The organism is Pseudoalteromonas sp. NFXS53 (assembly GCF_056629255.1).
Genome location: NZ_JBWVBR010000012.1, coordinates 115,343 through 157,686 on the forward strand (window position 1 = coordinate 115,343; position 42,344 = coordinate 157,686).

Sequence of the window (42,344 nt, forward strand, 5' to 3'; positions counted from 1 at the left end):
GGTTTCGCTCCGCTTCACACTATAGCCAACCAAATTTTGCCTTTTAACTGAGGCGTTATGCGTCACTTTAAATTGCTGTCTTTAAAACGGTTTTTGCTTCAAGTCTTTTCTTCAAATTAGCTTTTAGGTACAGTGGTGTAATTAAGTTTTAAGTTGGTCTTGGCTTTTCGTTTTTCAATTTAAGCTGTGACCAGAAAGGTCATTCACCAGTCGAACGCTTCTTTGCAATTTTGGGTTTGGTGAATGTTTTTTAATTTTAAGTTTGGCTTATTGGTGCAGGCGCAAGCGCTTCTAAATTTGCGTGTCAACGCATAACAAGGTCGTCAACGCGGACAAATAACAGTTGGCTTTGTTCGTGCCTCACAAATTATAGCCAACTATTATTAGCCGGTTACAACGGCGTTATGCGTCACTTTAAATTGCTGTCTTTAAAACGGTTTTTACTTCAAGTCTTTCCATCAAATCAGCTTTTAGGTACAGTGGCGTAATCAAATTTTGAGTTGGTCTTGGCTTTTCGTTTTTCAATTTAAGCTGTGACCAGAAAGGTCATTCACCAGTAGAGTGCTTCTTTGCAATTTTTAGTTTGGTGAGTGTTTTTTAATTTTAAGTTTGGCTTATTAGTGCAGGCGCAAGCGCTTTTAATTTTGAGTGTCAACGCATAACAAGGCCGTCAACGCGGACAAAAAACTGTTGGCTGCTACGCTTCGCTTCACATTTTAGCCAACAATTTTTTGCCGGTTACAACGGCGTTATGAATACAGGGAAGTCTTGTGAACGGTCAGTATAACCATATACCTCACCCTAAAGAAACTTCGGCGAGAACCAATGTCTTGTTTCGCACATATTTCAAAATAGCAGAAACAGATTATTGTCGTTGCTTAGAAATACGGGCTATAGATAAATCTTCTCTTGAAGAGAGCGAAATCTATGAGCTAGAAAGTCAGGCTACAGACTTTGCAATTAAAGCTATCGTTTTTGCAGCTATGACTGTTGAATCCGCGATAAATGATTATGCAGGAAAACATCTTGGCGATAAATATTACAAACAGCATTTAGCTAGTTTAGATTTGATTTCGAAATGGGTAATAATACCTAGATTAGTTTGCGAAAGAAGTCTCGATAAATCAGGTGCTGCTTATAGTGCTTTAAAAACTTTAGTATCAGCAAGAAACAGACTTGTTCATAATAAATCTGAAGAGATTAATATTATTGATGTAGATAGTTTTATGCAAAAACAAGAGAAAACTTTAGAGGATTTTGAAAGAGATTTTAATAGTTCTTTAAGAGCCTTGTATTTATTAAGTATGGAAATGGACTTTGTAGTAGGTCAAATGCAGAACCCTCTTGGTACATTAGATTCAGCGTTTAATCCTTCTTTAGAAGTACCTGAGTTAGCAAAAGAACTTTTTAAAAGCTGTAAAGATACCGTACTTAAAAAGTATTCATAACAAGCAAATAAATCAGGACTAAAAACAGTTGGCTTTTGCTCCTGCGTCGCTTATGTTAACCAACAATTTTTATCCCATTATTTGGGCGTTATGCGTCACTTTAAATCGCTGTCTTTAGTACGGTTTTTACCTCAAGTCTTTTCTTCAAATCAGCTTTTGGGTACAGTGACGTAATTAAGTTTTAAGTTGGTCTTGGCTTTTCGTTTTTCAATTTAAGCTGTGACCAGAATCATCATTCACCAGTCGAACGCTTCTTTGCAATTTTTGGTTTGGTGGGTGTTTTTATAAATAAAAGTTTAGCTCGCTGGTGCAGGCGCAAGCGCTTCAAAAACGGTGTGTAAACGCATAACAAGTGCCTAAACCAAAGGACGCAAAACAGCAGGCTTGCGCTCCTTCGTCGCTAATTTTAGCCTGATATTTTGCGCCGGTTAGGCAAGCGTTATACGTAAAGGAGGTTCGGCAGATGGAATTGAATTCTGTAGAAGATGTAAAAGCACTTACCGAATATCAAAAAATAGATCAGATTCAGCGCATAGAGAAAAGGATTCATAGGCTTAGTTTTATTCCTGCAATTGGTGGTCTAATGCTTTTGCTTTATAGTTTTTGGCTTCTTTGGTCAGGAACTAATTCATTATCTCCAACGCATCTTATTATAGTTGCTTCATTTATAGCGTCTATTGGGCACTCTAATGTACAACGTAGTGATTTGCTAAAACAGTTATTTGAGTTAAAGTACGGCAAATAGTTTACGTATAACAAGCTGTTTAACAAGGACAAAATACAGTTGGCTTTTGCTCCTTCGTCGCGTAATTTTAGCCAACTATATTTTGCCCATTAACAGGGCGTTAGCTTTACTCTGTATATTTGTGAAGGATTACACAATGACAAAATATTTAAGTGATTTTTTTGATACTTCAATTGAATTTCTAGAAACATCAAAAGGTATGTTCTTTTTAGGTGCTTTTCTAGCTCTGTGTTTTATTACTTATGCATCGAGTAAGTCAGGGGTTTTGCTTGCTCCTGGAGTTTATTACTTTGGTGCAGCAGTACCATCAGGTTTTCTTTTTAGAGCTGCGTATTTAGAAAAGCCTAGAAAGTTAAAAATAGTTAAAGGCTTATTCTTTATAGCTTTTACAGGGTGGGTTTTCTTTTACACACTCAGCTTTTTGTAAAGCTAACAAGGCCGTTAAACCAAGGACACAAAACAGCAGGCTTGTGCTCCTTCGTCGCCAATTTTAGCCTGCTATTTTGTGCCGTTTACGGCAAGCGTTAGTGCTTTCGAGAGTTTTGTGAAACTAATACTACCTTTTGTCATTTTTGCTGTTTCTTTCAACGTGAAAAGCTATCAGCCGATCTCGTTTGAAGAGTTTGTAAGTGAATGTACATCAGATTTAGCAAAATTTGCTCGCTATAAACGCCATTGTTCTTCTTATCTATTTGGCTATTTAGACGCATCGAAAAGTAACAGTAAGTATTCTAATTGCCTCAGTAAAGAGACACCTGAGACTTTGCTTGAAAAGCTAAAACTATTATTGGTAAATAATACAAAACTAGGCAAATATAAGTTTAATGATGGGCTAAAAGAGTCAGTAGCCAATATTTGCAAAAAAAGCACTAACAAAGTTGTAAACGCGGACAAATAACAGTTGGCTTTGTTCGTGCCTCACAAATTTTAGCCAACTATTATTAGCCGGTTACAACGGCGTTAGGTTTCAAGGAGAGAACATTGCATTTGGGTATAGCTTTTATTTCAGTTTTAGTTGGGGTATTTATCTGTTTACCGCTATTTAAGTACATGTATAAAGCTGTATCTGCTAATGCACCGGAATTCGATAAGGGCTATAAAGAAGTTAAAAACAGAGATGCAACAGATGACTTCTTTTATGCTCATGGCTCTAAAGATCAAACTGTAAACACATTTGCCGCATATAACTTAGTGGTGCTAATACTACCTTTAATACCTTCATGTTTTGTTGCGGTTCCAGTGTATTTTATTTTTTCATGGTTGTATGCAGCTGTTTCAACCTAACAAACAGTTTAAAAGCGGACAAATTTCAGTTGGCTGGTTTCGCTCCGCTTCACACTATAGCCAACCAAATTTTGCCTTTTAACTGAGGCGTTAGTTACTAATGGAATTCATCCAGTAAGGAGATAAGGTGAATCTTAAAAAGCACAAATCAGGTTTTCTAGCTGGCTTCATGTCAAGTACAGCACTTTTAGTAAGCGATTTATTTATTTTTGGTAACTTACAGCTAAATCAGTTATCTATTATTTTTTTAAGTTTAGTAAGCATAATTTGTCTTTTCGGCTTTATTTCTTCAATAAAATCAGATGCTCAAAAGGTATCGTAACTAACAAGGCCGTTAAACCGTGGACACAAAACAGCAGGCTTGTGCTCCTTCGTCGCTAATTTTAGCCTGCTATTTTGTGCCGTTTACGGCAAGCGTTAGGTAACTTGATGAATTCTTTGAGCCTTGAACATGTTCTAGAGTTGCTAGATCAAAAAAATGCATCATTAGTCGGCAGTAACATGATAATGTTGAGAAAGAAGTTTGGCTTAGAAAGTCTTGTTCCATACTACGTTAAAGCTTTTTATCAAATAAAATACTCACCAGCTCGTATTGAAATTGCTTATTGGCTTGTAAGGTACGCCAAAAAGCACTCTGAAATCATTGATATGGCATTAATTGGTATTAATGATCGGTCCAAGCTTGTTCGCTATCATTGTTGTAGTATTTTGGCGTTTGCTGGTACAGAAAAGTGTCTAGGTCAATTAGAAACTTTAAGGCTACATAATTGTCTTGAAACCCAAGAAGATGCTGATGCTGCTATAAGAGCAATCATCAATAAAAACCATCATTTGTGGGCCGATCGCAGAAATACAGGTAAAGTGTTTTGGCAAGTTGAAAACGTTACCTAACAAGGCCGTTAAACCAAAGGACACAAAACAGCAGGCTTGTGCTCCTTCGTCGCCAATTTTAGCCTGCTATTTTGTGCCGTTTACGGCAAGCGTTATGTGTTTCTGGAGTTCAGTGTTGGATAAGGGTGTATCTCAAACCTCAAAATATTTAAAACTATTATTCAATGTTTCTTTAGGAATGTTGTTTGTGGCTTTTATATTTGTCCTTATTGACTGGTACTTTTTCAATGAACAGCATAAAGCATTTATTAAACCTATCGGCTTAATTGGCCTAGTAGGTTTTGGTCTGGGCGTTGTCCTTACGCTATTTTTTAGAAAACGATTATAGTATGGTAAAACAAACACATAACAAGCAAATTAATCAGGACAAAAAACAGTTGGTTTTGCTCCTGCGTCGCTTATTTTAACCAACTATTTTTTGCCCATTATTTGGGCGTTAGTTACTAATGGAATTCATCCAGCAAGGAGATAAGATGAATCTTAAAAAACATAAATCAGGTTTTCTAGCTGGCTTCATGTCAAGTACAGCACTTCTAGTAAGCGACTTATTTATTTTTGGTAACTTACAGCTAAATCAGTTATCTATAAGCTGTTTAAGTTTAGTAAGCATAATTTGTCTGTTTGGTTTTGTTTTTTCAATAAAATCAAACGCTCAAAAAATATCGTAACTAACAAGGCCGTTAAACCGTGGACACAAAACAGCAGGCTTGTGCTCCTTCGTCGCCAATTTTAGCCTGCTATTTTGTGCCGTTTACGGCAAGCGTTAGTTGCCAAAGCAAGGATAGCGATTGAACTCAAATGAAGTGGAATCAAAAGGAAATAAATTTGGTTTAATAATTTCCTCTATATTATTGGTTATCCCAAGTCTTAGCTCATTGTTTGGTTTATATTGGTTATATTTTGGTGGTCGCTTTAGTTATGAGGGATGGTATTTTATAGCGTTCAGTGTTTATTTTAGTGCTTTACTTACCCCTTCAGCGATCTACTTTTATATGTGGCCAAAACCTAAATTAAATAAAAGGCTTCGTTTCGTTTGCTCAATACCATTTGTAATTATGTCTATGTTTGCTATTTCATTGGTTTGTGTGCAAATTGGCAACTAACAAACGCTTTAACCAAGGGACGCAAAACAGCAGGCTTGCGCTCCTTCGTCGCTAATTTTAGCCTGCTATTTTGCGCCGGTTAAGCGAGGCGTTAGGTGTTTAGTGTATTCTCTGTATTTTTGGTGGAGACCTTATTCATCTAGTTTTATCAATATTGCAAAAGGAAATCATTATGAGCAGTTCAGTAATTGGTGGTGTAATAGTAGTAATTATCGTTGTAATAATTGCTATAGCAGCTTCAAAACGTAAAAAATAGTAAGCTATGATTGAGGCTTTTATAAACACCTAACAAGGCAATAAAGTAGGAAAATTTACAGTTGGCTGTTCTCACTGCGTTCAACATTATAGCCAACTATAAATTTCCTCTTATTGAGGCGTTATAACTAAAGGAAGATTATGAGTCTGCTGGAAGATTCGTGGGAACAAAGAGAAGAACAAGTATATCCCGAATTATTTGGCGGTACTGGTGAAGGTATTTACCCGTTAGATGCCTCTCTATTCAAAAATCAATTTGGCATCGACAGCATTGATCCTAGATGGTTACATTTTGGTGTTTTCAAATGTGCTCCAACGAGTGACAGAAAAACTTGGGTTTATGTCACCTCTGGCATGTCTAATACATGGGAGTCAGATGATCCGCAGGAGTATTCAGGTTTCGGAACTGAGTTTATCCTCGAAACAAATGAGGAAAGTGATTGGGCTATAAATGCGTTACGTAGTTTAGTAGCTTTCAATATTCTTGTGTCCGTTGGTCATTATGGTGATAAACCTCTAGTTGACTACGGAGACTACATTCCAATGAAAATTGAGCCGAATATTTCAAGCTTAATGGTTGTAAAGCCAAATCAATTCCCTGAATCATTCGACTTAATATCTGGAAAAGTCGATATACTGCAAATTACAGGTATTACAGCTCAAGAACTGGATTACGCAAAAGAGAATAGCCTAGAGGAATTAGCAAATAAGCTATTCGAATATCAGGGTTCATTTACTATAAAACCTGATAGGTTAGGTGTAATTTAGTTATAACAAGTTGCTCAAACGGACAAAAAACTGTTGGCTTTTGCTCGTTCCTCGCGAATTTTAGCCAACAATTTTTTGCCGCTTAGCAAAGCGTTAGGTAACCAATGATATTTCGCGATGTACAATTAGTTAATGCTGGAAAGCATAGTGAAGAAAAACTTCGCCAAAATCGTTATCTAATGGCGTATTGGGAAAACTTAAGAGATATTTTCTGCACTTTTTTACCAGCAAAATTCGATTTTAACGGTATTTCTAAACTTAACATTTATCTTGGTTCATTCGAGGGTGAAGATTTCACTGAAGCAGGCAGCGATGGCATTGCTAGCTTTAGGCGGAGTGATTTCGAGTTCAGTAATTTCAGTGAGCTTTCCGACCAAGAAAAAAACGAGCTTTCCTTATTTTATTTAACTGACACGTTGCTAATTCTTTGTGGCAGGTTTGAGTTACCAAGCGAAGTTGCTGAGGTAATAAAAGAAGTCTCAAATAAAGTTTTAGAAAATAACTTTGAGTTGCAGCGTGAATATAAAAAAACCACAAAGTGGAACAAATCGAGAAACTTAAGAGCTATCACAGAATTACATCATAAGGTTGGCGGTTTAAATGTCTATTTATCAATAGTTAACAAACAAGGTTCAGTTTTAACAAAGCATTGCTTGTATTCAAACGCAATTTGGAACACAGTTTGGTTTGAGTTGTTCAAAGGTACTTGGGAGAACTCTAATTTCATTATCGAAAATAGAGTGGGCGAAGCTGTTTTTTCTTTTAATAGTGATGGTGAACTGGTTACCTAACAAACGCTTTAACCAAAGGACGCAAAACAGCAGGCTTGCGCTCCTTCGTCGCTAATTTTAGCCTGCTATTTTGCGCCGGTTAAGCGAGGCGTTATGTTTTTAGGTGAAATATTTGAATTTAGGTAACTGGGACAGTGCGCTATTAAAAAGCTTGTTCATCTCAAGTTTTTTAATTCCTATTGCTTACCTAGCTGATTCTTTTCAACTAAATAGCTTCGAGCTAACTGAACTGGCAGGTTTGTTAGTTTCATTTTTGCTTTATATTGGTGTGTTTCTATTAGTTTCAATGGTTGGGTGGTTATTAATAGGTTTCCCTATTCATTGGCTTGTTTGTAAGTTCAAACACACGGGCTACTTTTATTATGCATCCGTACCAGCTTGTTTTTTTTGTGTTAGTTATTTTACTAACGGCCCGTGGTTATTCGGTTTGATAGCGTTAACCCAAGCTTTACTCTTTAGGTACTTTGTATTTAAAATCAAAACATAACAAGTGCCTAAACCAAAGGACGCAAAACAGCAGGCTTGCGCTCCTTCGTCGCTAATTTTAGCCTGCTATTTTGCGCCGGTTAGGCAAGCGTTAGTGCTTTCGAGAGTTTTGTGAAACTAATACTACCCTTTATCATTTTTGCTGTTTCTTTCAACGTGAAAAGCTATCAGCCGATTTCGTTTGAAGAGTTTGTAAGTGAATGTACATCAGATCTAGCAAAATTTGCTCGCTATAAGCGCCATTGTTCTTTTTATCTATTTGGTTACTTAGACGCATCGAGAAGCAACAGTAAGTATTCTAAGTGCCTCAGTAAAGAAACACCTGAGACTTTGCTTGAAAAGCTAAAACTATTGTTGGTAAATAATACAAAACTAGGCAAATATAAGTTTAATGATGGGCTAAAAGAGTCAGTAGCCAATATTTGCAAAAAAAGCACTAACAAAGTTGTAAACGCGGACAAATAACAGTTGGCTTTGTTCGTGCCTCACAAATTATAGCCAACTATTATTAGCCGGTTACAACGGCGTTATGTGCAAAGGATAATCATCAGCAATATGTCATTTAGCGAATTTGAATTAAAAAAGCATGAAAAAGAGTTAAATTCATTTATTGATGAAATACGCCCACCAGTTCATGTTCGAAAAGAATTGGATTATGGTTATCGTATAGACAAGCAAAGTATATTACTTTTAGAATTTCGCCCTGACTGGCGAGATCCCAATGAAATTGTGGAATCACACTTTGCAAAAGCAACTTACGTTAAATCTCAAAAAATCTGGAAAATATACTGGCAACGTCAAGATTTAAAGTTTCATAAGTACGATCCAGTTTCACAAGTTAAACATTTATCCGGCTTTTTAAAAACGGTAAAAGAAGATGAGTTTTGCTGCTTTTTTGGTTAGTCGTAAATTGCACATAACAATTCACTTAAAAGGACAAATAACAGTTGGTTTTTGCTCCTTCGTCGCTTATTTTAACCAACTGATATTAGCCTCTTAGTGAGGCGTTATAAGCCATGGGAAGATATGGAGTTTTTAGTTAAGCCTCACGATGGAATTGGGCCCGTCAAACTTGGAATGAATAGAGAGCAAGTAAGAGAATTATTTGCTGGCTTTTTCAGTCTGTCAGATGAGGCGAGTGATTTTTATTTTGATAGCTGTCTTCAAATTGAGTTTGAAAACGACTTAGTTAACTTTATCGGGGTTTCTCAAAACGAAAATTACCAACTTATGTTCGGTGATATTGACGTATTTGATATTGATGGAAATACTTTGTTTAAAGTAATTTCTGCTAATGAATCGGAGAGTCATTCATTTAATGAGTCAGAGTATATTTTCCCTGACCAAATAGTAACTCTTTGGGAAATGGATGAGCAATACGATTATATCGGCAATCATAAACGTAAAGTTTGGGCTCAGCTCGGTATTGGTACTAAATCCTACCTTAAAGTGGTAAGTGGCTTATAACAAGCAATTAAACAGGGATTAAAAACAGCGGGCTCTTCGCTTCGCTCAATTTTAGCCCACTATTTTTAACCCGTTAATCGAGCGTTAAATGCCTGAGGAAGTTTATGCGTGTATATAACCCACTGTGGCTCCAAGTTATTTTTTATGCAGCTATAGCTGGATTTCCTTGTTTAGCAGGGTATATGTTCTATTTGGCTTTTGATTTGTATCCAAAATCAGGAGTTATTGGTGCAGGCGGGTGTTTGTTACTAGGTTTCGGTGTGGGATATATTTCATATATAGGAATCCTACTAGCTAAATTTGTTCCAGCAGTTGTAGAGTTCGATGATGAACATTTTACAGTGTCTATGAAAGGCTTAAAAACTTCTTATAAATGGTCGGACATAGCGTCAGTCAAAAACTATGAAGGTTCGCAAATATTAAAACTATTTGATAAGTCAGGAAAAACTATTTATGTAGTTGATCATATGACACCTGGTTATCAAAACTTTGCCCAAAAAGTGGACGAAGTTGTCAGCATTTAACAAGGCCGTTAAACCAAGGACACAAAACAGCAGGCTGTGCTCCTTCGTCGCTAATTTTAGCCTGCTATTCTGTGCCGTTTACGGCAAGCGTTATAAGTACTAGGAGAAATCGTGCATCCAAATAGAAATGCAATTGCATTTGGCGGTCTTGTTGCCACAGTTTTATTTTTTGTAATCCTAATTGTCCTAGCGCTTTGGGCGTGGCCAAAGTACAAAGTTTATAAGCTCGAAATGAATGGTATTGCTGCTCTGAAAGAAGCTGAATGGAGTAAGCAAATTCTAATTGAAGAAGCTAAAGCTAGAGAGCAGGCAGCTTTAATGCAAGCTAAGGCTCGAGTTACTCTGGCTCAAGCAGAAGGCGAAGCGAAAATAGTCCAAGCCAAAGCTGAAGGTCAAGCTGATATCGAACGTGCAAAAGCTGCCGCTGAAGCTAATAAGATTATTGGCGAATCGCTTAAAGGTAACGAAGCTTATCTGCGTTATGTTTGGATAAAAGGGCTACAAGATGGTAATGGAGAGCGTATTTACATTCCAACAGAGGCTGGACTCCCAATTTTAGAGGCTGGAAAAGCTGGAAAATAACGTACTTATAACAAGGCCGTTAAACCAAGGACACAAAACAGCAGGCTGTGCTCCTTCGTCGCAAATTTTAGCCTGCTATTTTGTGCCGTTTACGGCAAGCGTTAGGTGTATAGGAGGTTGAGGTGACACACGGAGTAGCAGGGGCAATTTTCCCAATTCTTATTCTGTTACTAGTATGTTTACCAATCACCTTGATTTGGGTATTTCGTGGACAAGGTAACGCTAGAAAAAGGCGCGTTATAGGTTTCTCACAAATAGCCATTTTAGGTATAGCAATAATTTTATTCTTTTCTGATGTTACTTATCTTCAAAACATTGGATTTGTAGCTGCCTTTGTTGTTTTAATAGCTATGTTGTTTACACCCTTAGTATTAAAAAACAGAGTGTAATATACACCTAACAAGGCCGTTAAACCGTGGACACAAAACAGCAGGCTTGTGCTCCTTCGTCGCAAATTTTAGCCTGCTATTTTGTGCCGTTTACGGCAAGCGTTATGCGTCACTTTAAATCGCTGTCTTTAAAACGGTTTTCCTTCAAGTCTTTTCTTCAAATTAGCTTTTAGGTACAGTGCCGTAATTAAGTTTTAAGTTGGTCTTGGCTTTTCGTTTTTCAATTTAAGCTGTGACCAGAAAGGTCATTCACCAGTCGAACGCTTCTTTGCAATTTTTGGTTTGGTGGGTGTTTTTTTATAAATAAAAGTTTAGCTCGCTGGTGCAGGCGCAAGCGCTTTGAAAGCGGTGTGTCAACGCATAACAAGGCGCTAAACTAGGACAAAATTAAATAAGCTCGTCGCTTCGCTCGAATTTAGCTTATTCAATTTTTCCTGTTAGCTAAGCGTTATGTTTTTTATTAAGGAGTTTTCAATATGGAAAAAGCTTTAAAACGAATGAAGCTTTCGGAAGAAAAGTTAGACCTTAAAATTTTTGCTTTTTTATTTCCTATAGTGACATTGCTATTTGGTATAGGTTTAGGCTTGATGTTAAGTAATCTTGAGGCATTTATTAATACTTTAAACAAACCAATATCAATGCTTTCATTAGGAATTATAACTATAGTTTTTATTAGCTCTTATTGGTATTACGCTAAGTTATTCAATAAATTGCTACCAAAAACATAACAAGTGCCTAAACCAAAGGACGCAAAACAGCAGGCTGCGCTCCTTCGTCGCTAATTTTAGCCTGCCATTTTACGCCGGTTAGGCAAGCGTTATATGCCAAAAGGGTTCGGATGTTAACTTTAGAAAAAGACGAAAAAGCTGAACAAGTTTTCATTCATGCATCACCAGAAAAGCTTCGCTGGTTAGCATCTCGATTAGAGGCTATTGCGGCGCAAGCCGAAAAGTCTGGAAATGCACATGATCATCTAATGACAGAAGATTGGGGAGGTCATGAGTTAACCAATGAGTTAATTGGTAACCCCGAGTCTCGAGAGATTATTAATCACCTTGTTATTTACGGCCATAAAATAGAGACAACAGGCATATAACAAAGCAAATTAAAAAGGGCGGACAAAAATCAGTTGGCTTTGTTCGTTCCTCACAAGTTTAGCCAACTAATTTTTGCCGTTTATTTGCGGCGTTATGCGTCACTTTAAATCACTGTCTTTAAAACGGTTTTTACTTCAAGTCTTTTCTTCAAATCAGCTTTTAGGTACAGTGGCGTAATTAAGTTTTAAGTTGGTCTTGGCTCTTCGTTTTTCAATTTAGGCTGTGACCAGAAAGGTCATTCACCAGTCGAGCGCTTCTTTGCAAATTTGGGTTTGGTGAGTGTTTTTTAATTTAAAGTTTGGCTTATTAGTGCAGGCGCAAGCGCTTTTAATTTTGAGTGTCAACGCATAACAAGGTCGTCAACGCGGACAAAAAACTGTTGGCTGTTACGCTTCGCTTCACATTTTAGCCAACAATTTTTTGCCGGTTACAACGGCGTTGTGCGTCAGGAGTTTTAGATACAGTGAAGTTTTTAAAATTTATTTTCATCTTCTTAGTTGCGATCACTTTAGGTTGTGACTCTGAAACGAAAAAAATACTTCCACTTACGGGCGCACAACTTAATCTTATTGCTTTGGGTTATGAGCATAACAGGTGGTCAATTAAGTTTACGAAAAGCTCAGAAGGTATTCCTGTTAATAACCAATTACATTCATTTATATTTTTAGAGCAATATTTTGGCTTTAATAAATCAGATTTTATCGAAAAGCCATTAAATGAGCTTGACAAAACTTCTTTAGATTTAGAATTTTTTGATGATAAAGGGCTAATAAGTGTTCAGTTAACTTATTATGAATTTGGTAATGAAAAGAAGAGAATATCTCGCTTAACACAAGTGGGTACTGAAGAGCTTTTTCAGCTTGATGCTTTTTATATCGAAAATGCGCAAGGGTACAGCTTCAAGTTATTTATAAATCAAAATAGCTTTGCTGAAATGAATACAAATATTCGAGACATTGAGGATATATTCAAAAGGTCTTATGAAGGCTTTGGTACAACAATTTACTCTTTAAAAGACGCACAACAAGTTAATTAAACTATGGACGTAAAACAGCAGGCTTGCGCTCATTCTTCGCTTAGTTTAGCCTGCTATTTTCCGACGTTTATTAAGGCGTTAGGTAACTAGCATGGATCGCAAATTCATAAATCAAATTCAAGACCAAATTGATTCTGCTTTTGTTGCAATAAACTACAAAAGACCAAGGCGTTCATGTTGCTACTTTGAGCTTTCGCCTAATGTTTATTCATGGCACGGTATGCCATGTGATAGCAGAGGGCAGGAAGCCATTTATTATATGCTAAATATCGGGCTTCACTTTAGGGATATTGAAGAAACTGCGCGTAAGTATTCTGGATTGAAATATAAAGTAGGTGAAGGTGTCACCATTATGGAAAGCTTTCAAACAGTTTTAGGTGAAAAATATAAACTGTTTACGTTTGACCCTGAAGAGCCAGAAAATATAAAACCAGAGATAGAAAGACTAATTTCCCTTATTCAAATACACGCATCTCGTTGGTACGAAAGAAATAATAACATTGAAGTGGTAACTGAGTTTTTAAGAAGTAATGTAGAGCGTTTAGGCTTTTATCCAGAAAGGTATGCTGTTGCATTAAAAATGCAAAAGCAAAATAAAGTGCTTCAGGAATTTCTGGAGCAACACTCTGAAACAGTAAAGCAGTATGGTAACGACATTGAACAAAGCTGGATAAATTTCGGCAATAATTTAAAGGTTACCTAACAAACGCTTTAACCAAGGACGCAAAACAGCAGGCTTGCGCTCCTTCGTCGCTAATTTTAGCCTGCTATTTTGCGCCGGTTAAGCGAGGCGTTAGCACTACAAGGATAGTTTAGCAATTATGGTGGTAATTCAGACACGCGTACAAGGTTTACTCAACAGGTTGTATACAATGTCCATTCAATACTTTTGGTTCATTGTAGTAGGGTTAATCTTTGCCATGTTCACAGGAGTTTATCCGAAAGACATGGTTTTGTTTTTTTTCATTTTGATAATCTCCATAGTGCTTTTCAGCATCTGGTTATTCGTTTTTAACTCTGGTAGAAGTAAGGTAATTGAATACGGCTTAGAGCTTAATGAACAAGGGATAACATTCATTGATTTTGGCGTTAAAGTCACTTTGGAGTGGAAGAATTTTGAAGGCTTTAAAATTGTTAATAGGTTACCTAGGTTAATAGTTCTAAAAAGCTCGAAAAGTAACGATATAAAGTTTAGCTATTATTTGTTTTCATCTGCTCAAAGAAAGAAATTATTCGATTATTTAGAGTCAAAGTAGTGCTAACAAGCAATTCAACAGGGATTAAAAACAGCGGGCTCTTCGCTTCGCTCGATTTTAGCCCACAATTTTTAACCCGTTAATCGAGCGTTAGCTACTCAATGAAGAATATGCGATATATTTTTGCTATCTTGGCATTAGCCTCAAACTTGTCACATGCATGCACAATTGAAGATAGAAGTTATAAAGAGCTTGTAGCACAAGCCAATCAGGTCTTTATAGGGTCTGTTGTCGAGATACATTGGAGTGACTTTGAAAAACATATACAAAAATACTCGCCAGTAGACAAAGGTGAAATAAAGTTATTAATGGGTGGTAAATATACCTATAGAGTTATTCCACATGAAATATGGAAAGGCGATCCAATCGATTCTATTAAGCTTCGAGGCGGCTATTGTAAAGGCGCTTTCGTAAATGGTGGTGAAACCTATTTAATTATGACATTTGGTGGTAACTCAATTTTGGATAGCAAGGCTTTTCCACTTCACCCTGAACTAATAAAGCTTGTAAAATCTGAGCTAAAGAGTAGCTAACAAGGTCGTAAACGCGGACAAATAACAGTTGGCTTTGTTCGTGCCTCGCAAATTATAGCCAACTATTATTAGCCGGTTACAACGGCGTTAGGTTTAGGACTTACCCAAAAAAAGTAGACACCATCTATAGTTAGATAGAGAAAACTATGACTATAAAGTTCAGTGATGTATTAGATCTATTTGAAATGGTGAATTTTGGTTTATCTTATGATCATCAAGGGTACATCTGTAAGTCGACTGGCAAAACGTACTTACATTCGGAGTTTGGTGAAAACGAAGAAGAACTTCCTGATGATATTGATGAAGAAAAATATTTGATGATCCCTCACAAAAGTGAGTTAAATCTAGGAAGGGATCTTGTTTTCAATTTTGTCATGGAACATTTGCCATCAGAATATGAAAAGATTCGTTCGATTTTCCGATCTAAAGGGGCTTACACTAGGTTCAAGTCAGTGTTAGAGGCTTCAGGCAAAATTGAGCAGTGGTACAAATTTGAAGCAGAGCACACTGAAAAAGCGTTACGCGATTGGTGTTCAATGCAAGATATTGAAATAAGCGACTAACAAGGCGCTTGACTAGGGCTTACTCAAGGGGGAGTTAAGCACATGGATTCTAGTCCTAATTATAATAACTACACACTAGAAGAGCTTTTAGATATTCTAAATCAAATCAACAAAGAGCAGTATCCAGAAAGAGTAAAAGAGATAGACTTAGCTATTTCAAGGAAGATGGAAGATCCAGACACAAAAAAAGAGATGGAGAAGCTCTAAGAAATAAGCAAATACTCAACATTTTGGCCTCGCTTTTGGTCTGCCATAATAGATGGAATTATATTCGCTATAATTTTATATGTTGAATGCTTAATCTTTGATGTCGAATACAGTACTCAAGATAAATTCCTTCAAGCTTTAAACGGCGTTCAATTTGCAATTTACGCCATATTTATGCATGGTTATTTCGGTCAAACTATTGGGAAAATGATTATGGATGTTAAAGTCCTAAATCATGACACCGAGACTGAGATCAACGTTAAACAAGCATTGCGTAGAGAATCTGTTAATTTAGCTTTAAATATTTCTTGGGTCTTTATCATCCTAGTAGTAGCAACATCATTAGAATTATCAGGTGCAATCTCTGAGGGATTATCTTATGCAGTAATTGGCTTTGGAATTTTAGCTATGGCTTGGGGAATAGCTGAATTTATAACCATGCTATTTAATGATAAACGCAGAGCTCTTCACGACTATATTGGCAAGACTGTCGTAGTTCGTACATAACAATCAGTTTAAAAGCGGGCAAAGTTCAGTTGACTGGTTTTGCTTCACATTATAGCCAACCAAATTTCGCCTTTTAACTGAGACGTTAGCTGCCAATCTATTCTAGGTAATCCAACGCTAAGGTTTTAGGGCGAAAGCCTAGAACTATTTTCTCAAATTAATTTCATCCTTGGTTGCCAGTGTCCTAATAGTTTTTTGGCGCCACTTATAAGAGAGAAAGAGTGTGGGATTAATATCCTTCTCTAGGAGTCGTTCTCGACTCTACTGCGATGGGAATTTTTAGGTTTCAGCCTTCTTCAAACAAGACACTTTTGAAATTTAATTATTAAAAACATGATATTACTATATTATGTACTGAAACTAGATAAGTAACCTGAGCTCTGGATAATAAATCTATCTCCAGTGGCTACTTTCAACGTTAACTGCGTTGAATTTACTTGCAATAGGCTAGCTATTGACGCGTAAATTCGCCTGGTTATCGCCAAAAGTCTCCGGCTGCAGACTTGAAAAAAACAACTATCATTTCAATATCAAGACGTTAGTAAATCTCTTAACCAAAGCTCAGGTTAAGTAGAAAAATAAGGATTAATTAAATTCATGAAGTATTTGATGAAAGGGTTAATACTGTTGTTGGCGGGTATTAACTTCACAGTACTAGCAGATGTGATTTTTGACAAATCTCGCGATCGTTACATCCCCATTGAAATCTCTCACCCAACCCAAACTAGCGATTGTAAAGCTCAGTCACCTTGCTTAGTTGCTTTCATAAGTGCGGGATATGGCGTATCACATCTAAATTATCAATTCATTGGCAACTTATTTAAACAAAGAGGCTATATGGTTGTGGCAATTGGCCATGAGTTACCAAACGATCCGCCTTTGTCTGTCTCAGGTAATTTATATGAAACTCGCAGTGAAAATTGGTCTCGAGGGGCTGTGACCCTCGATTTCATTCGTAATAATTTGAAGCCGCGTTTTAAAAACTATGACTTCGATAATTTAACTTTAGTTGGACATTCGAACGGTGGTGATATCTCAGCTTGGCTTGCAAATGAAGGCAAAGACTATATTCAAGATATTATTACCCTAGATCATCGCCGCGTACCTCTGCCTAGAAGAGACGATGTCAAAGTGTTATCTGTTCGAGCCAGTGACTTTCCTGCGGACAAGGGGGTTTTACCCACAGCCAGCGAGCAGCAAAGATTTGCTAGTTGCGTGGTGACAATACCTAAAGCGCGCCACAATGATATGGAAGATGAAGGGCCTGAATGGCTCAAGGCCAAAATAAAGGCTTTGATAGCGGGTTTCTTAGAAGAAAATAGTTGTGCTCAGCTTGCGGATTCTGTCAGTCATAGAGAACATTTGTAAGTAATGAAGCTTAATTAACGCATAAAGCGAAGGAAAAACAATGTCAGGGCAAAAATTCTCAATAAAAGTCGCAAGCTTTGAAGATGTTAAACTTGCCACGAAATGGGCTGAAGATGAAGGTTGGAACCCAGGGCTACATGATGCGAAGTTGTATTATCAAGTAGATACCAGTGGCTTTTATATGGGTTATTTAGGCGATGAACCGATAGCGAGTATTTCAGTGGTGAAATACGACGATGACTTTGGCTTTCTAGGGTTTTATGTCGTTAAACCTGAATATCGCGGTCAAGGCTATGGTTATCAACTTTGGCAACAGGCACTCACGCATTTAGATGGTTGTAATATCGGTTTAGATGGTGTGGTTGATCAACAAGATAACTATAAAAAGTCAGGGTTTAAATTGGCTCATCGTAATATTCGCTTTGTTAGAAAAGGTGGTGTCCTTAAAAGCGCAGAGCAAGTTGATGCAAGTTATGTTCAGTCTTTGTTATCTCTCGATTTTAACGATATTAAAAAGTATTGCGCTGCGTTTTTTCCAGCAGATAGGCACGCGTTTCTAAAAGGCTGGACCACACAAGATAATAGTGTAGCTTTGGGTTACGTTGCAAACGATGTTCTACAAGGTGTGGGTGTTATTCGTCAGTGTGCGTCGGGGTATAAAATAGGACCCTTGTTCGCTGACTCGGCTTATATTGCTCGTGCACTTTATCTGACGTTAAGCGGTCATGTGTCAGAAAACGACGACATATTCTTAGATGTGCCTCAAGTCAACGATGAAGCGGTTAAATTGGCTGAGCATTTTGCAATGACCCAATGTTTTAAAACTGCCAGAATGTACACGCAAACTCAGCCTGAAATTCAGTTGCAGAGAACTTTTGGTATCACCTCATTTGAGATCGGTTAGAGAAATATTCAGCAATCAGGAATCGCCCACGGACATGGTGCTTACTGATTGCACTTATTTTGCAACATTAACTCTTAATCACCAGCTCCACCTTATTAAAAATCTACATGTAAATTATGCCTCTTTTGGTCATAACTTCCTTCTACATTGAATATCGCTTTATGATATAGGAAAAAATTATTGTGCTAGCGTGTTTGAGCAAGGGACTTATTGTTGTTTATTTTTAAATAAGTTACTGATTGAATATTGAACTAAAGCATTTTGACCTTATTTACTTAATTGATAGACAAGTTGTTGAGCGGGTGTGATTGCGATGCAACTTAGCCTTTTGTTTTTTCATGGAGAGAGTCATGCATTTAGCACAATTGAATATAGCCCGAGCAAAATACCCTTTAGATGCTCCAGAAATTAAAGACTTTGTTGATAATCTCGATGTGGTAAATGCCACAGCGGAACAAAGTGAAGGCTTTGTATGGCGGTTAATGGATGAATCGGGTGATGCGACGAGCATTCAAGCGTTTGACGATCCGAGTTTGTTAATCAATATGTCAGTATGGACAAGTCCAGACTCCCTTAAAGACTTTATGTTTCGTACCCATCACCGTGATTTTATGCGACGTAAAGGCGAGTGGTTCGAAAAGCTAAATGAAGACTCTTATGTATTATGGTGGATTGAAGAGGGGCACATTCCCACCGCTGAAGAAGCAAAAGCGCGCTTACAATATTTAAGAGAGCATGGTGACTCTCCTTATGCGTTTACTTTTAAAGCCAATTTCACGCCTGATGATTTATAACGGTTTATGCAGGATAAATCCCCTTAAATTTATTGATGGAACGCGTGTTCAGGGGCTGTCTTATTTGCAGCTTGCTGGCGGTTGCTGAGAAGTAATTATGTTGATGAAAGTCAAGGGGATCACCTTCGACTTCGATATTTAGAAATTTGAATAAATCTGCAAGCTGAGAGTGTGGTTCGCTCACTAAATTTTCATAATCGACACGCATAAAGCTTTCGCTAAATATTTGCTGCCAATGGGTACCTAGCTTCATAAAGTCGTCGTAACAGCCATTTATATGTTGCCAATCAAAGCTGTAATGATGAAAAGGACTGTTTACTTGGTAGGCTTGTCTAAAATTACCAACACAGGTATCGAATTTATTACGCACCAGCCAGATGATTTTCGCATTGGGAAACAGCTTCAAAATCACGTCTACAAAATAGAGGTTAAACGGTTGTTTATCTATGCCTCTTATATTGTTTTGTCGCAATTCTGCTTGCTTGTTTTTTTGGTTAAGTATTTGAGTATATTGCTTAAGAAGTAATTCAGGAGTATCCGAAAGGGTTAATTCTGTTTGCTTATAAAACCCCGCTTTTATATTTAGTAATTGAGGTAAAAAACTCAGTTCACCGAGCGCTTTGAGTCGTGGTTGCGTTGCTAAAAGTTGCTCTAACAAGCTGGTACCAGAGCGGGGCATGCCAACAATAAAAATAGGGGCAATGGCTTGGTTACTGCTTAGGGGCGCATCTTTAAAAAGCGCTGCTAGATGTTCTTTGGTAGCACTGAGAATGCGATTTAAACAAAACTGCTGGTGGGCGTTTGCGTCAAACTGAGCGCTTTGTGCTGGTGTTTGTTTACTTAATTCAAAGCTTTGCCATGCTGCTTTGTAGTCATTCTGTGCTTCTAGATATAAGGCTTTGGCATAATTGAGGTACTGGCTTTTAGGCTTCTGTTCGAGCGCCTTTTCTAACAAAATTGGAATAGTATTCGATTTGTCAGCTTTGAGCTCAGCGAGTGATAAGTGCGCCAATTCGTTTAAAGGCTGTTGCTGTATTACAGACTCAAATAACTTTTCAGCATCTTGTATTTTGCCAGCCATTTTTAAGCATATCGCGTAATTTAAACTAATGTTTGTGTTTAACTCATCAAATGAATGCGCTTGCTCGAATAAACTGAGTGCGTGATATGGTTGGTTGAGGCGAAGCCATAAATTCGCGGCCAAATCTAGCTCGATTGCAGAAGCTGAAAGTGGGTGTGCTGTATTAAAGGTTAAGCCTCTGAGTATATTGTCACATTGTTGGTGATCGCCCGCCAACAATGCCGTTTTAGCTAGGTGAAGTGTAATAGGTAATGACGGCGCTAAACTCAGTGCTTTGTTAATAATTTTAAGCGCTTTGCTTTTATCTCCAGCGAGTAAATTTAGATCAGCCAGAAAGCCCCAAGCCTGCGGGTTGTGGGGCTCTTGTTGTAACCAAGACACCAATAAAGGGTGCGCTTTGGTGAGCGCGCCCTTTGCAAGGTATTCTTTAACTTGACTGGCTATGTTCATTTATAACTCAAACTGGTAGTCAAATTTAAGGCCAATAGTACGAGGTGTGGTGACATAGTGCCCGTACACACGTTGTAATTCTGGCAGTGCTTTTGAAAGCTCTGGATATTTGCCTTCGCCCGCCCAAGACTTATCTCGACGCACAGAAGTTTGCGCGTATTTATCGAATAAGTTGTTCACATATAGGGTGGTTGACCAAGCTTCACCGGCAAGTCTGAAGCTTAAATTACTCATAGCGTAACCAGCTAGGGTTTCACCGTCAGCTTTTAAACCTACTTTGGTGATCACATCACTTTGTGCCGTTAAGCCATAGTTGATGGTCAGTAGTTTATCTTCCAATACGTCGGTGTTGTAGGTTACGCCAAATGACAACTGATGCTTCGGGGCTCCCGGTAATCGGTCGCCTTTTTCACCATTGTAGTAAGGTTGATATTTGGCGATTTCTTCGCTGCTGTAGTCGTCTTCAGAGAAAACCGCAAACAGTGCTGGCGCGTCTTGGGTTAACTCTGCATCGGCATATGAATAGGTTAAATACGTGCTTAAGTTATCGGTTAATATTGCGCGAGTCGCGAATTCAATACCTTTACTTTGAGCTTCACCGGCATTTGACGTAATAATGGCTTTACCGTTAACCGTGGTTGCTTGAATTTGTGCATCATTCCACAGCACATTAAAGGCTGCGATATTCAAATGTAACTTGTTCTTAAACCAAGTCGACTTTAAGCCTAACTCATAGTTGGTGGTGGTATCTGGCTTATAATCCACCTCGTGTGGTAACGCACAAATGATCTGTTGATCAGGCAATACCTCAGGGCATGACATTACGCCATTACCACCGCCTAATCTAAAGCCTTCGCTGATAGTGAAGTAGGTCATGACATTGTTATCCCACTTGTAATCAACATTAAACTTAAATAATGAGCCATTGTCGCTGGCTTCAACCAGTTCCATTGGAACTTGGCTGATGCTGCTAATATCACCTGAGTATAGCGGTGTAACAGCACCAGACAGTGATTTTACTTCATACTCATAAAAACGCGCACCGACAGTGGCATTCAGTTTATCGCTAAACGCATAGCCAACTTCACCAAAAATAGCTTGTTCTTTGTTGTCGTATTCACCCAGTGCTAAATACTCTAGGTCTTTTTCGATATTGGTGATATCGCCGCCCCAAAAATCGCTAAGGCCTGGCGTGTATTCACGGTCGTCTGAACTACCTTCGGTTTTGTTGTAATAGACTCCAGCTATCCAATTTAACGCTGTGTCGGTTTTAGACACTAAACGAATTTCTTGTGTGAGGTTTTTCACTTTACTGGTGTCGTCAGTTAGTGCGGTAAAGCTTGGGAAGTCAGCGTAACCTGGCCAAATATCATAAAGCAGATCGGTTTGGTCACGTTGACCCACTTGTTCGTAGTCGGTTAAACCCGTTGCAGAAACAAGCTCTGCAAAGTCTAAATCTACTTTTAATTCAAGGCTGAGTAGCTCATCTTCTTGGGTATTTGGCTCTAATACGCGATAGGCAGACTCGTATTTACCAACTTTGTCAGCAAGCGGATTGCTGCTCGCCAAACTTTGATATTGGCTAATGCTGTTCGCGCCGTTTTTTTGTTTTTGATAGAAGTAGTTAAGCGTTGCCTCAAACACATCAGACGGCTGATAACGTAAAGATACGCGAGCTGTGGTAATGCTTTCGTCGTTGGCATCTTTATGTTGTGTGATGTTTTGTGCAAACTCTTCTGAGTTGTTCCAGTCAATATCTGGCTTGCTAACACCCGGAGTTTTAACCACATAGTTGTAATCGATATATCCAGGATGGGTGTAATGGTTAAAGCTCGTTCTCAGTGCCAGTGTGTCTTCAATCAATGGCAGGTTTAAAACTGCACCAAACTCGCCACCTTGGCCGTCGCTTTCAGATAGGGCAAACACGTCGCCGCTCACTTGTACTTCAGTGTAATCAAGCTCAGGTGCTTTTAGCATATAGCGAATAGCACCGCCTAATGTACCCGCACCATAAAGCGTGCCTTGTGGGCCAATCAGCACTTCTACACGTTCGATATCGGTTAAACGTAAATTAACACTCAGTGGAATTTCACCTAAATAAGTGGCAACCGTACCAGAATCAGAGGCGCGTTCAGATGAATTTGTATTCAAACCGCGAACAATGATAGGTGAGCTTTCACGGCCGCCCTGATCGGTAATGGTTAAACCAGGCACCCAGCGTGATACAGATTCAAGGTCAGTGATGTTTTGTTGCTTCATCACATCATTGTCGACCGCTGTAATATTGAGTGGGGCTTCTTGCACTGTGCCTTTTCGTCGTGTTGCAGTTACCTGAATAGTCTCAATCTCTTTAGAAAGTTGCGCTTTTAACTCAGTATTAGGCTGAGTTTGCGCGTGTGCAAATGTGCTTGGTAAAACCGCAGTAGAGACTGCAAGGGCAATCATTGAAGGACGAAAAAGCGAGAACACGTAAAACCTCATAGTTAATTTGAACGTCATTTTGAGAACGGTGATTCTACTCATGTTTATTCAAAAATAAAGAATTAATATTCACTTTTTGTGGTTTTTTATTAAATTTTCTTTTTCTTGTTGCTTTATTTTCTAATTATTATTTAACTATTTACAAAGTTAACGTTTTTATCTCATTTAGAAACTGTTTGGTGAGCACATTGCACCAGTCAATTTACACTGATGTCGGTGTTATTGAGGAAATAGAAAGCACATTAAACATCTTTGTTAGTCGAGTCACATCTAAGATGCTTTTAGCTTTTAGCTTTTAGCTTTTAGCTTCTTTAATTGTAAAAGGAAAAGACAGCTCAAAGTGTGCGCCGCTTTCACTTTCTAAGCAGGTGATATTTCCCTGCATTTTTTGGGTGATTAAGTTATAGCAAATACTCAAGCCCAACCCTGTCGAGCCTGAATTTCGGTTTGTGGTGAAGAAAGGGTCGAAAATTTTATCTATATTCTGTTTGTCTATGCCGCACCCATTGTCTGTGTAATTAATGAAGATGTGTCCGTTTTCTTGTTTTACTTCGAGTTGGATGTGCCCAGCTTGTTGAGATTTAAAGCCATGAATAAGTGAATTAATCACAAGGTTGGTGATCACCTGAGAAAAAACGCCGGGATAAGTGTAAATACGTTTTTGAAAATCACAGCGAATAGAAACATCAACTTGGGCGCGTTTAAGCTCATGTTTTAAACTCGTGATGATTTCGTGTAGATAATCTCCTATTTCAAACTCTCTGGCTGCTTCAGATACTTGGTCAGCTGACACTTGCTTAAAACTTTTGATCAGATCTGCAGAGCGGCACAAATTTTTGAAAATGATATCGGTTGCTTGTAGCTGCTCCTCAAGAATACGCTCAAATTTTTGGCTTGATAGTTTTTTATCTTTGAAATCTGAATAGATCTCTGTCGAAATCGCGCTTAGGTGGGTGACGGCTGTAATTGCAGCCCCTAATGGTGTGTTAACTTCGTGCGCAACCCCCGCCACTAAACCAGCAAGTGACGCCATTTTCTCTGATTCAACGAGTTGCTTTTGCGTTGATATAAGCTGCTGATTGATGTTTTCTAGCTCTTCGTTATGTGCTTCTAGTAGCTTGTTTAGGGCTTGTTTACGTTTAGATAAATACCATAGGTTTGCCGCAAGCACAGCAAAAGCTATCAATGCGCCTAGGCTAATAAATAGCACATTAGTGGTTTGTTCTACTTGTTTTTCTTTGACCTGCAACGCTTGTTCTTTTTCTTTGAGGCCATTTGATAAACGATTTAATTTTTGAGTTTGTTGTTCAATGTGTTGTTGGTTTTTATCAATAAGTGCCGTTAATTTAAGACTTTGCTCGTTCATTTTATCAAGTTCACTTTGAGTCTCGCTCACTTTATTTTGTTTATCTTTGAGTAGGCGTTCTTTCTCAGCTAATTGATTGGCAAGGTCGTCTAATTGCTTTTCATGGTCAAACTGAGTCTGTTTGATTTTATCACTGAGTCGAAGTAGCTCTTTGTTTCGGTTATTTATCTGCGCTTGTTTTTGTTCTATTTGAGTTTGTTTACTGGTGATGGTTTGTTGTTGGTTTTTTATATGGTTGTTTAACTTATCGATTTGTTTAGCTGAATTGGAGAGTTTGGCGGTCATCTCTTTAACCATATGAGCAACATCAATCTCAGAGCCGCCGAGCAAGACAATATCCTCACTGATTGTGAGTCCCTGATAAAGCAGGTTATAGCGGTTAAGGTTAAAAGACAGCGTTTGTTTGTCGGTTTTATAAAAGTTAATGCCAATCAATTTGTTGTCAGAGACATATTCGCTGACGAGCAAGGTTGCTCGGTCGCCTAACAAGGCATTGATCCCAGAAATATATCTGTTGTGGCTTTGTCCTATTACTAAAATATGTGCGTCTGTTAAAAGCACATGTTCTGCTTTAGAAATGCGGCTTAATGTTAAAGGGTATTTGGACGCTCCAGAGCTCGCCATACTTTGAAGGGCCTGCCAATATTGGTCATCATTACCCATGTATGCGACATTTAATTGCTGTGGACTGTTTGGCCAATTTATAAAGTGGCTAAATTGACCTATAAAAGCTGACTTTAGGGTTTGTTCAGAGGTTGTGTCTTCTGCATTATTGTTAAAGCTGCTTAGCATGAGCACAATACAGAATGTTGAAAGTAAAAGATATTTTATGGCCATACCTAAAATTGCCAAGTAAGCTCTAGTGTACCATTACGACCTTTTAACGGTATGCCGTTAGGGTGAGCTGGTACAGTAGAAGGGTTATACAACGTATCATCGAGTAAATTATTGATGGCAAATTTTAAGGATAGCTTAGGGTTTAATTGATAATGAAGATATGCCCTGAGATACCAAAAACCAGCAATGTTGTTATTCAGCTCTGTTGAAGTTGGTGTTTCTCTGTTGGAGCGATAAGTTGCAGATAATTGATAGGTTAAGTTGTTTAGTGAATGCTCTAGCTGAATACTTGCTAATGCTTTTGAATCTCTAAACGCAGAAATAGGCCTTTTTGTGAAGTAGGTGGCTGTTGTTCTTAGTTTTATATTGTTTTGTAACTCCCAAACTAGCTCAGTTTCTATGCCGTGACCATATTGATCGGTTGAATTAACTTGCCCAGCGAGGTTCTCACTTACCAGCCCGTTGATTATGGGGTCTGAGAAATGGTTATAAAATAGATCAACCGAAAATAGCAGTTGCTCGCCCGTGAATTGTGCGATGAAGTCGGTGGTTTTAATCGATTCGCTTTTTAAGTCGGCGTTACCACTTCGAGTGATGCCGCTGAATAAAGTTAACTCACTGAGCTCTGGTGCTCTGAAAGCTTCGCCATAAAGTAGTTTATATTGCCAGTGGTTATTAGCTAGATAGACTGCTCCAAGTCTTGGCGTGAATTGTGTTTTAAGATCTGGGTAGCGATCAAACCGGCCGCCGATAACCCAATTTATCTTTGCGAACGATATTTGATATTGCGCATAAGCGCCAATGAAAGGCTGAGAGGTTTCACCGCCAATTTGTGTTTTATAGTCAACATTAGGGTAATGCTGAATAGGGTAGTTTTGATTCAGTAATGCGGGTAGATCGTAGTTAGTAAATCCTTCGGCCCGTTGTTCTTTGTTAATCTGCCATTCAAAACCAAATTGCACACTCGACTCCTGAGTTGCTTGCCAGTTGTTATGCAAAGCAAGGGCTGCTCTAAAGTCTTCAAATACCCCATAGCCAAATAAAGGTGCATCACTACTCGGTTCACTGATTTTACTAAACACGCCGCTTGGCGTACTTTGGTTGCCATTTTTTAATGTGGTTTGTAGGTAGTCAAACTGCAGACGAGATTGAATGTTGTCAACTAGGCTAAATTGATGTTCGGTCAAAAATAGTAAAGCACTATGGCGTGAAAAGTTATGTTCGTTGCTGGTGCGGGCAATATGATAAAACTCAGTCATATCCAGTTGCCTAAAATGTATGGTATAGGCGCTGTTTTGATTATGTATTTGGGCATGAAGTGTCGTTAAGTCATATGGGTCTTGAGTATGAAAAGGTTGCTGAGTAAAGGTATTATTTAGTATGTAGTCGCTACCTGGGGCTTCAATACGATTTGCCTGAATATTCCAATTATAGTCACCTTGTTGGCCTGAGTGGGTTACAAATAAATCGTAATCAATGTCGTTGCCAGTTGCTAAACTGACCGACTTTCCGGTTTTTCTTGTAATGATATTGATAACGCCAGTAAACGCATTACTGCCGTAGATTGAAGAGCCAGGACCGCGAATAATTTCTAGTCGTTCAATATGCGCCAAAGCAAAGTTAGCTAAATGAGCCGCATTACCTGAGCGCGGGCCATTGATTTTATGGCCGTCGAGTAAAAATAGAATTTTTTTACTCGACGCGCCAAAGGTTAGTGCACGTGAGGAGGCGGAGTACTCGTAGGGGTAATTACTATAGCGTGTAACTTGATAGCCCGGTACAAACTCTAGTATTTCGTGTAAATACCTCAGACCCATTGTTTCAATATCTTGCCGAGTAAAGACCGTGACGGGAGAGGGAATATCAGTAATTGCTTTGTCTGTGAGTGTGCTGGTGGCAATTTTCACGTTAAGTAAGTCTTGCAGTGATAAACTATAAACCGCCTTAGTTTCAGTAGTTTTGATTTCTGCATACGCATTAAACATTGCAACGCAAAAAAAGAGGTTAATAATCGCCTTTGAGTAATCACCCATACAATGCAATCCATCATTGCTACTTAGTTACATTAAGCTCCTAATAACGCGAATTAAAAAAGGAACTCGTTTCTCAACTAGTATAGTAAACCTATTACATTGTGCAGATTTAAGATGTTTTAAGACTATTTTATTGTCATAAAAAGGCGAAAATTGTGTGTGTTCTCCAAGTCCATTGTTTAACCAACACGGCCTAATTTGTTTGATAATAAAACATAGTTTGGTTTATCTTTTTTATAATCTCATATTGTAGACCTAGGTGATTATACTCACCGGGTTCAGGTAGCTTTTCTAAGTAATTCATCATTATGCCCCAGTGATTATCTCCTAACCCTCCAAAAATAATATTCAGACTATTACCGTTAACTCTGGTTATGGCTGCAACCTTGAATTTTGTCATTGTATCTCTGAGGGCATGGGTTTTTGAGGCAAGTAACAAGTCTGCTGGTGCTTCGTTAAGCGGAATTATTTTGAATTCAGCCGACGGTATAAAGCCGGCAGTTCTTGAGGGTGAATATTGCAACACTTCTTCAGGACTAAAAAATGAATTATTGATGCGAAACACGTCCTCTGACGTTTGCTGGACGATTTCGATATCACGTTGTTTTATTAAATTGCTGAGTTCAGTTTCGGCGCTATTGAGAAAAGGGTTAATGATTTCAAAACGTTGTTTTTCACATTTCTCATGTTTGCAAATGACGGTATTAAGTAATTGTATTTGTTGTTGTTGACTAATATTTAGATAGGCGCGGCCGAGAACACCATAGTTAAAATTCGCAAAGCTTTGTTTATCTTCATTGCTTTCAAAATTTGTAGCGCTTACATCCATTATGGCAAATGGGTAAAAAGAAGGTAAATACGCAAGCTCTAATTTTGTAGCGGGAAGCATTTGCTTAAAGTGCTTTAATATTGCGATATATTCATCATTAATCGCTTTATTAAAATATTTTGGTGCTCCAGCCAGACTATTGAGTGAAAAACAAAGTGTAAAACATGCGAGGATAAATCTAAGCATAGAATTCTCATTTTTTTATAGCACAACATATCAAGGCTTTAAGAGAGTGCAAAGAATAAATTCGCTTTACTCTCTAATAAAATAAATTAACATTCACGACCAATTTAAGATGGTTGTGAAGTTGAATGTTTGAAGTATTGATATTGGCCGTCGCGCTGAGTATGGACGCATTTGCGGTATCGGTTGGACTTGGCGCTAAAAAGCAAAACAATTTACCTAAAGTTGCTCTAATGTGTGCCCTTTATTTTGGTATTTTTCAGGGAGCCATGCCGCTAATTGGTTATTTAGGCGGTGCAGGACTTTTAAGTTGGGTCGATGATTACAAACGCTGGATAGCCTTTATTTTGTTATTTGGTATTGGCGCAAAAATGATTTACGAAGCCTTTGATGGCGATGAAGAAGTAGAATTTAAAAAACTAACACAAAAAGTGATGTGCTTATTGGCCATTGCTACCAGTATTGACGCCATGGCTGCTGGGTTCACTTTAAACTTAATGTCGGTAAATCCATTTATTGCCTGTCTAATCATAGGGGTTATTACCGCTGTGTTTAGTTACTTAGGCGTGTTGGTTGGCAATAAGTCTGGTACTTGGCTTGAAAGTAAAGCTGAGATGCTCGGTGGCGTGGTATTGATTTTGATTGGATTTAAGTTTTTATTGTTTTAGAAATTAAACAAAAAGGAGAAGATCCGCTTCTCCTTTTTGAATGATATGAAGTGTTTTATGTGAGCGTTAGTTAAGCAACGAACAGCTCACAAAAGAGCAACTAATTAAAGGTGCACAATTTAAAGATGTACAATGCTGTCTGCGTTGCCATCTGGATCGTTAATCGCTTTGCCATCCACACTAGGGTTGCCATTACTCATCATGATAACGGCACATGCTGCAGGCGAAGCCATTGAAGTACCCGACATTGTTGTTGTACCACCACCGCTGCGTGTTGAAAGAATGTTTACACCCGGTGCTGCATAGTCTACTGGTGGATTACCATAGTTTGAGAAGCTCGCAAAACGGTCGTTAGAATCAGTTGCAGAGATTGTGAATACACGGTTGTGTGAAGCACTTGCAGGAGAAACATTAGACGCATGCTGGCTTTCGTTGCCTGCTGCAATCACAAAGAAGGCACCTGACTGTTGTGCCGCATTTTCAACCGCATCGTTTAATTCTTGGTTAAAACCACCACCTAAGCTCATGTTTGCACAATCACCAGCACTTGCATTTGCTGCAACATGGTCGATACCCGCTAAAACGCCAGACCAGCTACCTGAACCGCGAGAATCTAATACTTTGATTGGTACTACTTTTGCACCCGCTGCAACACCGACCACGTCAATGTTATTGTCTAATGCTGCAATTGTGCCTGCAACATGCGTACCGTGACCGTTACCATCGTCCATACCTGCATCACGGCCTTTCGTGAATGCGGTAAAACCGCGTGAACTGTCAACATTTAAGTCGGCGTGGTCTAAGTCGATACCAGAATCTAAAACCCAAGCTGTGTAGTTGCTGCCGTCAACTGGACCACCCACACGCGAGACGCTCCAAGGCGTAGTTTGGCCATTGCTACCGCCACCAGAACCTGGCTTGCCTTTAAATGCTTTAGCTGGGTTAGCGTGTACCATACCATCTGGCGTAAAGCGCATAATATCAGCGTTATTAGCAAAAGCTGCTTTTGCCTTATCACAACTCATGTTGACTGCCATGCCTTTAATGGCATTTTTATAAATATGTTTTGCTTTGGCATTACTTGAAACCAACATGCCGCGCGCTTTACCTTCTACATCAAACTTTGAGACGTCATCGTTGAAGCGAACAATACAGGTGTTGTTTACTTCTAAATCTAAACTTGCCCCTTGGAAAGTAGCTGGCTGAGCAGATGCCATTTGTGTTGCACACACAGCGATAACAGCACCAGCGATCAGAGTTTTATTCATCTTGTTGTCCTTTATTTATATTTCTAAGTTAACCAGTTGTTAATCTGGTGTGTTAAAAGTTAAATTATGACGGGATTTTGTCAAGGTGAGAATTGAATAAAAAATACTCATCGGATTTCATTTGGGATAGTTTATGTAAAAATTTCTATTTTAAGATATAAATATCTCAGAATTTCTATTTTATGAAAGTAATATGCATTTTCCTTGTTTTGTTAAATTAAATAAATTTTTCCCTGAAATGGGTATTTTGGTTTTTTTAGGCTTTTAGATGGTTAAAAGTAAAGGTTTTATTCAAGCTATTTGTGATGAGTTTTGTGACGACATCCATTTTATTGTCATTATTAGGTGTTTTAATTGTCATAAGTGAACAAATAAAAAGCTTATGATGAAGAGATTTCTAGGGTTAGCTTTAATGCTTCTTGCAGGATGTAGCTCCAAGCAACCCAAACTATCGAATGAGGAAGTTCAAGTCGGTGTGCGACCATACTATTTACTTGAACAACTACCAGAGTCTGAACTAAAGAGCCGACTTAGCGCGTGTGAAGCTTCGAGCATTAAAAAGACTGACTTTTCTATAGGCCACCGAGGCGCGCCTTTGCAATTTCCTGAGCATACAAAAGAGTCATATATAGCAGCAGCTAGAATGGGGGCTGGCATATTAGAGTGCGATGTGGCTTTTACCAAAGACAAAGCCTTAGTGTGTCGTCATTCTCAGTGCGATCTGCATACCACGACAAACATATTAGCCATGCCTGAACTTGCAAATAAATGCCGTGTTCCTTTTCGATCAGGTGATATCAATAAAGGCATTAAGGCACAGGTCCAGTGTTGTACTTCGGATCTAACCTTAGACGAATTTTTGCAACTAAAAGGCAAGATGGATGGTGCCAACGAATTTGCTAGAACAAAACAAGAGTATATGCAGGGCACACCTAAGTGGCGCACTGATTTATATGCAGCAAGTGGTACATTAATGACGCATAAACAAAGTATTGCGTTATTCAAACGGCTAGGCGTAAAAATGACGCCTGAGCTTAAAACACCTCAAGTTGAGATGCCATTCAATGGCTTTACACAGCAAGACTATGCGACAAAACTAATTGCTGAATATAAGCAGGCTGGTGTGTCAGCGGAAGATGTATTTCCACAGTCTTTTTTACTCTCAGACGTACAATATTGGATTAAACACCACTCAGAGTATTCGCAGCAGGTAGTTTATCTAGACGATAGCTATGAAATTACTGGGTTTGATCACAATAAACCGAGTACTTGGCTACATACGATGGATGAACTGAAAGCCATGGGGGTGAATATTATTGCGCCACCGCTTTGGATGCTAGTTGCCGTCAGTGAAGACGGAACTCTAATGCAATCAACTTATGCAATAGAGGCAAAAAAAGCGGGATTAAAAATCATAGCCTGGTCACTAGAAAGGTCTGGACCGCTCAATAATGGTGGTGGTTTTTATTATCAATCAGTGAAAGAGTTAGCTAAAGATGATGGATTTACGTTAACGCTTTTAGATTTTCTAGCCCAAGATGTGGGTGTAATAGGTGTATTTAGTGATTGGCCCGCAACAACAACGTTTTATGATAACTGTATAAATTAATTTGAATAAAAACTACACAATCTGTCGTTTTTTGTGTAGCTTTATTCTGTACAGATCAGACAACAAGGAATAATTATGAAAAGTTTTACACTGAGTGCCTCATTAATCGCGATGATTTTTTTAGCTGGCTGTAATTCTACTAGTAAAAACCTTCAGGCTAATAATGAAGAAATAGATGAAGAAAATATGGTGTGTTACACAGAGCCAAAGCTGGGTAGTCGATTTGTAAAGAAAAAATGTGTGACTAAAGAAGAAGATGCTTATCGTAGAGCCTTTGCTGAACGGGATGCTGAGCGATATGAAAGAACAACAGCTACTCGAGGCGGAGCCGGTACAAGAAGTGGTAAGTAATTAAAAACCTGAATTAATAAAAAGCCCTAGAAAATTCTCTAGGGCTTTTTGCTTTTATGTCTTTAGAAGTTGTACTTGAATTTCGCGTACATCTGACGACCAAGCGCATTATGCGTTTTATTATCAATACCCATAGATTCAGAAGGCGCTTGCGGTGCTTCTTCATTCATGAGGTTTGCTGCACCGGCAGTTAAGATTAGATTATCAAAACCTGTGTAGCTGACTGATGCATCCAGCGTGGTCCAAGAGTCAATCTTAAACTTGTTACCTTTTGCATCAGCTAGGTCGTTATAAGCGTCGATATGACTGAAGCTTAGCGTAGTGAGTACATTGTCTAACTCCCAATCAATGCTTGCAGTCCATCTGAACTGAGGATGCTGATATTCACCGTTCAGATCTTCAGCAGCAATTGAGGTGTTACCATTTTCATCACTCTCAAAAGATTGCTCTTCGAAGTTCAGTGCATAACTAAGCTTATAGTCAAACTTGAAGAAGCCCATGTCATTGGTATCAAGCTTATAAGCAAGGTTTAAATCAAAACCATCTGTCTCACGACCACCAATGTTCACGAAGGTATCATAAATCGTTTGAATACGACCTGGCGTACTGCCTTCGTTCGGACCACGTACAACAAGGTTTGCATCAGTACCACAACAATCAACTAGCTTTTGCGCACCGATTTTTTTGATAAGATCTTCTTGGTCGTAGTTCCAATAGTCTACGCCTACAGAGAAGTCTTCAGTTGCTTGCCAAACAACACCTAAATTGTAGTTAGTTGATGTCTCGGGTTGTAGGTTTTTGTTACCAGCAACAACGGCTGTGTACTCGTACGGTTCACAGTCAAGTTCTGAACCCGTGATTTTACAGCGCTCTTTGTCGATGACGCTTGGCGATTCGTCAGTACGGCCTAAGTGAAGTTGAACCAAAGAAGGTGCTCTAAACGCAGTACCCCATGAACCACGAACAACTAAATCTTCAGAAGGCGCCCAGCGGAAAGCAACTTTAGGATCTGTGGTGTTACCAAAGTCACTATAGTTTTCATAACGAAGAGCTAATTGCAGTTCTAATGTTTCAAGCACTGGCACACTGAATTCAGCAAATAGGGCGGTGTTATCGCGATCACCGTTAGCCTGTGTTGCTTCCGTACCAAAGATCTCACCGCGTAGGTACTGGCTATCTGGGTTATCTTCGATTTTCTCGTATCTGTGTTCTAAACCAAATGCCGCAGCCACTGCACCTGCTTCAAGTTCAAATACTTCACCTGATACCGTCGCATCAAAAGACTGCATGCTTGAGCTACCATATCGTGTTGTTGTTGTTTCAATGAATGCTAAACCTTCAGGGGTATTGGTACTTGGTTCAAACGGATTCCAATAACCTTTATCGATCGCTTCTTGAGCACGCAGTTTGTTCGGGAAGCCATCAAAGCCTTTTTCTACTGCACTTGAACGAATAGCTGAGTAAGCTGTTTCCCAATCCCAATCATTGAATGTACCACGGGCGCCGATCACGGCACGATAATACTCAGAGTCTACGTCTTTCTTACGGTTGCCAATATCATATGTACGACGGCGCATTGAAATATCAACACCATGTAGGAAATGGTCTGCGTCATCGGCAAGTGGATGATTTGGGTTATCGCCGCTCATGAATAATTCGGTGAAGCTTGGGCTTCCTGCACCTTGAATGAATGTAGAAGCGTGTTGCGCTGAAAACTCCATGAAACCTTCAATGTCATCTGTGATTTCTTGCACACCGTTGTAGTTAAAGCTAATACGCTCAGTTGAAGGCACTAGGCTCATGTGTGGTGCATAGTCATAGCGGCAAATATCGCCAATGATCAGTGACTCATCACATTTATCATTGCCCCAAACGTCTGCAAAGATAGTTTGTTTAACTGGTGTGCCGTCATCGGCAATACTCTTCGTTGGCAGGGCACTCCATTGTGCGTCTGTTAGCATGCTTCTAACGACTTCTATACTACCTGGGATACCTGAAGAGCTCAGCGAGTTATTACCATCACGGAAACGTTGATCGGCTGTTGAGGCATAATCACGATCAGCATAGAAAACATCGCCGCGCTTAAAATAGTCTAAAGAGAAGTTGTGATAACCTTTGTCACTGGTAGAGCCCCAAAGCAGGGTGAAGTTTTGCTCTTCACCACCGCCGTCAGCGGTATCTGAAATTTTGCCTGCGACTTCAAATCCATCGATGTCGTCACGCATAATAATATTGATTACCCCAGCTACGGCATCAGAGCCGTAGGTTGCAGACGCACCATCTTTAAGAATGTCGATGCGCTTTACTGCTGAAACAGGAATGGTATTTAAATCAACGAAAGAGGTTTCGATGTCTTTTGCGAATGGGCTGACAGCAACGCGACGACCATTAATTAATACCAATGTTGATGAAGCACCTAAGCCACGTAGCGCGACACTTGAACCACCATTGGCTGTATCATCACTAGAGTTACCTTGGGTACTAAAAGTACCCGCCCCAGAAACTGGTAACTTTTGTAATGCGCCAATTAAATCCGTTGAGCCCGTCGCAGCGAGATCTGCTGCAGAAAGAGACTGGACTGGTGATGGGCCTTCCATATCAGTACGTTTAATATGTGAGCCGGTGACTTCAATACGCTCTACTTCCTCGTTATTTTCAGCTGCAAATACCGAAGTTGAATTAGCAACGATTACAGCCATTGCTATCGTAGATAGTTTATTGATTACTTTCATATTTTCCCTGTTAATCTATGTTGTCATTGTTATGGTGAAGTGTTTTTTTAACATAGTGGTAACCTGTTGTGAATAGTTCATTTGGTTATATTTGAAACAATATATGGCTGTTGTTACATTTTGCATTAATGTACCCGTTGAATTTTATGCAATGTTCCTGAATTGGCAGTAATTAAAATAAAATTAATTACTTACAAATTAATACACTTTTTAAAGTGCGGTTTCCTGAGCTTCAATGTAAGTTTCTAATTGAGGAATTTAAGCTAAATAAGGAACATTAGAATGCGTTATCTCTTACTATTTATTTTTTGTATTTTGTTAACTGCCTGCGGTGGAGGTGGCGGTGGAAGTAAAAAAGAGACAGTTGATTCACAACCTCTGAGTCAAAATAAAGCCCCTCAAGTCAGTATTTCAGGTGATTCAGAAACGTCTTCACTAACAGCAATGAGACTAAAGACTTCCATTTCTGACCCAGAAAATGAAAGCGTCAAAGTTAAGTGGACCAGCTCATTAAGTGGTGTGACTTTTAAGAACTCGTCAAATACGGGGGTATTAGTGCAATTTCCTGTTGTTACAACAGATCAAGAAGTGACACTTACTCTTGAAGTGACAGATAGTGCCGATAACAAAGTAAAGAAAACTTTCATCGTTATGGTGAAAGCCTCAAATAATCAAGTGGCTATTGATTTACAAGATAACTATGAATTTTTCTCTGGTGACTCAGTTGAAATCACAGCACAATTTTCTTCACGTGAAGAAATAATTGATATTGAATGGCAAACAGATGAGTTAGACCTTGCTAACAAACAAGTTACAACGCAAGAATCTAATAACAGTGGTTCTTCAGTCGTGACATTCACAGCGCCGACGTTATCTAGCGAGTACTCCTATAATTTGAACTTTGTCGTAACGACAGATCATGATGAATACCAACAGCCTTTTAAGCTAACTATTTTGCCGAAAAGCGAAGTGGGTCTAACGGTGAATCTTGACGCAAGCTATGCGCTTAACGAGCAAGATTATTTATTGATAGAGCCAAAAATTCAATCATCTGAGCGCATTACCTCTTATCAATGGCGCTGGTTAGATACTTCGTTAGGAGAACTGGTTAATGCCAAGAATAAGACTGTGACTATCAAAGCGAATGAAGTATCTGATGATACCAGTGCAACATTAGTACTCGATGTTGAAGCTCAAAGCGGCGAAAAGAAGTCTGTTCAAACTGAAGTTAAAGTAAATAATGTCGTGCAAGTCGGTAAGCTTTCGTTATCGGTGAACAGAGCTTATGCTGCGCCGGGGCAAGAAGTGGTGGTGAGCGTTGATACTGACAGTGCTGATGACATTCAGTCTTTTGAGTGGGTAATTGACGAAGAAATTTTTAAACAAAAAGAAGAGTCGGCGACCGAGCTTTCGTTGGTAATGCCGTCGCAAAATACTTCGTTAGTAAGTACCTTGGTGCAATACAAAGTCACTTTTAAAAATGGGCTTGAAGCAACAAAAAATGCTGTATTTGCTTTGCTCAGTGAATCTGCGACCAAAGCGACATTAGATATAGAGCAGCCAAGTGAATTGCCACAACTATTTAAAAACGAGCCGCTGACTTTCAATGCTTTAGCAGTTGATAAAGCTGGGGTGTTAGATAGTGTTTCACTCGACGTATCGAACGTGAGTTACGCAGATTTAGATACTGCGACACTGACTCAAGATGGTTTAAATTTATTTTTCACCTTGAAAGCCTCAGAAATTTTACTCGATAGAGAGCTGATGCTCAAAGTCGTTATGAATGCCGGTACGGTTTCAACCATAGAATATGTTTCGGTCAATCTTAATAAAAGTAACTTGAAATTATTTGCAGGTTCAGAAAAAACCTATATTTCAGGTAGTGATTTTTATGTATTTGGTTATGGGCAAGAGCGTCTAAATAATCCAATCAACGCAATGAGTTGGTCAACTAATTATGATGATTTAACAATTGAAACTCTGAATTCGACTGATGCGAAAGTCACTAATAACGCAACGAGCAGCTTTCGTATTGTGACACTCAGTGCACGGGATAGTGAAAACCAATTGATACAAGCCGATTTAAAAACCAATATGACATCTCGAATTTATGACAAAGGTGAACGCTATACCTGTTATTTCAGAGCCGACGAAGTCTCATGTCGAGATAATTCATATACTTTGCTTGATGTAGGAGAGCTAGCTGCCCCTGTTAAAAAGGGTGTAACCAAGGGAGAGTTTGTTTGTTTACTCAATAATGATGACCAAGTGAGTTGTCAGGGTATAGGGCCATTGTCTGTATTAGAAGTACCTGAAAGAGCGGGTGTAATTAACATTGTTGCTATGAGTAATACAGACATGTGTGCTCAATACAGTTCAGGTGACTGGCACTGTTGGGGCGAACAGGCAGATTATTTCAATAACTTGTTTGTAGGAAAAAGTTATATTGATAATCTAATTGGAACACCACAGGGCGTGTGTTTAGTTAACTCAGGTTACATTGAGTGTTATAACGACAAAAGTGAACTGATTTATCAAGACAAAAACAGCTTCGTAAAGTCGTTAGAGTTCGTAAATTTATTAAACAAAGTGTGTTACACCACCGAGCGCTCAACATTAAGAACATGCCCTGATGACATTAACTAATTAACGTTCAATGAATCGAAAAAGAGCCGAAATGGCTCTTTTTGATTTGATTAAGCGCAAACATCTTTAAAAAGTTGCTTTGCTAACTTTTTTAAAATTTCTGGTTCTGGATGCGTATTAGCAAATGTACGTAAGCCATAAATACCCATTACAAAATATCGTCCTCTACATTCCGCTGAACGTGAATCAGAAATATCACCCTCATCTTGTGCGCGAACAAATTTGTCGGTGATTGCTGACTGCCATGCATCTAGCTGCTGGCTTATCAAGGTCTGTACTTCGTCATCCTGTTCGGCCAGTTCATTGAGTGCTTTTGTGAGCAAACAGGCTTTACTGGTATCGCAGCTTAAACACTCTTCAACAATATGTGCTAAATAGGTTTCTAAACCTTGTTTACTTGAGTCGCTATTGATGAAGAAAGCACAAAACTCATCACTTCTGTCTTGGTTATATTGCGAAATTGCAGCCAGTAGTAAGCCTCGCTTGTTCTCGAAAGCACAGTAAATAGATCCAGGGTGAAGACCCGTTGCTTGTTTAAGATCTTGCATACTGGTTTTAGTGTAACCCTTATTTAAAAAGGCCTGCATGGCAGCTCGAAGTACTGCAACTTTGTCGAATTCGGCACTACGCATTGTATTTGTTTTGAAGTGTTAATGAGGCAAGTTTAAATCAATTTGAATGTTTGTTCAAAAAAGTTCTTGAACGATCATTCAAATATGACTATCTTGAATAAACGTTCAAGAATGTTACTTAAAGAGAAACTCCATGACTGACAACCTATTTCAACCATTTGCATTAAACAGCACCATAGAGCTAAAGAATCGAATCTTAATGGCACCGCTTACGCGTTGTATGGCCGATGATAATTTAGTACCAACTCAAGCGATGGTTGATTATTATGCCCGTCGAGCAGGTGCAGGCCTTATTATCACAGAGGCAATACAAATTCGCGCTGACGGCCAAGGTTACCCAAATACACCGGGTTTATTTACGCCCGAACAAATCAATGGTTGGCGCGTTGTCACAGACGCAGTACACAAAAATGGCGGAAAAATTTTTGCACAAATTTGGCACACAGGGCGAGTTTCTCACCCGTATTTTTATGAAGGCGATGAAGTACTTGCACCAAGTGCGGTGAAGGTTGAAGGCACTGTGCCGAGAATGCGAGACCTTGAGTACCAAACGCCAACCCCTATGACGCAAGCGCAGATCCAGCAAATGGTAGAAGATTTTGCACAAGCTGCATCGAATGCCATCGACGCTGGCTTTGATGGTGTAGAGATCCACGGTGCTAATGGCTATTTGGTTGATCAATTCTTACATTACTCAAGTAATACCCGTGAAGATGAGTTTGGTCAGACACCTGAAAATATGGCACGTTTTCCACTACAAGTTGTAGATGCCATCAGTGCCCGAATCGGCGCAGATAGAACCGCGTTACGTGTTTCTCCTGGGGCATATTTTAATATGGAAGCAGACAGCAGAGACAAAGCCGTATTTGACTATTTATTAGATCAATTGTCTGAACGCCAATTAGCTTATTTGCATGTGGGTATCTTCGATGATGCCATGGAGTTCGACTATTTAGGTGGTACTGTAAGTGGCTATATTCGACAAAATTACCCACACACGCTGGTGGGTGTGGGTGGTTTTTCTGCAGAGACAGGAAGCGAAGCGATTGCTGATAATAAGTTCGATTTACTGGCGATTGGTCGACCTTTCATTGCCAACCCAGATTATGTTGAGCGTGTTCAAGCAGGTGAAACAGTGGTTGAATACTCAGAAGAAATGCTAACACAATTAGTTTAAACGCTGAGGTTTTAGCAAGATAAAAAAGTTTCCGATTTAAAATTCACTTAGACCAAAGTGCTTACTCTTTAGTAAGCACTTTTTTATATTTTTTAATTAATTTTCTTTACTTTATCTTTTGTAATTCAAATCGACCGGCAACAGTTAATCCCGTCACTTTTTTACCTTCAAATTTAAAAACAAACTCATTGCCAGAAACTGCACTGATGAATTTCGAGGTGTTTTCCGGCACGAGTCGGGACGGCATTGGGTCCCCCGGATTTTGAATTGTCACCTTACCTTCATTCACACTAATTTTAGAGATGAAGTCACCGTTATAACCAATGTCGGTGAGTAGCAGGTATTCACCTTTATAGGCGTCTAATTGCTGGGGGTTTAATGTGACAGGCTGAATGACAGTTTGAGCTAAAAATGCAACATCATAATGTTTAGATAATGTCGCCATAATTTCGTTGTTCAGTGTATTTGCGTTGTCACCATTGGACATAACGACAAAAGCATCGCCTTTATTTACTAACGCTTTAAAGTCATTTGTGAAGCCAAGATTTTTTCCACCGTGTCCGAATGCAAGTTGTCCTTCAACGTCCATTAATGCAGGGCCTAGGCCCCAATCATTTTTATGTTTGGTAAACATGGCTGTGACGGTTTCTTTTTGCAAAATACCATCTTTCTTACCCTTCATAATGGCTTGCATATGAGAGGCATACTTTAAAATATCAGTTGGGGTTGTCCAAAGACCAGCCGCTGGTTTTTCAGGGTAATCATTGAATACAGCTGAATGCATATTGCCATCACCATCAAATGCGGCACTGGCTCGTTTCTTAAGATCATTTGGTAATGTATGTGCGTAGGTGCTGTTCAGCATCCCCATAGGTTTAAGAATGTTTGCATCGGTAAACTCAGCAAATGTCTGTCCGCTAATTTGCTCTACCAGTAACTGCATAACCGTGTAGCCACCTCCAGAGTACCGCCATTCAGAACCAGGCGTTAACACAACTTCGACTTTAGCCGTGTTACCTTTACCATTTAAGACATCGATAGTTGAAGGAACGTTATCACCTGTTGAATAGCCGGGGAACCCGTGCACTGATAGCCCTGCGGTATGAGTAAGCAATTGCCTGAGGGTGACAGGTCTGTCTTTAGATAGCTCAGCCCCCGTTAATTGATAACCTTTTAGGTATTTGTTTACGTCCTCGTCTAAAGACAGCTGACCTTGCTCAACTAATTTTAACGCGGCTAATGCACCGATGGGTTTACTAATTGATCCCGCCTGAAATAGCGTATATTCGTTTACTGGCTGTTTTGTCTTACTGTTAGCAATACCAAAGCCTTTAGCCCAAATAATCTCACCATTTTTTAATACAGCGATGCTCAACCCCGGCACATTCTCTTCAGCCATCCTTTGCATTAAGGTAGTCTTAGGTTGTGTCTCTCCTGCAATAACAATGCTTTTTTGAATATGCTGTACGATGGTGTCAGCTGCATGGGTCGGTTGGCTAAGCGTGCCTGCAACGAGTATTAAACTGCTAGCAATTGCAATATTAATGGCTTTCCTTATAAACATATTGTTTCTCAATTGTTCGATTTAGGTGGAGTCTAATATTTAAGCTATCAAAGTTGCTGATTGGTGACTACTGTCTTGAAATGCTTATTTACAAATAAAAACGGCGAGTCATTAACTCGCCGTTTTGCTTGGGGGATCTTCGTCAAATAAAACTTATTGAAAGTACTGAGTCAAAGCCTGTTTTAAGTGCTCAGCCATTGCGTCGCGGTGATATTTTCTGACGCCATAACTTTGCTCTAAATGAATAAAACGTTTTGCTGAAGCATCTGCGCTTTTGTGGCAACTATCAACAGAGCCATTGGAGTGACGACCTTGAACATTCCACGTGCCACCTAGGCTTTTAGTATCGTTACCATAAACACAGGCTTTAATTTTGCCACCGGCTTCGACGTTTTTTCTGAGCAGTTGCATAATACTGTGTTCGTCGTCATTGGTTGCATAGCGAACTCCTTCACTTAAATTAAGCATTAGGTCGTTATCGGTACCACATTGAGATTGTAATTTGGCGCGAGTGGTAGAGCCAAAGCCGTGATATTGAATAAACACGGTCGTGTCATCGTAGTTGCTAGCTTGTTCGTGAGCGACTTGAAAGTATGATTCAGTTTGGTGTGCAACGTCACTTGCAGAGTAGTTAGTGCCTGTACATTCACTAATATCATGGCTGCTGTCACGTCGTGTCCCTGCGAGCATCAATAACTTGCTCTGTGTGTGTAAGAAAGCATCAATTGATTGCGTGCCTGTGAAAGAGTCGCGCTCTGGGTGAGGTGCTTGAAGTACCGCATTTAAGCCATTTGGGTTAAGCACATAAGTGCCACCTCCTTTAAAATCGGCACTTGGCAATTGGTTTTTCTCTTGTAATAAGTAGTAAGTATTACCCGTATCTACATCTGAAAACTGAATAACTAGGTAGTCTATTTGTTGGGCATATTCTTCTGCAAGCGGCCAATTTTGTTGATAAAAGGCATCAAACATTTGCTCGAACGTGTGTTGTTCTTGAGCTGATGGCATCACCCAGCGGTCATCGGCTTTGGTACCATAGTTATATGACTTCAAATGCTTGTCTAGCTCACCAGACATCATAGTGATTGCTTTAGAGGGAAAGCTGAAGAAAGTAATGAGAAAAAGCACGCATGTGATGATGACGTAAAATACCAGTGGACGAGCACCATTTGATGTATTGGTTGTATCAGGTTCGAATAAATGCATATTGCACCCCAAATATTTGGAAAACTGACCCAGTTACATCCTTGGGAATACTTAAAAAGTATTAGTCTGTTTTTTAAACTTACTAAAGTAGTAGTATTAATATCAGGGTTTGCAAAAAAGTACTAGTACGACCATTTAAAATGAGTAAATAGTATTAGCTAGAAGCTAGAAGCTAGAAGCTAGAAGCTAGAAGCTAGAAGCTAGAAGCTAGAAGCTAGAAGCTAGAAGCTAGA

42 protein-coding genes are annotated in these 42,344 nt (G+C 39.0%); 32 read left to right on the top strand and 10 right to left on the bottom strand.

From position 1 onward, the window contains the following. Positions 1-770: 770 nt before the first annotated feature. From AC1HJP_RS13735 to AC1HJP_RS13865, 27 genes are all read left to right on the top strand, one after another. Entirely contained in the window at positions 771-1,448 is a 678-nt protein-coding gene (locus AC1HJP_RS13735) for a hypothetical protein (RefSeq protein ID WP_480362317.1), read from the top strand. A gap of 463 nt (positions 1,449-1,911) precedes the next feature. Then, positions 1,912-2,193 (top strand): hypothetical protein, encoded by a 282-nt coding sequence (locus AC1HJP_RS13740; RefSeq protein WP_480362318.1) that lies wholly within the window; start codon positions 1,912-1,914, stop codon positions 2,191-2,193. 136 nt (positions 2,194-2,329) lie between these two features. Beyond that, the gene (locus tag AC1HJP_RS13745; protein WP_480362319.1) at positions 2,330-2,620 is read left to right on the top strand and encodes a hypothetical protein; all 291 of its coding nucleotides are present in this window, start codon (positions 2,330-2,332) and stop codon (positions 2,618-2,620) included. Between the two features lie 117 nt (positions 2,621-2,737). After that, complete coding sequence (locus tag AC1HJP_RS13750; RefSeq protein WP_138568698.1) at positions 2,738-3,091, top strand: hypothetical protein; 354 nt, start codon at positions 2,738-2,740, stop codon at positions 3,089-3,091. 83 nt (positions 3,092-3,174) lie between these two features. Then, entirely contained in the window at positions 3,175-3,477 is a 303-nt protein-coding gene (locus AC1HJP_RS13755) for a hypothetical protein (RefSeq protein WP_480362320.1), read from the top strand. Between the two features lie 429 nt (positions 3,478-3,906). Continuing rightward, positions 3,907-4,368, top strand: a complete 462-nt coding sequence (locus AC1HJP_RS13760) for a hypothetical protein (RefSeq protein ID WP_480362321.1) — start codon at positions 3,907-3,909, stop codon at positions 4,366-4,368. Further along, positions 4,352-4,696, top strand: coding sequence for a hypothetical protein (locus AC1HJP_RS13765; protein WP_480362322.1), 345 nt, complete (start codon positions 4,352-4,354; stop codon positions 4,694-4,696). Before AC1HJP_RS13760 ends, AC1HJP_RS13765 begins: the two co-directional genes overlap by 17 nt. 460 nt (positions 4,697-5,156) lie before the next feature. After that, positions 5,157-5,471: a hypothetical protein gene (locus tag AC1HJP_RS13770; protein WP_480362323.1), complete on the top strand. Its 315-nt coding sequence runs from the start codon at positions 5,157-5,159 to the stop codon at positions 5,469-5,471. Positions 5,472-5,867: 396 nt separating this feature from the next. Continuing rightward, positions 5,868-6,494 (top strand): suppressor of fused domain protein, encoded by a 627-nt coding sequence (locus tag AC1HJP_RS13775; RefSeq protein ID WP_480362324.1) that lies wholly within the window; start codon positions 5,868-5,870, stop codon positions 6,492-6,494. Between the two features lie 104 nt (positions 6,495-6,598). After that, positions 6,599-7,285 carry a hypothetical protein gene (locus AC1HJP_RS13780; protein WP_480362325.1) on the top strand — a complete coding sequence of 229 codons (687 nt, stop codon included), beginning with the start codon at positions 6,599-6,601 and terminating at the stop codon, positions 7,283-7,285. 597 nt (positions 7,286-7,882) lie between these two features. Continuing rightward, positions 7,883-8,236 carry a hypothetical protein gene (locus tag AC1HJP_RS13785; RefSeq protein WP_480362326.1) on the top strand — a complete coding sequence of 118 codons (354 nt, stop codon included), beginning with the start codon at positions 7,883-7,885 and terminating at the stop codon, positions 8,234-8,236. 90 nt (positions 8,237-8,326) lie between these two features. Beyond that, a complete protein-coding gene (locus AC1HJP_RS13790) occupies positions 8,327-8,674 on the top strand; it encodes a DUF3024 domain-containing protein (RefSeq protein WP_480362327.1) in 348 nt (115 codons plus the stop codon). 123 nt (positions 8,675-8,797) lie between these two features. Continuing rightward, positions 8,798-9,238 (top strand): hypothetical protein, encoded by a 441-nt coding sequence (locus tag AC1HJP_RS13795; RefSeq protein ID WP_480362328.1) that lies wholly within the window; start codon positions 8,798-8,800, stop codon positions 9,236-9,238. Between the two features lie 104 nt (positions 9,239-9,342). Further along, on the top strand, positions 9,343-9,762 hold the full coding sequence (locus tag AC1HJP_RS13800; protein WP_480362329.1) for a hypothetical protein: 420 nt from the start codon (positions 9,343-9,345) through the stop codon (positions 9,760-9,762). A 111-nt stretch (positions 9,763-9,873) separates the two neighbouring features. Further along, positions 9,874-10,344 (top strand): hypothetical protein, encoded by a 471-nt coding sequence (locus tag AC1HJP_RS13805; protein WP_404396302.1) that lies wholly within the window; start codon positions 9,874-9,876, stop codon positions 10,342-10,344. Positions 10,345-10,466: 122 nt separating this feature from the next. Next, positions 10,467-10,733 carry a hypothetical protein gene (locus AC1HJP_RS13810; RefSeq protein WP_480362330.1) on the top strand — a complete coding sequence of 89 codons (267 nt, stop codon included), beginning with the start codon at positions 10,467-10,469 and terminating at the stop codon, positions 10,731-10,733. A gap of 476 nt (positions 10,734-11,209) precedes the next feature. After that, on the top strand, positions 11,210-11,461 hold the full coding sequence (locus AC1HJP_RS13815) for a hypothetical protein (RefSeq protein ID WP_480362331.1): 252 nt from the start codon (positions 11,210-11,212) through the stop codon (positions 11,459-11,461). A 110-nt stretch (positions 11,462-11,571) separates the two neighbouring features. Further along, positions 11,572-11,829: an Imm32 family immunity protein gene (locus AC1HJP_RS13820; RefSeq protein WP_058032185.1), complete on the top strand. Its 258-nt coding sequence runs from the start codon at positions 11,572-11,574 to the stop codon at positions 11,827-11,829. Between the two features lie 464 nt (positions 11,830-12,293). Beyond that, complete coding sequence (locus tag AC1HJP_RS13825) at positions 12,294-12,866, top strand: hypothetical protein (protein WP_480362332.1); 573 nt, start codon at positions 12,294-12,296, stop codon at positions 12,864-12,866. A 91-nt stretch (positions 12,867-12,957) separates the two neighbouring features. Then, complete coding sequence (locus tag AC1HJP_RS13830; protein ID WP_480362333.1) at positions 12,958-13,569, top strand: hypothetical protein; 612 nt, start codon at positions 12,958-12,960, stop codon at positions 13,567-13,569. Positions 13,570-14,232: 663 nt separating this feature from the next. Further along, positions 14,233-14,655, top strand: a complete 423-nt coding sequence (locus tag AC1HJP_RS13835; protein ID WP_480362334.1) for a hypothetical protein — start codon at positions 14,233-14,235, stop codon at positions 14,653-14,655. Between the two features lie 146 nt (positions 14,656-14,801). Beyond that, positions 14,802-15,218, top strand: a complete 417-nt coding sequence (locus AC1HJP_RS13840) for a UPF0158 family protein (RefSeq protein WP_480362335.1) — start codon at positions 14,802-14,804, stop codon at positions 15,216-15,218. A 42-nt stretch (positions 15,219-15,260) separates the two neighbouring features. Continuing rightward, entirely contained in the window at positions 15,261-15,425 is a 165-nt protein-coding gene (locus AC1HJP_RS13845) for a hypothetical protein (protein WP_480362336.1), read from the top strand. Positions 15,426-15,428: 3 nt separating this feature from the next. Next, a complete protein-coding gene (locus AC1HJP_RS13850) occupies positions 15,429-15,932 on the top strand; it encodes an RDD family protein (RefSeq protein WP_480362352.1) in 504 nt (167 codons plus the stop codon). A gap of 597 nt (positions 15,933-16,529) precedes the next feature. Next, positions 16,530-17,300: an alpha/beta hydrolase gene (locus tag AC1HJP_RS13855; protein WP_480362337.1), complete on the top strand. Its 771-nt coding sequence runs from the start codon at positions 16,530-16,532 to the stop codon at positions 17,298-17,300. Between the two features lie 40 nt (positions 17,301-17,340). Further along, a complete protein-coding gene (locus AC1HJP_RS13860) occupies positions 17,341-18,204 on the top strand; it encodes a GNAT family N-acetyltransferase (protein WP_480362338.1) in 864 nt (287 codons plus the stop codon). A 350-nt stretch (positions 18,205-18,554) separates the two neighbouring features. Continuing rightward, positions 18,555-18,998, top strand: a complete 444-nt coding sequence (locus tag AC1HJP_RS13865) for a DUF3291 domain-containing protein (protein WP_480362339.1) — start codon at positions 18,555-18,557, stop codon at positions 18,996-18,998. Between the two features lie 4 nt (positions 18,999-19,002). Here AC1HJP_RS13865 and AC1HJP_RS13870 read toward each other — a convergent pair whose 3' ends face one another. The 5 genes from AC1HJP_RS13870 to AC1HJP_RS13890 all read right to left on the bottom strand — a co-directional run bounded on the left by AC1HJP_RS13870 (position 19,003) and on the right by AC1HJP_RS13890 (position 28,261). Next, positions 19,003-20,529: a sulfotransferase family protein gene (locus tag AC1HJP_RS13870; protein ID WP_480362340.1), complete on the bottom strand. Its 1,527-nt coding sequence runs from the start codon at positions 20,527-20,529 to the stop codon at positions 19,003-19,005. Beyond that, entirely contained in the window at positions 20,530-23,010 is a 2,481-nt protein-coding gene (locus tag AC1HJP_RS13875; RefSeq protein WP_480362353.1) for a TonB-dependent receptor, read from the bottom strand. A gap of 295 nt (positions 23,011-23,305) precedes the next feature. Next, positions 23,306-25,213, bottom strand: coding sequence for a YfiR/HmsC family protein (locus AC1HJP_RS13880; RefSeq protein WP_480362341.1), 1,908 nt, complete (start codon positions 25,211-25,213; stop codon positions 23,306-23,308). Between the two features lie 2 nt (positions 25,214-25,215). Continuing rightward, positions 25,216-27,246 carry a TonB-dependent receptor plug domain-containing protein gene (locus tag AC1HJP_RS13885; RefSeq protein ID WP_480362342.1) on the bottom strand — a complete coding sequence of 677 codons (2,031 nt, stop codon included), beginning with the start codon at positions 27,244-27,246 and terminating at the stop codon, positions 25,216-25,218. 193 nt (positions 27,247-27,439) lie between these two features. Next, positions 27,440-28,261, bottom strand: coding sequence for a hypothetical protein (locus AC1HJP_RS13890; RefSeq protein WP_480362343.1), 822 nt, complete (start codon positions 28,259-28,261; stop codon positions 27,440-27,442). Positions 28,262-28,386: 125 nt separating this feature from the next. Between AC1HJP_RS13890 and AC1HJP_RS13895 the strand changes: the two genes are divergently transcribed. Further along, positions 28,387-28,926 carry a manganese efflux pump MntP gene (locus AC1HJP_RS13895; RefSeq protein WP_421964727.1) on the top strand — a complete coding sequence of 180 codons (540 nt, stop codon included), beginning with the start codon at positions 28,387-28,389 and terminating at the stop codon, positions 28,924-28,926. A 119-nt stretch (positions 28,927-29,045) separates the two neighbouring features. Here AC1HJP_RS13895 and AC1HJP_RS13900 read toward each other — a convergent pair whose 3' ends face one another. Continuing rightward, entirely contained in the window at positions 29,046-30,194 is a 1,149-nt protein-coding gene (locus AC1HJP_RS13900) for a S8 family serine peptidase (RefSeq protein ID WP_480362344.1), read from the bottom strand. Positions 30,195-30,606: 412 nt separating this feature from the next. Between AC1HJP_RS13900 and AC1HJP_RS13905 the strand changes: the two genes are divergently transcribed. Both AC1HJP_RS13905 and AC1HJP_RS13910 read left to right on the top strand, forming a co-directional pair. Beyond that, positions 30,607-31,803 carry a glycerophosphodiester phosphodiesterase family protein gene (locus AC1HJP_RS13905; RefSeq protein ID WP_480362354.1) on the top strand — a complete coding sequence of 399 codons (1,197 nt, stop codon included), beginning with the start codon at positions 30,607-30,609 and terminating at the stop codon, positions 31,801-31,803. Positions 31,804-31,878: 75 nt separating this feature from the next. Further along, the gene (locus tag AC1HJP_RS13910; protein WP_480362345.1) at positions 31,879-32,154 is read left to right on the top strand and encodes a hypothetical protein; all 276 of its coding nucleotides are present in this window, start codon (positions 31,879-31,881) and stop codon (positions 32,152-32,154) included. Positions 32,155-32,216: 62 nt separating this feature from the next. On the opposite strand, the gene AC1HJP_RS13915 is transcribed toward AC1HJP_RS13910, so the two are convergent. Beyond that, the gene (locus AC1HJP_RS13915; RefSeq protein WP_480362355.1) at positions 32,217-34,853 is read right to left on the bottom strand and encodes a TonB-dependent receptor plug domain-containing protein; all 2,637 of its coding nucleotides are present in this window, start codon (positions 34,851-34,853) and stop codon (positions 32,217-32,219) included. Positions 34,854-35,168: 315 nt separating this feature from the next. Here AC1HJP_RS13915 and AC1HJP_RS13920 point away from each other — a divergent pair, with 315 nt between their 5' ends. Then, positions 35,169-37,532 (top strand): hypothetical protein, encoded by a 2,364-nt coding sequence (locus AC1HJP_RS13920; RefSeq protein ID WP_480362346.1) that lies wholly within the window; start codon positions 35,169-35,171, stop codon positions 37,530-37,532. A 50-nt stretch (positions 37,533-37,582) separates the two neighbouring features. Here AC1HJP_RS13920 and AC1HJP_RS13925 read toward each other — a convergent pair whose 3' ends face one another. Beyond that, the gene (locus AC1HJP_RS13925) at positions 37,583-38,164 is read right to left on the bottom strand and encodes a TetR/AcrR family transcriptional regulator (protein ID WP_480362347.1); all 582 of its coding nucleotides are present in this window, start codon (positions 38,162-38,164) and stop codon (positions 37,583-37,585) included. 133 nt (positions 38,165-38,297) lie between these two features. On the opposite strand from AC1HJP_RS13925, the gene AC1HJP_RS13930 reads away from it, so the two are divergent. Continuing rightward, on the top strand, positions 38,298-39,341 hold the full coding sequence (locus AC1HJP_RS13930) for an alkene reductase (RefSeq protein WP_480362348.1): 1,044 nt from the start codon (positions 38,298-38,300) through the stop codon (positions 39,339-39,341). Between the two features lie 106 nt (positions 39,342-39,447). Here the strand turns inward: AC1HJP_RS13930 and AC1HJP_RS13935 are convergent, their stop codons facing one another. After that, positions 39,448-40,905, bottom strand: a complete 1,458-nt coding sequence (locus AC1HJP_RS13935) for a serine hydrolase domain-containing protein (protein WP_480362349.1) — start codon at positions 40,903-40,905, stop codon at positions 39,448-39,450. Positions 40,906-41,058: 153 nt separating this feature from the next. Then, positions 41,059-42,111 (bottom strand): hypothetical protein, encoded by a 1,053-nt coding sequence (locus tag AC1HJP_RS13940; protein WP_480362350.1) that lies wholly within the window; start codon positions 42,109-42,111, stop codon positions 41,059-41,061. Positions 42,112-42,344 lie beyond the last annotated feature (233 nt).

Bases quoted from the DNA above. Each gene is read 5' to 3' on its own strand.
- AC1HJP_RS13740 (WP_480362318.1), top strand. From the start codon at position 1,912: ATGGAATTGAATTCTGTAGAAGATGTAAAAGCACTTACCGAATATCAA.
- AC1HJP_RS13745 (WP_480362319.1), top strand. From the start codon at position 2,330: ATGACAAAATATTTAAGTGATTTTTTTGATACTTCAATTGAATTTCTA.
- AC1HJP_RS13760 (WP_480362321.1), top strand. From the start codon at position 3,907: ATGAATTCTTTGAGCCTTGAACATGTTCTAGAGTTGCTAGATCAAAAA.
- AC1HJP_RS13775 (WP_480362324.1), top strand. From the start codon at position 5,868: ATGAGTCTGCTGGAAGATTCGTGGGAACAAAGAGAAGAACAAGTATAT.
- AC1HJP_RS13780 (WP_480362325.1), top strand. From the start codon at position 6,599: ATGATATTTCGCGATGTACAATTAGTTAATGCTGGAAAGCATAGTGAA.
- AC1HJP_RS13790 (WP_480362327.1), top strand. From the start codon at position 8,327: ATGTCATTTAGCGAATTTGAATTAAAAAAGCATGAAAAAGAGTTAAAT.
- AC1HJP_RS13795 (WP_480362328.1), top strand. From the start codon at position 8,798: ATGGAGTTTTTAGTTAAGCCTCACGATGGAATTGGGCCCGTCAAACTT.
- AC1HJP_RS13800 (WP_480362329.1), top strand. From the start codon at position 9,343: ATGCGTGTATATAACCCACTGTGGCTCCAAGTTATTTTTTATGCAGCT.
- AC1HJP_RS13815 (WP_480362331.1), top strand. From the start codon at position 11,210: ATGGAAAAAGCTTTAAAACGAATGAAGCTTTCGGAAGAAAAGTTAGAC.
- AC1HJP_RS13820 (WP_058032185.1), top strand. From the start codon at position 11,572: ATGTTAACTTTAGAAAAAGACGAAAAAGCTGAACAAGTTTTCATTCAT.
- AC1HJP_RS13830 (WP_480362333.1), top strand. From the start codon at position 12,958: ATGGATCGCAAATTCATAAATCAAATTCAAGACCAAATTGATTCTGCT.
- AC1HJP_RS13835 (WP_480362334.1), top strand. From the start codon at position 14,233: ATGCGATATATTTTTGCTATCTTGGCATTAGCCTCAAACTTGTCACAT.
- AC1HJP_RS13840 (WP_480362335.1), top strand. From the start codon at position 14,802: ATGACTATAAAGTTCAGTGATGTATTAGATCTATTTGAAATGGTGAAT.
- AC1HJP_RS13845 (WP_480362336.1), top strand. From the start codon at position 15,261: ATGGATTCTAGTCCTAATTATAATAACTACACACTAGAAGAGCTTTTA.
- AC1HJP_RS13855 (WP_480362337.1), top strand. From the start codon at position 16,530: ATGAAGTATTTGATGAAAGGGTTAATACTGTTGTTGGCGGGTATTAAC.
- AC1HJP_RS13860 (WP_480362338.1), top strand. From the start codon at position 17,341: ATGTCAGGGCAAAAATTCTCAATAAAAGTCGCAAGCTTTGAAGATGTT.
- AC1HJP_RS13865 (WP_480362339.1), top strand. From the start codon at position 18,555: ATGCATTTAGCACAATTGAATATAGCCCGAGCAAAATACCCTTTAGAT.
- AC1HJP_RS13870 (WP_480362340.1), bottom strand. From the start codon at position 20,529: ATGAACATAGCCAGTCAAGTTAAAGAATACCTTGCAAAGGGCGCGCTC.
- AC1HJP_RS13875 (WP_480362353.1), bottom strand. From the start codon at position 23,010: ATGAGGTTTTACGTGTTCTCGCTTTTTCGTCCTTCAATGATTGCCCTT.
- AC1HJP_RS13880 (WP_480362341.1), bottom strand. From the start codon at position 25,213: ATGGCCATAAAATATCTTTTACTTTCAACATTCTGTATTGTGCTCATG.
- AC1HJP_RS13885 (WP_480362342.1), bottom strand. From the start codon at position 27,246: ATGGGTGATTACTCAAAGGCGATTATTAACCTCTTTTTTTGCGTTGCA.
- AC1HJP_RS13890 (WP_480362343.1), bottom strand. From the start codon at position 28,261: ATGCTTAGATTTATCCTCGCATGTTTTACACTTTGTTTTTCACTCAAT.
- AC1HJP_RS13895 (WP_421964727.1), top strand. From the start codon at position 28,387: ATGTTTGAAGTATTGATATTGGCCGTCGCGCTGAGTATGGACGCATTT.
- AC1HJP_RS13900 (WP_480362344.1), bottom strand. From the start codon at position 30,194: ATGAATAAAACTCTGATCGCTGGTGCTGTTATCGCTGTGTGTGCAACA.
- AC1HJP_RS13905 (WP_480362354.1), top strand. From the start codon at position 30,607: ATGCTTCTTGCAGGATGTAGCTCCAAGCAACCCAAACTATCGAATGAG.
- AC1HJP_RS13910 (WP_480362345.1), top strand. From the start codon at position 31,879: ATGAAAAGTTTTACACTGAGTGCCTCATTAATCGCGATGATTTTTTTA.
- AC1HJP_RS13915 (WP_480362355.1), bottom strand. From the start codon at position 34,853: ATGGCTGTAATCGTTGCTAATTCAACTTCGGTATTTGCAGCTGAAAAT.
- AC1HJP_RS13920 (WP_480362346.1), top strand. From the start codon at position 35,169: ATGCGTTATCTCTTACTATTTATTTTTTGTATTTTGTTAACTGCCTGC.
- AC1HJP_RS13925 (WP_480362347.1), bottom strand. From the start codon at position 38,164: ATGCGTAGTGCCGAATTCGACAAAGTTGCAGTACTTCGAGCTGCCATG.
- AC1HJP_RS13930 (WP_480362348.1), top strand. From the start codon at position 38,298: ATGACTGACAACCTATTTCAACCATTTGCATTAAACAGCACCATAGAG.
- AC1HJP_RS13935 (WP_480362349.1), bottom strand. From the start codon at position 40,905: ATGTTTATAAGGAAAGCCATTAATATTGCAATTGCTAGCAGTTTAATA.
- AC1HJP_RS13940 (WP_480362350.1), bottom strand. From the start codon at position 42,111: ATGCATTTATTCGAACCTGATACAACCAATACATCAAATGGTGCTCGT.